The organism is Streptomyces sp. NPDC046870 (assembly GCF_040704595.1).
Taxonomy (GTDB): Bacteria; Actinomycetota; Actinomycetes; order Streptomycetales; family Streptomycetaceae; genus Streptomyces; species Streptomyces argyrophylli.
This window is the reverse complement of sequence record NZ_JBEYXM010000014.1, coordinates 112586-169971: the sequence shown is the minus strand read 5'-3', so window position 1 is coordinate 169971 and position 57386 is coordinate 112586. Positions and strand designations below refer to the sequence as shown.

Sequence of the window (57386 nt, the reverse complement as noted above, 5' to 3'; positions counted from 1 at the left end):
CCGCCGGCGGCATCACCCTGTCAGGCCGCAACCGCGCCTGCGCCCGAGCCCGCGTCCTGGCCGGCATGGTCCTCACCAGCGGACTCGTCATCACCCTGACCTCGATCGACACCTCGGTCTCGGCCCCGCACTGAAACGCCCGCCCCGCGCCGGGGCGCCGGCGGCGTCCTGGCCGGCCACACCTCGTCCCCACCGACGCCGGACGCACACCACCGGACCGGCGGGAACGAACCGAGGCGGGAAGCCGAGCTGCTCCGGCCGACCGGCACGGCCCCTCGTGGACGCGGTACGGCCGGCACGCAGCAGGGCCTCCATTCCCGTACCGCGCCGGGCAGGTCCGACGAGGCCGGCCGGACCCCACGCGGCAGGGCCGGCTGCCGAGTCCCCGGCCCCGTCCGGCGGATCCCCGGCGCCGCGGGAACCGGCAGACAGGATTCAGACGTCCCGCAGGGCGGCCGACTGCGCGCACAGGTCCGCGCGGTTCGCCGCCCCCGTCTTCGTGACCAGGCTCGCGATGTGCTTCTCCGCCGTGCGCGGTGAGATGAACAGCCGGTCGGCGATGTCCTTGTTGCTCAGCCGCTCCGCCAGGAGCCGGAACACCTCGAACTCCCGCACCGTGACGCCTTGGGCGCGCAGCCGGTCGGGGATGCCGCTGGTGCCGGTGCGGTGCTGGTGCACGGAGGCGCCGAGCCGGCGCAGCCCCGCCCGGCACGCGCCCGCGACGGCCTGGACGTCCCGCTCGTGGAAGTAGTGTTCCGCCCGCCGCAGCCAGCCCACGGGATCGCCCCAGCCGTCCTGGTGCGCCGCGTCCGCGATGAGCCGCAGCCCGAGGTGCCGGGCCAGCGGGTACGGCTCGGCCACCGCGAGCGCGGCCTCCACCGTGGCAGCCGCCCGCTCACCCGCCCCCTCGCGGCCCAGCAGCACGGCGTCGCTCAGCAGCACGAACTGACGGTTCCAGCGCATCCGGGCGACGGCGGTGGCGGTGATCTCCTCGTGCCGCGCCCGGTCCGCCTCCCCGGCGAGCACGTCCAGCAGCAGGACCAGGCCGTGGGTGCCGCCGAGGTGGTAGGTCGAGGGGTTGCCCGCCTCCAGCGCCAGCACCTGCCGCAGTTCCTCCCGGGCGAGGCCGCGGTTCTCCTCCAGCAGAGCGCAGAACGTCCGGGCCAGACCGCGGCCGAGCGCTTCCTCCTGCGAACCGGCGCCGTCCCACTCGGCGAAAGCCGCCAGCGACCGCTCCATCGCGCCCCGGTCGGCGTGGTGGGCCGCCAGGACGGCCTGGGCCATCAGGACGTACCGCACGACGGGCGCGAGACGCAGCCTGCGCACGACGGCCATGCACTCGGCGGCGGCCGACCGGGCGGTGTCGTAGTGGCCGCGCAGCACCGCGTCCAGCACCAGGATGCCGTCCACGGTGTGGACGATGTTCACGGAGCCGAGCCGCAGCGCCTCCTCGCGCACCGCCAGCAGGCCCGTGGTGTCGCCGTCGGCCAGCCAGGCGTTGCCACCGAGCCGAGTGGCCGCGTACATGCGCTGGAGAGGGAGACGGTGGCGCTCCGCCGTGGCCAGTGCCTGGCCGAGCATCGCCGCCGACTCCTCGGGGTCCCGCTCACGGGCCACCGTCGCGAGCAGTTCCCGGGCCTGGCAGGCGACGACCGGCAGACCGTGCCGTTCGGCGGTGTCGGCGGCGGACCGGGCCAGCTTCTCCGCGTGCTGGGTACGGTCGGGCCCCGGCGTGTCGAGGGCCAGGTAGGCGGCCGTGACGTCGACGGCCGCGGCGACCGACTCGTCCGGTGCCGCGGCCAGCACCTCACGGGCGCGGGCTATCTGCCGGTTGCCGTCACTCCACCGGCCCGCCGTGTGGGCGACCTTGGCCAGCCGGGTGTGCAGCGTGGCCAGACGGACGGGGCTGAGCCCCGAACCGTCCAGCGCGTGCAGGTCCTCGGCGAGGTCGAGGGCGCGGGCGAAGTCGCCGGCCTCCGCGAGGGCCGGCAGCAGGTTCTCCAGCACCATCGCCCGCGACTGCGGGTCGCCCGCGTCGGCCAGCAGGCCCTCCGACCGGCTCAGCAGGGTGACGGCGGAACCGAGGGCCCCGGCCGCCAGCGCCCGGCTGCCCGCCTCCGCGAACAGCAGGCCGGCCTGCACCTTGTCGCCCGCCGTGCTGCGCAGCCCCGCCGCGAGCGCGCACCAGTCACCGGCCAGGTCCGGATGCAGCTCCTCGACCGCCTCCGCGCCCCGCCGGGCCAGCTCCGCGCGCAGGCCCGGGGTCATCTGCGTGAACAGCGCCTCCACCGTGAGCGAGTGACGGAAGGAGTACCAGTCCGGCGCGGGTTCGTCGGGAACCACCAGCCGTGCGGCCACCCCCGCGTGCAGATGGCTGAGCAGGGCCCGGTCGTCGACGCCGGTCATGCGTTGCAGGACCGTGAGCGGGAAACGCCGGCCGAGCACGGCCGCGGCCGACAGCAGGGTCAGGCCCTGCGCGCCGAGCCGGTCGATACGCCGCACGATGCCACGCGCCAGCGACGAGGAGACGTCGCTGCGGAGGTTGCCGACCGCCCGCCAGCCCTCCGGCCCCCGCACCAGGGTGCCGGCCCCGATCATCGACTGGAGCAGTTCCTCGACCAGGTACGGGCTCCCCGAACTGTCCTCCCACAGCCGCTCCAGCACCGCCGCGGGCACCTGCTCCGGACCGTCGGTCCCGAGCTGCGCCGCGATCATCTCGTGCGTCTGGGGCCGGGTCAGCGGCGGCAGTTCCACCAGGGTGGCCGCGCCGCGCCGGCGGGCCGACTGCGCGAGGTCGAGGGCGTCGCTGAAATCCGTCCGGACCGTGGCGAGCAGCAGGACGGGCGAGTACTCCAGGTTGTCCACCAGGTATTCGAGGACGCCGAGCGTTTCCGGGTCGGCGTCGTGCAGGTCCTCCAGCAGCAGCAACTGGCCCTGCCCGCGCCCGGCGGCGATGAGCAGGCGCAGTACCGCCTCGCCCAGGATCACCATGGAACTGCTGTCCCGTTCGCCGGTGTCCCAGTCCGGGATCAACCGCCCGAGAACCGGCCGGTAGGGACCGAGGGCCAGGTCGTCGATGGGTTCGCCCCCGCGGAAGAGCGGCATCAGGGCTTCGGTGAGCGGTCGGAACGGTACGGCCGGTCCCGTGGTGCTGCTGCGGCCCCGCAGCACCCGCATCCCGGCACCCAGTGCCCCGCCGACGGCCTCCGCCGCGACCCGCGACTTGCCGACACCGGCCTCTCCCACGAGGAACACGACACCGCCGCGACTCTGGCGCGTGTCTGCCAGAGCACGTTCTAACAGGGCCAGTTGGGAGTCCCGTCCGACCAGAGAAGGCGCATGGGAACGCATGAACGCAGATAGTAATCGGACATCGGCCACCGCGGCAGGCCGCGCAGCCGGGGACTGGTTCCGCCACCCCCGTCACGGTCCGAGGCGCGAGCCGGGTCTGGGCCCGCGGGGGTGGTGCGCCGGAGCGGGGAGGGGGCGGCCAGGAACCGGGCTGCTACAGGAGCAGCAGGGACGGCACGCTGTCGGGCCGGGCGAGGCGGAGGAGCCCGTAGCCGATGCCGGACAGGCCCGTCAGCAGCCCGGGGGAGGGGACGTGGTCGGGAGTGGCGCAACGATGGCTCTGCGCCTCGACCAGCGCGAGCACCTGCCCGGAACATCGGGACAGCGCCCCGGCGGCCACCGTGTCACCCCGCCCGGCGAGCGTGACCAGCGCCTCCAGCGTGCCGAGCGTGCCCTGTCCGAGACTCAGACCGGGACCCACCTCGGCGTCCGCCAGGAAGGGGGTCAGCGCGCCGGCGGCGGTCAGCGGCGCCGCGGCGGCCACGCCGGCGAGCCCGGAGACCCAGGAGAGGTCGGCGGGCGCGGTCCGTACCGTGCGGACCGCGGCACGCAGCAGCGCGTCGGCGGCTCCCGCGTGCGCGGCGGCCCGCTCCGGACGACAGCCGGCGTAGCGGCGCAGAGCCCAGCCGATCCCGGCCGCGCCGTCCGCGAACCCGGGCCCGCCACCGACGCCCGCGGACGGACCCTGCCGGTCCGGTCCGCGCACCGCGGCCAGCAGCAGGTCCGCCACCGCGTCGGCCAGCCGCAGCGCCTCGGGTGTCCCGGTCGCCTCGTGCGCGGCGACGGCGGCGGTCAGCGCCCCGGCCGCGCCACCGGCGAGCCCCGGATCGGCGCAGGCGGCCACGGCGTGCCCGAGCGCGGTGAGCGCGTCGGGCAGACAGTCCGTCAGGTCCTCACCCAGTAACGCGGACAGCCTCACCAGCGCGTGGACCACACCGGCGAGCCCGGCGTAGGCGCCGGGTCCGGCCGCCGCGCTCAGCTCGGGATCGGCGGCCAGCGCCTTCATCAGGGCGGGCAGTGGCCGGACCGCCTCCCGGGCCAGCGCGGCGTACCGGCCGGCCCCGGTCAGCGCGTCCGCCTGCGCCAGGAACAGCGCCACCCCGCAGTACCCCTGCCCCAGCCCGGCACCCATCGGCAGCACGGCCCAGTGCGGACCCGACACCTGCTCCAGGCCCAGCCAGTTGGTCCGGCCGCCGCCGCGTACCGCGCGGGCGGCGATCTCGTCGGCGACGCCGCACGCGGCGGCCAGCAGCCGCGAGGCGTCCGGCACGACCGCCGGGAGCGGGGCGACGGCGAGTTCGGAGCGCCGCGCCAGGGGTGAACCGTTGCCGCGCGCCGCCAGCGTCGCCGAGATGATCCACTCCTGGTCGTGGCAGTCGACCTCGTCCATCCGGGCCAGCTTCTCGCCGACCGCGGTGAGGGCGGCCACCGGCAGCACGTCCGGCAACCACGTGTCATCGGCCGCCCGGACCCCTGTACCGGACGGCCGATGCACGAACAGGGGGACGTCACCGCGCCACAGCTGTGCGGTCTCGTGCTCGATCAGGCGCCGGCGGGCCTGGTCGTGCTCGGACTCGGTCCACAGCACCGCGAACACACCCTCCCGCGCCAGGGCGTCGGCGAGCAGCGACGGATGGGCGGACTCCTCGAGCAGCGTGGCGTACAGACGGGTGGAGCGCACGATGAGGCGCGCGGGGCTGTCCGCGTGCCGCGCCAGCGGCCCGCCCGGGGCGAGCAGTTCACGACCGTGCGCGGCCAGCGCCGCGTAACCGGTGCGGAACCCCTCCAGCAGGGCCGCCCGGTGGTCGGCCCCTTCCAGGGGCACCCCCGTCGGCAGCGGCTGGTTCTGCGCGGCCGGGCTGAGCACCGCCCCCCGTACCGCCCGCATCGTGTCCTCGCCGCTGTCCTCCCAGTGCAGGCCCTCGCTCGGGAAGGTGCCCTCGGCGTCCCGGCCCAGCGCGGAGATGTCCAGCGCGCCGTGCTCACCGATGAGCAGGTGGGGCAGCAGACAGGTGCGGTGCACCGAGGCCTGCAGGGCGTCCGCCGCAGGGTCGGCGCCGGCCGTCATGGCCTGCGGAAGGCCGGTGTGCAGCAGGGTCTCCGCGTCGACCAGGACCGGCTGGTCGCCACAGGCGATGACGTTCTCGTAGTGCATGTCGGCGCCGTCCACCGCGTACAGCAGAGCCAGCAGCGCGCCCTGGTGCCGGTAGAAGGCATCGGCCTCGGTGCCCGACCGGCACCAGCGGTGCTCCACGAACTCCAGCCAGCCGTACCCCGGCCGGCGCACACTGCGCGGTGTGCGCAGGGCGAGGCCGGGCACCTTGGTGCCGAGCCAGGCCGTCAGGTCGTCCAGCAGGCCGTGCTGGTCGAGCGGCCGGGGCTTGTACACGAGCCGGCCGCCGCCGGCGAAGCGCAGGACCGCGACCGCCCGGTTGCCCTGGTGGGCGTCGCCCAGACCCAGGTCCACCGCGGCCAGCGCACCGGGCCCGCGCCCGTCGAGGAGCTCGCTGACCAGGTCCTCCCGGTCGGTCTGGAACCGCGTCACCAGCTCCACCGCGGCGTCCGCCGCGTCCAGCGCGGTCTGCGCGAGCATCCGGGCCAGCACCGGGTAGGACGCGAACAGCGCCGACAGGCCACGCCGAGCGCCGGTGGCGGCGACGAACGAGACGAACCGCTCCCGCGGGTCCGCGCCCGCGAGCCGCCCGGCGCGCCGGGCCCGGGACAGCTCGTGGACCAGGGTCCGGGCCGCCTGCCGGGTCAGCTGCTCGGTCAGCCGCCGCTCGAACGCCGCCCGCCACACGCCCTGTTCGGTCGCGGACACGTCCGCCGTGCGGCGGGTCAGCAGCTCTGCGGCCGGGGTGACGAGCGGCCGCACGACGACGGCGAAGACCGCGGGGCCGGTGCCGTCCATGGCCGGCACGTCGACACGCTCGGGGGCGGCGGCCAGTGCCGCCTCGGCGTAGCCGGCCCAGCGGGGCTTGGCCACGCGGGCGGCGAGGTGCTCGGCGGTCTCCGTGGCGAGGGCCGCCGCGGTGGCCCCGTCCACCCCGAGGTGGGCCAGTCGCGCGGCGAAGCCCTCGCCGTCCCCGAGGTTCCACGGGGCCCGCCCGGCGGCGGCAGCGGCGGGCGCCGCCGGGAGGCCGGGTGCGGCGAGCCGCTCCGCCAGCGTCAGCGCCGGGGCCCACCAGGCGTGGGGCGGGCCGGCGCTGAGCGGGCTCGGAAGGCTGGCGGTCCGGGGAGCCGGGAGGTCGGCGGTCTCAGTCACGGGGATCAAGGTGCCAGACCTCCGCGACGGCCACATGGGGAAGTGCCCCCCATATTCCTGGGACACCCGTGTACGCCGACGAGGAGCGGCCACCGCGTGGACGTCCCGTACCGGCGGGAGCGGCCGCTCAGAACCGGGGCGCGGGCAGCAGCCGCGGCTCGATCCGCTCCTCCGCCGTCCCGGTGCCGGAGCGGCCGACCACGTAGGCCCCCTTGCCCGGCAGTTCCGCCACGGCCTCGACCAGCTCGGTGCCCCGGTAGACCAGGCCCACCCCGTCGTCGGTGCAGTGGGCCGTCCGGAAGGCGCCCTCGGCGACCAGCCGGTGGATCAGCGGGCGCCTCCCCGCGTCGGAGTCGTAGTGCACGCCGTTGCCGTACGGCAGCAGGCCCAGCCCGTCGGTGACCGGGCGCAGCCCGGGGCCGAAGGAGTCCGTGGCGCCGCCCTCGAACCAGCAGATGGAACCCGCGCTGACGCCGGCGAGCACCACACCCGCCCGCCACGCGCGCCGCATGATCGCGTCCAGCCCGTGCACCCGCCACACGGCGAGCAGGTTGGCCACCGAACCGCCCATCACCCACACCACGTCGTGCGCGAGGACCGTGCCCTCGACGTCCTCGACGTTCGGCATCGGGAACAGTTGCAGGGGGGTGAGGTCGTATCCCGCCACCCGGGCCGCCTCCGTCACCCGCGCCGTCACGTGTTCGGCGTCACCGGTCGCCGTGCCGACGTACAGGATGCGGGGGCGCCTGCCGTGCACCCCGGAGAGGTCGACCGCGTGGTGGACGAGCGCGTCGAAGAGCAGCCGGGTGCGCGTACCGGCACGGAGCCCTCCGGACGTGGCGAGGATGGTCGGTTCCGCAGCGGTCACACGCGTGATCGTAGCGCCGGGTGCGGCGCCGGTGTCCCGGCCCCGGAAGACGAACGTCCTCTCGGCATCCCGCGGTTGGTGTGTCTCGTCGACGTCGACCGCAGGAGCGGCACCGCTGAGTCCCGGCCTCCCGCCAGTCGCGGAGGTCTGGGGCGGCGGTGTGATCGGTCACGTGCTCCGAGCCGGACGGGCGTGCCTCGACGCCGGCCCGTGCCGGCGAGGCCGGTCATCCTCGGGGACCGTGCCAGTCCATGATGAGCACGGTGGCGTCGTCCTTGAGGTTGCCCTCGCAGACGTCCCATACCGCGGTCGTCAGCGCGCGTACGGCCTCCCTGGGATGGCAGTCGCGCGTGTCGCGCACCAGAGAGGCCAGGTCGGCGGCCGCGGCACCGCGTTCCTGCATGCCGTCGGTGAGCAGGATCAGACGGTCGCCGGGGCACAACCGCAGCTCCTGGAGCCGGTAGGAGGTGGGCGCCGCCACGCCGAACGGCAGGTTGACCGCGAGCTTGACCTCCTCGGCCTCGGCAGCACCCTTCCGCAGGCGCAGAGGCCAGGGGTGTCCCGCGTTGACCAGTTCGCAGACGCCCGTCTCGAGGCGTACGCACAGCAGTTGGCCCGTGGCCAGCCCGCGCTTGTGGTCCAGCAGGGCCTCGTGGGCACGACGGGCCTGCTGGAGCGCGTCACAGCCACTGCGGCGGGCACCGCGCAGGGCGCCCATGAGCAGCGTGGCCAGCAGGGCGGACTCCGTGTCGTGGCCCATGGCGTCGGTGATGGACAGGTGCAGCGTGTCGCGGTCGAGGGTGTAGTCGTACGTGTCGCCGCCGATGTCGTCGGCCGGGACCAGGCCGGCGGCGAGGGTGAACTGGGGGGCCTCGCAGCAGGAGGCGGAGGGGAGTAGCTGGTGCTGGATCTCGGCGGCGAGGCTGGTCCGGGTGGTCCGCCGGCCCACGTGGTAGAGGTCCGTGAAGCGACGGTCCGTGACGATGACGTAGGCCAGGGCGTGGGCCGCTTCCGCGACCTGCGCGAGTACGCCGTCGTCGGGGTACGGCAGCGTCACCTCCAGCAGACCGATGCAGTCGCCGCGGTTGGTCACCGGTGAGATCACGCGCCGCCGGCCCGGGCCGTCCGGTTCCACGTGCTGGCGCTGGCTGCGCAGGACCGTGTCGTACACGCTGCCCTGCAGGCCGATGCGCTCGGCGCGGTCCGGCGCGCCGCCCTCGGCCGACACGGCCAGGCGCAGCAGCCGCTGCCCCAGGAGATCGGCGAACAGGAACGACACACGCTCGGCCCTGAAGCGCTTGCGCAGGTCGTCCGCGATCACGCCGACGGACTCCCCGGGCGGCGCGGCCTCCGCCGCGGCCAGAAGCTCACCCAGCTGCAGGTCTCCCTCACCCACGGCAACCTCCCATCCGATGTCGCACGTCTTCCCCCGGTCGCGCCGAGTGCACCCGTGCGTCCGTCACACCGCCCAGGCGGCCGCGCACGGCCTGGCGGCGCCATGGGGCCGGAAGGAGCCCGGCTCGGCAGGAGCGGTCCGTCTTCCGGCGGGAACTCCGGGACGCCGCAGCCCCGCCCGCACGGCGACCACCCCGACGCCGGCCGTGGCACGGGCGACCGTGTGTCAGCCCTCGTTCAGGGCGTCCACGGCCTCCTCGACGCTGGAGTGCAACGTGAACATCTGGTCGAGGCCGACCACGCGGAAGAGCTGGGTCATGGCGGGGCTGGGCCGCGCCACCGAGAAGGAGGAGCCCAGGGCCTCGGCGCGCCGGCAGGCCGTGATCAGCACGGTGACGCCGGTGGAGTCGCAGTACTCCAGTTCCGAGAGGTCGGCGACGATGCCTGTGCCGGGGCCGCGCAGCACCTCTTCGACGGTCTGCCGGAGGCGGGGGCCCGTGTAGTGGTCCAGCTCCCCGGCCACCCGCAGCACCACCGGCCCCGTCGGCCAGGCCTGCGTGGCGATGGCGAGGGTGCTTCCTGTCTCGTTCACCGGATCTCCTGTGCGGCGAGTCACCTACGGCGAGGCAGCGGATGCCGTTCGGCAGTGGTCGATCGTGCGAGAAGCACGCCCACGGAGCGGGTACCCGGTCGCCCCGCGCCGTCCGCACAGGCTCTCCCGCCCGCCCCATTATGCTATGAGCCGCAACTGCTCGTCCGTGGAATCACCCGTATCCCGTATGCATCATGCGTTCGTGGTGTCCGGGGCGAGGGCGTCCGCACCGGAGGAGCCGTCACCCGTGCGAGAGGGCAGTGGGCACCCGCGGGCGTCGGGCGCCGGTTCCGGGGCAGTCAGGGACATAGGCACGCGATCAGGCATGAGGCGTGCGATCGGCATGGCAACGGCCGCAGGGGCGGGCCGGGCACGAGGGGACGGGTGTCGCGTGGAGGATTCGCACACGGCTGGACACGGACCGCGGCCGACGGCCGCCGACGGCGACGTGTTCGCCGCCGACCGGGAGGTGGGCGGAGATCTCGCCCGGGTGGACTGGGCGTCCACGCCGCTCGGTCCGCCGCCGGAGTGGCCGCAGAGCCTGCGGACAGCCGTCAGCATCCTTCTCTCCTCCCGGTTTCCCATGTGGATGGCCTGGGGTGAGCAGCTGACGTTCTTCTGCAACGCCGCCTACCGGCGTGACACGCTCGGCCGCAAGTACCCGTGGGCGCTGGGGCGGCCCGCGAACGAGGTGTGGGCGGAGATCTGGGACGACATCGGCCCGCGCATCGAAGCCGTGCTCCGTACCGGGAAGGCCACCTGGGACGAGGGACTGCTGCTCTTCCTGGAGCGCTCCGGATACAGCGAGGAGACCTACCACACCTTCTCCTACAGTCCGCTGCGGGACGACTCCGGCGCGGTCGTGGGCATGCTCTGCGTGGTCAGCGAGGACACCGAGCGGGTGATCGGCGAGCGGCGGATGGCCACGCTGCGAGACCTGGGCTCGGACCCCAGCGTGATCCGTACCGAGCGGGAGGTGCTGGCCTTCGCCGACCGGCAGCTGAACCGCAACCGGAAGGACCTGCCCTTCACCCTCACCTACCTGTTCGACGGCGACACCGCCCGGTTGTCCGGCAGCACCGGGGTCCCCGCCGGGCACCCGGCCGCACCGACCACCCTCTTGGTGGGGGACCCTGACGCCGTGTGGCCCGCGGCGGCGCTGGCCAGGGGCGAGACGGTGTCGGTGCCGCTCACCGGCGACGTCTTCGCCGACCTGCCCTGCGGCGACTGGCCCCAGCCCCCCGTGCAGGCGCTCGTGGTCCCGCTGCTGCAACAGGGCAGCGCACCCTACGGTTTCTGCGTGGCCGGACTCAACCGCTACCGCGTGCCGGACGAGGGCTACCGGGGCTTCGTCGAGCTGACGGCCGGACACATCGCCTCCGGCATCGGCAGCGCCCGCAGCTACCAGGCCCAGCAGCGGCGGGCGGAGGAGCTCGCCGAACTGGACCGGGCCAAGACCACCTTCTTCTCGAACATCAGCCACGAGTTCCGGACCCCGCTGACCTTGATCATGGGACCCGTCGAGGACCTCCGGACCCGGCTCGCCGACGCGGACGACCACGTACGGCAGGAGCTCGACGTCATCCACCGCAACGGGCTGCGGCTGGGCAAGCTGGTCAACACGCTGCTGGACTTCTCGCGCATCGAGGCGGGCCGCATGCAGGCCCGTTACGAGCCGGTCGACCTCGCCGTGGTCACCGCGGAGCTGGCCAGCGTCTTCCGCTCGGCCATGGAGAAGGCCGGCCTCGCGTTCGACGTGGACTGCGCGGCCCTGGACGAACCCGTGTACGTCGACCGCGGCATGTGGGAGAAGGTGGTCCTCAACCTGCTCAGCAACGCCCTGAAGTTCACGTTCGACGGTACGGTCCGCGTCGGCGTCCGCGGAGCCGGCCGGCACGCGGTGGTCACCGTCGCGGACACCGGGATCGGCGTGCCCGAGGCGGAGATGCCCCGGCTGTTCGAGCGCTTCCACCGCATCGAGAACGCACGCTCCCGGTCGAACGAGGGCAGCGGCATCGGCCTGGCACTGGTACAGGAACTCGTCGGTCTGCACGGCGGCACCATCACCGCCGAGAGCACCGAGGGGAAGGGCACGGCGTTCACCATCCGGATACCCTTCGGGACCGCCCACCTGCCCTCCGACTCCGTGGTCCCCGAAGCGGGCGGCACCGCGGCGTCCGCCACCGCCGACCCCTACGTCCAGGAGGCCCTGCGCTGGCTTCCGGGCGGTACCACCGGCGCCGAGACCGACCCCATGGCGATGCCCGCCGAGGCGAACACCACCGCCTCCGGCCCGGCGCCCGTCGCCACCGCCCGCGTGCTGGTGGCCGACGACAACGCCGACATGCGCGAATACCTCACACGCATCCTGTCCGGAGCGGGATACCAGGTCACCACGGTCACTGACGGCGCGGAAGCCCTCCACTCCGTCCGCCGCGACACCCCCGACCTCGTCGTCAGCGACGTGATGATGCCCCGGCTGGATGGACTGGAGCTGGTGGCGCGGCTGCGCGCCGACACTCGCACGGCCTCGGTACCCGTCCTCCTGCTGTCGGCGAGGGCCGGGCAGGAGGCGTCGATCGAGGGCCTGCAGGCGGGCGCCGACGACTACCTGGTCAAGCCCTTCGCCGCTGCCGAGCTCCTGGCACGCGTGCGCGCGAACATCGAACTGTCCCGGCTGCGCAGCCACCACGTCCGCTGGCGGGCGGCGCTCATCGACTCCCTCCAGGAGGCGTTCTTCGTCTGCGACGAGTCCGGAGCCGTCGTCGAGATCAACACGGCTTTCACCGACATCCTCGGCTACGGTCCCGAGGACCTGCCGTACGCACCGGTCCACCCCTGGTGGCCGGACGCGGCGACCGACGCCGAGGCACACCGTCAGGTCGGTGACGCCTTCACCGCCTTGCTGGAACACCCCCAGGGCTCCTACACCGTCCCGGTCACCCACCGTGACGGTCACCGTGTGTGGGTGGCCGTCACCTACAACAGGGCCGAGGACCCCGACACCGGACGCAGCGTCACCGTCGGCACCTTCCGTGACGTCACCGCCGAGCACTACGCCGTCCAGCGCGAGACGGCGCTGGCCGCGCTGAGCACGTCCCTGTCCAGGGCCGCCAGCCTGCCCGAAGCACTGTCGGGTGCCCTCGCCGAACTGAGGGCGCTGTGGCGCGCGCGGAGCGTGGTCGCCGCCGTCTTCGGGCGCGGTGACGTGCCCGCCCTGACCGCCACGGACGCGGACCTGCGCTGGGAGGACCTGCCCGCCGAGCGCCGGGAGGAAGTCGCCGCGCTGTGCGGCCGGCCACCGCTCACCCCGGTCGCCGCGGACACCGGCGCCGGAGTCCTGCTCGAACATCCGCACGGCCCGCTGGCCGTGTGGATCGATCTGGGCGAGAACCGGCCGTTCACCTCCGAGGACCGGCTCCTGCTCTCCCTGCTGGCCGGGCACCTCGCCCAGGGCCTGGTACGGGCCCACCAGATCGACCAGCAGCGGGAGACCGCCATCGCGCTGCAGCGCGCCATACTGGGTCCGGCCCGGCTCCCCGACGGCTTCGCCGTGCGGTACGAACCCGCGACCCGCCCACTGGAGGTGGGAGGTGACTGGTACGACACCGTCGCCCTGCCGGACGGGCGGATCGGCATCGTGGTGGGCGACTGCGTCGGACGGGGCCTGGAGGCGGCCAGCGTCATGGGACAGCTGCGCAGCGCCTGCCGCGCCCTGATGCTGCGGGAGCCCAGCCCGTCCCGGACACTGATGGCACTCGACCAGTTCGCGGCGAGCGTTCCCGGCGCGCTGTGCACGACCGTCTTCTGCGGCGTCCTCGATCCCGGCACCGGCGACCTGACCTACTCCAGCGCCGGCCACCCCCCGGGCATCCTCGCGCACCCCGACGGCACCACCCGGCTGCTGGACGAGGGCCGTTCCCTGCCCCTGGCCGTCCGCCCGGGCAGGCAGCGCCCGGAGGCCCGGTGCACCCTGCCCGCGCGGGCCACGCTGCTGCTGTACACCGACGGGCTGGTCGAACGCCGCCGGCGGCCGCTCAGCATCGGGATAGACGAGGCGAGCGAGGCCGTGCAGCGGGGCCGTGACGTGCCCGTCGACGACCTCGCCACCGAGGTCATGGCGCGGCTCGCCCCGGTCGGGGGCTACGACGACGACGTGGCGCTGCTGCTCTATCGCCATCCGGCGCCGCTGGAGCTGTCGTTCCCGGCCGAGTCGTCCCAGCTCGCCCCCGTCCGCAAGGCGTTGCGCAACTGGCTCGCCCAGTGCGGCCTGCCTGCCAACACCGTGCAGAACGTACTCGTCGCCGCGGGGGAGGCGTGCGCCAACGCGATCGAGCACGGCCACCGGCACACACCGGGCGAAGCCGTGCGGCTGCGCGCCGAAGCCTTCGTGGACAACCTGCGCCTGACGGTCGCCGACAGCGGCCGGTGGAAGGTGCCGCAGCCGGAGCTCAACGCCCACCGCGGCCGGGGCGTGACCCTGATGCGGGCCATGATGCAGCAGGTCACCATCACTCCCGGCCCGTCCGGCACCACCGTCGACATGCAGATGAGGATCGCCTGATGACCACCGCGCTCACGCTCACCCCCGGCCGGCACCCGGACGGTACCCCCCGTCTCTCCGTCAGCGGCGAGATCGACATGAGCAACGCCGGCTCCCTCGCCGACGCCCTCGAGGCGGGATCGGGCCCTCTCGTGGTGGACCTGACCGGGGTGGAGTACCTGGACAGCGCCGGACTGAGCGTGCTCTTCGCCCACGCCGACCGGCTGGAACTCGTCGTCAGCCCGCTGCTGGAGCCCGTTCTCACGGTCTCGGGCCTCGCCGACCTGGTCACCGTCCGCGGCTGCGGAACCGACGACGCGCCGCAGCCATGACCACCTGTCACACGGCGAACCACGCCCCGCCCCCCGACGTCACCGCCCGGCGCACACCACCGCAGCGCCCGAAACCCGGCCAGGAGTGATGACCGACGTGTCCGAGACCCTCGACATGACCGTCCAGCACATCGGCGACAACACCGCCGTCGTCGCCGTCGCCGGAGACGTGGACCTGCACACGGCGCCGGCCCTGCGCGCGCACGCCCTCGACCTCGTGGAACAGGGCGTGCCACACCTCGTCCTGGATCTCGCACGCGTGGACTTCGTCGACTCGACGGGGCTGAGCACCTTCATCTCCCTTCTGCACACGACACGGGAGGCAGGTGGCTCGCTCCGCCTCGCCGACGTCCCCGACCGCCTCACGCGCATGGTGACCATGACGGGCATCGCGCAGCTGCTACCCGTCCACCCCACGGTGGCCGACGCGCTGGCCGGGGGACCCGTCGGCACCGCGCCCGACGGCGCCGGTGCGACCGGCTGAGCCCGCGGACGTGAGCCCGCGGACGGGGTCCGGTTTCCCGGGCCGCGCGCGGCCTGCGGTAACTTGTCACCTGCGCACGCTACGGGGTCCCGCCGCGCGAGGGAGGAAAACGGTGGTCTGATGCACGGCATACCCGCTCAGGCGCGCGGCGAGTCCGCGGCCGCCCGGCACATGGCGGTGCGGTGTTCCACCGACGAGGCACGAACCGCTCATCCGGTGGCCTCCGTGCGGACCGGGACCGACGGGGGCGAGCAGGCCCGGCACCTCGCCGACGCGGCCGGCCCCGGTCACATGACGCGTACGCTCGCCGAGCGGGGCGAGCGGAGGACCGGCAAGGTGCCCCGCAGCGCCCGGCAGGCACCCGGTGAGCCGGCCGGCGGCCTGGGGGAGGCCGGGCGGTGACGACGTACACACGACCGTCGGTCACACCCGGCCGGACCGGGACGGTCCGCCACCCCGCCTTCTTCTACACCACGGACGAGGACTACCTGAAAGGCGTGGGCGACTTCGTGCGCGGCGAGGCCGCGGGCGGCCGCCCCCTGCTGGTCGCCGTGCCCGGCGACCAGCTGCGCCTGCTGCGCGACACCGTCGGCACCGCACACGAGGGCGTCAGCTGGGTCGACATGCGGCAGACCGGACGCAATCCGGGACGGATCCTGTCGATGCTCCAGGAGTTCGCCGACCAGCACGCGGACCGGCGTCCGTCCATCGTCAGCGAACCGATCTGGGTCGGCCGCACTGCCGCGGAAGCACGCGAGGCCACGCGCCACGAGGCACTGATCAACCTGGCCTTCGCCGGCCGCGACGCCACGATCCTGTGCCCCTACGACACCGCCCTGCCGGAGCGGGTACTGGCGCAGGCGCACCGGACCCATCCCGTCGTCGGTGATCCGGAGGGCCACCGGGACAGCCCGGCCTACGCGCCCGCACACGCGGTGTGCCGCGACTGCGACGAGCCGCTGCCCGAACCGGTGGACCCCGTCGTCCTGCGCTTCGCGGAGGGTGACCTCGCGAAGGTCCGGGGCGTCGCCGCCGACTGGGCGGCGGCGCAGGGCCTGTCGGCGCGCCGCCGTACCGACTGGCTGCTCGCCGTCAACGAGGCCACCGGCAACTCGGTCCGGCACGGCGGAGGGCACGGCACCCTGCGGCTGTGGCGTGCGGACGACACCCTGATCGCCGAGACACGGGACCGCGGCCGGCTCCACGACCCCCTGGTCGGCCGGCGCCGCCCCGACCCGCTCTCCCCGGCCGGCGGCCGGGGCATGTGGATGATGCACCATCTGTGCGACCTGGTGGAGATCCGGACACCGCCGACAGGACTGGTCGTACGCCTGCACCTGGCGCTGGACTGAGCCCGGCGTCCTTCCGGCGGGCTTGCACCGGGCATCCCGGTGCACACGACCCTGGGTGAGGCATGGACCGATGCCGAACGACATGATGGCTGCCGGAAGGCGGCCGGTGAGGGGGGCGAGGTGACGGCTGAACGTGAGCGGCGGTCGACGGGCGGCATCAGCCGCTCCGCAGCGGCGCGCGACACGGACGAGGACCTGTCGCTGCTGTTCGGGACGTCGACCGCGCTGTTCGCGTCCATGGCGGGGCCCGCGCACGTGCTGGAGGCGGCGAACCCGGCGTTCTTCGCGGCGGTCGGGGGCGGCCGGCGGGAGCGCACCGGTGTACCGCTGGCCGACCTCATGCCCGAACTGGTCGACCAGGGATTCATCGCGCTGCTGGACCAGGTGTACCGGTCGGGGGAGCGGCACGTCGGCCGTGACGCGCGCGTCGTCATCGGAACCGGAGCGGACGCCCGTGAGGCGTACTTCGACTTCACCTACGAGGCCCGCCGCGACGCCGGCGGCAACGTCGTCGGCGTGCGGATGATCGGCGTGGAGACCACCCACATCAAGCACGCCCGGCGACTCGCCGCCGAGCAGCGCGCGCTGCTGGAGCAGATCGCCCGGCGCGCCCCGCTGCCCGAGGTGCTGGACGGCATGTGCCGGGCGATCGAGGAGCTGTCACCCGACGTGCTCGTCTCCGTCCTGCTGGCCGACGACGACGGCCGGCACCTGCGGCACGGCGCGGGTCCCAGCCTGCCCGGCTTCTACAACCAGGCCATCGACGGCATCGCCACGGGGGAAGGCGTGGGCTCCTGCGGCACCGCCGCCCACCGGCGGCGGACCGTCGCCGTCAACGACATCGCCACCGATCCCCTGTGGCACGACTTCCGCGACCTCGCCGCCCGCGCCGGACTCGCCGCCTGCTGGTCGACGCCGATCCTCGCCCGCGACGGCCGGCTGCTGGGCACGTTCGCGATGTACCACCGCACCCCGCGCGCCCCCTACGACAGCGACCTCGCACTGGCCCGCGTGTTCGCCGACACCGCGGCCCTCGCCATCGAGCGCCACCACGCCGAACAGGCCCGGCTGGCGGCCGACGCCAGGGAGAAGGCGGCCCGCGACGACCTCGCCTTCCTCCTGACCGCCAGCACCGCCCTGGCCGGCCGGCTGGACGAGAAGCAGACGCTGGAGTGCCTGGCCGCCCTGGCCGGCCCGGCCCTGGCCCCCCTGGCCGCGGTCGACGTCATGGAGGCCGGACGCGTGCGGCGGGTGGCGGCCGCCGCTCCGACCGAGCAGGCGCGCGACCTTCTCCTCGCGCACGCGCCGGCCGGCGGGGACGAGGCGGTCGACCGCGTCCTGGCGTCCGGGCTGACCGAAGTGGCCCGCCGTACCCCGACCGGGCCCGGTCCCTGGCACGACCTGGGCGTCACCGGCTACGTCTGCGTGCCCCTCGTGGACCGCGGGCGGCCCTTCGGCGCCCTGACCCTCCTGTCCACCGGGGAGCACTGCTTCGACGGGCACCGGATCGCCCTGGCGGAGGAGCTGGCCCGCCGCGCCGCCTCGGCCGCCCGCAACGCCCGCCAGTACGCGCAGCGCGCCGCCATCGCCCGCGACCTGCAGACCGGTCTGCTGCTGCCCGGCCTGCCCGACATCCCCGGTGCCGAACTGGCCGCCTTCTACCACCCGGCCGGCGAGGGGCTGGAGATCGGAGGCGACTTCTACGACGTCTTCCGCCGGGACGACGGCAGCTGGGCCTTCATCCTCGGAGACGTCTGCGGGCGCGGTGCCAAGGCCGCCACCACGACCGCCCTCGTCCGCCACACCGCACGCGCTGTCGCCCCGCTGCTCGACGACCCCGTCGACGTCGTCAAGGCCGTCGACAAGGCCCTCAACGACCGCAACGCCCACCAGAACAACGGCTTCGTCACCCTCGTCTACGGCCACCTCGCACCGGCCGCGGGCGGACTGACCGTCCACCTCGTCAGGGCCGGTCACACGATGCCGCTGCTGCTGGATGCGGATCACACGGTCGCAGCGGTCGAGGCGCCCGGCGGACTGCTCGGCATCGGCATACCGCCCAGGCTCACCGGACGCCGCTTCACCCTGCGCCCCGCCGAGAGCCTGTTCCTGTACACCGACGGCATCACCGAGTGCCGGGCCGCCGGAACCGACCAGTACGGCGACACCCGGCTGGCCAAGGCGCTGGCGTCCGTTCCGCCCCGGCCGGCCGCCGCGGAGATCCTGCGGACGGTCGCCGAGGACGTACGCGGCTTCCTGGGCGGCGGCCGGGACGTGGAGGACGACCAGGCGGCCCTGGTCATCACCGCCGTGGAACCGACGCGGTGCGCCGGTGCCGCCGCAGGAAGCCGGGACACACCAGGAATGCCGGCAGGCAGCCGGGGTAGACGCTCGCCTGTCGGCCGACGGACCGGCGAAGACGACAGACCGATCAACTGGGAGGGGCGCGACCGTGGCGACGACGACCGTGCGGACCAATGAGCAGACGGTGACCGTGCCGGAGATCGCGGACCCGACCAAGGTGGCGCCCAAGGACGCGCGGGAGCTGTCGAAGCTGTTCTTCGACCAGCTGGCGGTGCTGGAGGAGGGCACTGCGGAGTACCAGTACGCCCGCAACACGCTGATCGAGATGAACATGTCCCTCGTGCGCTTCGCGGCGGCCCGGTTCCGCAGCCGCGGCCAGGAGGAGATGGAGGACATCGTCCAGGTCGGGATGATCGGCCTGATCAAGGCGATCGACCGGTTCGAGCTGTCCCGCGAGGTCGAGTTCACGTCCTTCGCCGTGCCGTACATCGTCGGCGAGATCAAGCGCTTCTTCCGTGACACCTCTTGGGCGGTGCACGTCCCGCGCCGGCTCCAGGAGGCCCGCGTCCAGCTCGCCCGTGCCAACGAGGAACTGCGCAGCCGGCTGGGCCGCACGCCGACGGTCAAGGAACTGTCGGAGCTGATGTGCCTCCCGGAGAACGAGGTCGTCGAGGCCCAGCTCGCCTCCAACGGCTACAGGTCCGCCTCCCTGGACGCCGCGATCAACGGCAGCGAGGAGGGCGAGGCCGCGCTGGCCGACTTCATCGGTGACGAGGACGCGGCCCTCGGCCTGGTGGAGGACTTCCACGCCCTCGCTCCGATGATCGCCGAGCTCGGCGAACGCGACCGCAAGATCATTCACTGGCGCTTCGTCGAGGAACTGACCCAGGCCCAGATCGGCGAACGGCTCGGTGTGTCGCAGATGCACGTCTCGCGCCTGATCACGCGTCTGCTGGCCCGCCTGCGCGAAGGCATGATGAGCACCACCTGAAACCGGGGGCCGTCGGCCGGACCACCCACCGGCTCCGGCTCAGCGGCGCGCTCGGCGGCGTGACACGGGGTCCGCGGGCCGGCCGGCGCTGCCGAGCACGACCGGCCACTCCACACGGCTGGAGAACCGCCCGCCCGTTTCGGAACGGTGTGGGCGGAGACTTCTGATGGCGTGCGGTGCGTAGATTCGTCGCCCAGGGCGCCGACCATCCGGTGCCTGCTCCCCGTGCGGCCGAGCGCCCTGCACCGGGGGTGAACCATGAGTGTTCTCGCACGCCTGGACGGCTATCAGAGACGGCATCGCTGGGTGGGCCAGCCGCTCGCCGTCGTGTACAAGTTCTACGACGACCAGGCGTTGTACCTCGCGGCCCTCCTCACCTATTACGGCTTCCTCTCCCTCTTCCCGCTGCTGCTGATCCTCGTGGTCGTCCTGAGCACCTTCCTCAGCGACGACCCCCACCTGCGGCAACGGGTCCTGGACTCCGCCCTGAGCGAGTTCCCGGTCATCGGTGACCAGATCGGGGAGAACATCCGCTCGTTCCACGGCAACGGTGTGGCCCTGGCCGTCGGCATCGCCGGCAGCCTCTACGGTTCTCTCGGCGTCGCCCAGGCCGCGCAGTACGCGCTCAACAAGATCTGGGCCGTGCCGAGGCACGCCCGCCCCGATCCGCTGCGGTCACGCCTGAAGGGCCTCGTCTTCCTGCTGCTCCTGGCACTCGGACTGTGTGCCTTCACCCTGCTGTCCGTGGCGGGATCGGCGACGGGCGTCCTCGGCGCACGGTTGCGGGGCGCGACCTGGATCGCCGCCACGGCCGGTTCCGTGTGTCTCAGCACCATGCTGCTGCTGTTGAGCTACCAGCTGCTGACGCACCGGCCACTGCCACTGCGCCGGCTCCTCGGCGTGGCGCTGGGCGCCGCCGTCGCCTGGCAGGCACTGCAGTGGGTGGGCTCCTACTACGTGAGCCACGTCCTGCGCGGTGCCACGGCCACCTACGGCCTGTTCGGCATCGTGCTGGGCCTGCTCGCCTGGCTCTATGCCGGGGCGCTGATCTTCGTCACGGCCGCCGAGGTGGGAGCCGTGCAGATCATGCGGCTGTGGCCGCGCAGTCTGCTGACGCCGTTCACGGACCGGGTGCACCTGAGCCCGGCGGACCGCCGTGCCTACCGGTCGTACGCGGCGACCGAGGCGTTCAAGGGCTTCCAGAAGATCCGCGTGCACTTCGAACCGCCGCCCGACGACCCGCGGCACGACCAGCCGCCCGGCGACACCCGGTGAGACGGTGAGCCCCGCGCGCGGGCGTTCGCACCGGCCCGGACGGTTGCCGGCCGGGCGCCCCGCGCGCGGTCGGCCACTTCCGGAGTGATTGATTCCCCTTCCCGGGTGACTCCGAGACGCTGCTCACAGCGGGCGGCGGTGACGGCGGGGTATCCGAACCGGGAGACTCGCGGACCTGACTGTTGCCGTTTGACAACTATGGCCGTGAGGCAACAAAGTGTCGGAGTCGTGACGCCCGGGGAAGGAACCGCAATGCTCCGGTGGACGGAGGTCGCTCCGTGTGCCGGCCATCCAAGCCCTGAACCGCGGGGGCGACCGGTGGCTCGGCCCTGTGTTCAGGCCGTCTGGTCTCCGGCGTCCGGCGCGGTGTCGTGTATCTGCAGTGCCGCCGTGTTGCAGAACGCCTCGAGCCCTTCCAGGAGCGCGGTCCGCTTGGCGGCGGGCATCAGCTCCAGGACCGCGTGCAGTTCCCGCTCCCGGCGCGCACGCAGGTCGTCGAGGAAGGCGCGACCGCGGCTGCTGAGGTGCAGCCGTACCTCGCGCCGGTCGGCCGGGCTGACCGCCCGCTCCACGAAGCCGGCGGCCACCAGGCGGTCGCACAGCCGGCTGGTGGACGGCGGGGTGGAGGCGAGGGAGTCGGCGAGGGTGCGCAGGTTGATGCCGTCCTGGTGTTCGAGCATCAGCAGGACGCGCAACTGGGACGGAGAGGCGGGCGCGGTCGAGGCCCGCCCCCAGAGGACTTCCAGCAACTCCACGGCCGTCAAGGTCACGCGTGCGACTTCGGCGGGCTCTGGGCGGGGGCGGAAGACAGTCACCGTCACACTCTCGCAGGCACTGGGACGGCCGCCAGCGTACTAGGTGCCGGGAGCGGCAAGAGATGGTTCGGACGAACGGTGCGATTCGACGCCGGGTGACCTCGTCACCCGGGCCGGACCCGTGTCCGTCGAAAGATAGGTGTTTTGACCGTCGTGAACAGATTTGTGACCGCCGAGCGCGCCCTGCGCACGGCGGCTCCGCACGAGTTGTTCGACGCTGTGCGCGGTGTCCTGGCCAAGGAGTACGCCGCGCGCTCCGTCGAGTTGTACCTGGCCGACTACGGGCTCACCGTCCTGCAGCCGGTGTCGGTGGCGCCCCACGCGGCGGAGCCTGTGCCGGTGCACGGCAGCGCCGCCGGTCGTGCGTTCGGTGCCCAGGAGCCGTTCGTGGAGGTGCCCCCCGAGGGCCCGGCACGCGTGCATCTGCCGGTCACCGTGCGAGGGGACCGGCTGGGCGTGCTCTCGGTCACCCTGCCGGACGGGGACGCCGAGCCCGGCCGTCTGGACGAGCTCGCGGACATCGCCGAGGTGCTCGGCCACGAGATCGTGGTCGCCGAACGGGACACGGACGTGTACCTCCAGGCCAGGCGCAAGGACCGGCTGACCCTGGCCGCCGAGATGCAGTGGCAGCTGCTGCCCGGTCGCGCCTGTTCCCGTCCCGAGTACGAACTCGGCGCGCAGCTGGAGCCGGCGTACGCCATCTACGGTGACAACTTCGACTGGTCCGCCACCGCGGACCACCTCATGCTCTACGTCACCAACGGCATGGGGGAGGGCATAGAGGCCTCCCTGCTCACCAACCTGGCCATCAACGCGCTGCGCAACGCCCGGCGGGCCGGGATCGCCATCGACGACCAGGCCGCCCTGGCCGACCAGGCGGTGTACGCCCATTACCAGGGGCGCTGCTACCTCTCCGTGCTCATGTTCGACTTCGAACTCGCGACGGGCCGGGCGAAGGTCGTGGACGCCGGCTCACCGCAGTTGCTGCGGCTGCGCGACGGATCGGTCGAGCGTGTCGCCTTCGAGGCGCAGCTGCCGCTCGGGATGTTCGAGGAGACCGACTACGTGGCACAGGAGTTCCAGGTCGAGCCGGGGGACCGTCTCGTCTTCGTCAGCGACGGGGTGCACGCGGTCGCCTCACCCAAGGGGGAGGCGTACGGGGACGCCGCGCTCGCTCGGGCGATCACCTCCACCCGCCTCCTGCCGGCCGCCGAGGTGCCGCGCGCCATCCTGCGCGAGCTGACCGGCCATCGGGGCCGCTCCGTCCCGGACGACGACGCGCTGGTGGTGTGCCTCGACTGGCACGGACGCTGAAGCCGCGCCGGGGCGGTCGCGTCCACGAGCCGGATGTGTCGATGCTGTGTCGTTTCACCGCGCCCGCAGCGCCCATGCTTGTCATGAGACAATAATTGCCGCTGTTGTGTCCGACGCGTCGGCGCAGCGGCCCGTCGCGGAGGGAGACGATGCAGGTGCCGGAGCAGGCCGCGGAAGGGCCGGCGGCGCGGGAACTGGGGAACTTCCTGGAACGCCGCCGCGAACAGATCGCCCAGCGGTGGGCGGACCTGCCCCTTTTCTGCACCGTGTTCACCGTCTCCCGCGACGAGGCCGTGGAGGCGTGCAAGGTCGTGATGGACGCGCTGCGCGAGGTCGCGTCGAGCGGCCGGCTGGAGAACGTCGCGGCTTGCGGATTCGACTCGGTGCGCGAGCAACTGGGGCGCATGGCCGCCTCGCGTGCGCGCAGGGGCATCAGCCCGGCGCGGATCGGGAACGAGGCCGCCGAACTGCTGCGCGGCGAGGACCTCCCCGATCACGAGGCGCGGGAGGCTCTGCTGGCCCTCACCGTCCTGATGGGGACGCTGCGGCTGGTGATCATGGAGACGACCGTCCTGGCCGGCGACGAGCTGATAGCCCGCCAGCGGCGGCAACTGCTCGAGGTGGCCACGCCCGTGATCAGCCTCTGGGAAGGCGTCGTCGCGGTGCCCCTGATCGGCACGTTGGACAGCGCCCGCAGCCAGGTCGTCATGGAGTCGCTGCTCCAGGCCGTCGTGGAGCGGCGGGCCCGCCACGCGATCCTCGACATCACCGGCGTCCCCGCGGTCGACTCGCTGGTCGCGCACCACCTGATGCAGACGGTCGCCGCGGTGCGGCTGACGGGTGCCGAGTGCATCGTCTCCGGCATCCGTCCCGCCATCGCGCAGACGATCGTGCACCTCGGCATCGACCTGAGTCCGGTCCTCACGCGCGGCTCGCTGGCCGACGCCCTGGAGTACGCGCTCGCCCGGCAGGGCATCGAGGTCTCCCGACGCGCGGCCGGTGCGACACCGCGATGACGGCCCCCTTCCCGGGAGGCCGGCCCACCGCGCCGCCGGCGGAACCGTGGGCCGGCTTCCCGGCCTCCCGAGGCCGTCGACTCGCTTTCGCGGGGGGCGTGTGATGCCCGCCTTCGACCCCACCGCAACGACCACCATGCCCATCGGCTCCGACGCGGATCTCGCGTGGGTCCGCCAGCGGGTACGCCAGTGCGCGGCCGGCCTCGGTTTCGGTCTGGTGCAGCAGACCAAGCTCGTCACCGCGGCCAGCGAGCTGGCCCGGAACACCCTGGTCCACGGCGGAGGCGGACAGGTCGAGATCACCTCACTCGCCGACGGCCCGAGGCGGGGGATCCGGCTGGCCTTCACCGACAGCGGACCCGGCATCGGCGACGTGGACCTGGCGATGACCGACGGCTACAGCAGTGCCTGCGGTCTCGGGTTGGGCCTCGGCGGGGCCAGGCGGCTCGTGGACGAGCTCACCGTCGACAGCCGGGCGGGCCAGGGCGCCGTCGTCACGGTCGTCGCCTGGGTGACCGGCGCGCCCGCCGACCGTAGGGGGAACGGGTGACGCGGGTGCGGAATCCGCCGGCCACGACTCCTCCCGGCGGCGGCACGTGGCGGCCGGTGAGACCCGGGTCCCTGCCGCCCGGGCGCTCGTCCCACCGCCGATCCCGCCGGAAGCCGTCCCGGAACGCGATAGCGTGGAGGCCACAAGGGGAGAGGATGGAGAAGCCGTGAACGCCTCTGAACCGGTCCCGTCCGTGGAAGCCCAGCTGCGCGCCGCTCCGCCCCACGCCCTGGTGGCCACCGCCGACCGCCTGCTGGCGCAGCGCTTCGGCACCCGGGGCCTGACGCTCCTCCTCGCCGACTACGGCCTGAGCGTCCTGCAACCCGTCACCGATCTCCCGCACACCGGCGAACCGGTCTCCGCGCACGACGGTCCCGCCGGTACCGCCTTCACCACGCAGAAACCGGTGATCGAAATCACCTCCGAACCGGCCACCGAGCTGGTTCACCTGCCCATCACCGTACGCGGTGACCGACTCGGCGTGCTCAGTGTGCGGGTGCCCGACACCTCCACCGACCCGGGTACGGTCCTGCGGCTCGGGGAATTCGCCACCGCACTGGGCCACGAACTCACCACGGCCGGCCGGGACACCGACCTGTACGTCCTGGCACGCCGCACCCGCCGTCTCACCCTCGCCGCCGAAATGCAGTGGCAGCTCCTTCCGGGCACCGGCTGCGTGCGGGACGAGTACGTCATCGGCGCCCACCTGGAGCCGGCCTACGCCATCGGCGGCGACAACTTCGACTGGTCCACCAACGCCGACCACCTCACCCTCACCGTCACCGACGGCATGGGCCAGGGCATCGACGCCTCCCTGCTCACCAACCTCGCCGTCGGGGCGCTGCGCAACGCCCGCCGGGCCGGGATCGGCCTCGCGGACCAGGCGTGCCTCGCCGACCAGGCCCTCTACTCGCAGTACCGAGGCAAGTCGTACGCCTCCACCCTCCTGCTGCGTTTCGACCTCGCCACCGGCCGGGTCCGTGCCGTGGACGCCGGGTCCCCCCAGCTGTACCGCCTGCGCGGAACCAGGATCGAACGCGTCGAACTGGAGGCCCAGCTGCCCCTCGGCATGCTCGAGGAGACTCTCTACGAGGAGCAGGCGTTCCAGGTCGAGGCGGGAGACCGCCTGGTCGCCGTCAGCACCGGCGCCCACGGCACCCGCTCGGCGACCGGAGAGGTGTTCGGCGAGAGCGTCCTGCGCCAGATCCTGAGCGCGACCAGGGGAACACCACCGCACGAGACGGCACGCTCGGTCGTCGCCGGCCTCCTGGAGCACGTGGGCCACCAGGACCTGCTCGCCGACGCGGCCGTCGTCTGCGTCGACTGGAACGGCCGTCCCGGCGGGGCACCCTGAGGGAGCGTGGCCGGACGGCCGGCCCTACGGTGTCTCCGGTGACCTGGGCGGCACCTTCCCGTGGGCCGCGAAGAAAGCTTTCATGCCGCGGACCAGCGCCGCTCGCTCCGCGGGCGCCATCTGCGCCAGCACACCGGCCAGGGCCTGGGTGCGCCGACGGGCCACGTCTCCCAGCACACGGCGCCCCTGCCCCGTGAGCCTCAGCTGCACCTCACGGCGGTTGCGCGGGTGCAGCGAGCGCTCCAGCATCCCGGCCGCCTCCAGCCGGTCGCACAGCCGGCTGGCGGTGGGGAGCCCTATGTCCAGCCGTTCCGCCAGCCCGGTGAGGTTCACCTCCGGCGCCGTCTCCAGTGCCCTGAGCGCCCGCAGCTGGTGGAGGGACAGCCGTACAGCCGCCTCCTGGGCGGCCGTCGACCACAGGTTCGCGAGACTCTCCACGGCATCGGCGATCTCACGCGCGCCGACGCTCGGCACGTCGCCCGAGCCCTCAGCGCGGTCGTCGGCGCCGCCGGGAGAAGTCACGAACACATCACTTTCCGTAGGATCCGGGTGCTGCGGGCATCACCCATAATCTCTCGCTGTACCCGAGTGGCCTGCCCACAAGCAGCGTTCGTGGCGCGGGACCACCCGGCCGCCCCGACAGGTACACCTGAGCGGCCCGCCCGCCGCTCCGGCGGCGGCCACGGACACCGCGTGACCGGCAGCCGACGATCGGCTCCCTCCCCTTGTGCCGGAACGGCTGTCCGGCCTTCCGCGGCGGGGTGCCGCGCGCCCGGACGCGGGCGGCGACCGGGACGGCCGGCGACGCGCTTGCGACGACCGAGCGGGTCGGCAGCGCCGGAAGCGGGGTCCGGGCCGCCTCGCCAGCCCGCGCGCCGGCCCGGCCGGCGACGTCGCAGCCCCGCCCGGCCACCGGCGTCCGGGGCGGCACCGCTCCCCGGCCGGCCGCACGACCGTCACCGTCATCCATGAGGCGGATGCTCTCACCCCCGACGCTCCGACATTTCCCCGGCCACGACTGCGGCTCCCCTTCCCCGAAACGTCGATGACATGCCCGTGACTCGGCCACAGGATCCGGGCGAAACGGATGCAAAGGTCCGGTGCGACTTTCCGGGACGGGTTGCGACGGCGGGCACGGGTGCGGGACTGTTGCCGTACGACATCTGTTTCCCCATGACAGGAAGGTGGTGAGGTACGCACGTGCGTGCCTCCGCTTGTGTCTTCTTCCCCCGGTACCTCCGCCCGTTCCCCCGATGCCGGCCACACGGTCGGCGCGACCTGGACTGACGCCCCCTGTCCCGTTCTCATCGTCGACCGGCACGGCGGCCTCCTGGAGATCAACGGGGCCGCCCGGAGACTCCTCCCCGGTGCCGTCCGCGGCGACTGGCTGCACGAGCACGTCCCGTCCTGGCTCACCGACGCCCATCAGCGCATCGGTGAGGGACAGCGCGGCACGCGCGCCGAGCCGCTGAACGGGCCCATCAAGGAGCGCCACTTCGAGGCGCACCCGACGGCGACCGACGACGGCGACATCGTGTGGTGGCTGGTCGACGACACCGACCGCCGCCTGGCCCAGGCCGCGCTGACCGACGCGCAGACGCGCACCGAGATCCTCTCGGAGGTGTCCAGCACGCTGCTGTCCACGCTGAACGTGCCGCGCTGCATGGAGGTGACCGCCGCCATGGCCGCGGAACACCTCGCCGACGCCGCGGTCCTCGTCGCCCCGCCCAAAGGACGGCGCCACCCGCTGACCTACGCCACCAGGGGCCGGCCGGCCACCCAGCTCACGCGACTGGTCGACGTCTCCGGCGTACCGGGCCTGACCGAGGCCCTCCAGGGCTTCCCGCCGGTGCCGGCCCGCTGGATAAACCCCGCCGACCTCCCCGACTGGGTCACCCCGGACGGTTTCGCCGGTCCGGTCGGATCCGTGATCGTCGCTCCGCTGCCCGGCCACGGCGTACCGGCCGGAGCCCTGATCCTGATGCGGGCCAGCACCGAGCAGTCCTTCACGGAAGGCGAGGAGGTCTTCGCCCGGCTCTTCGCCGCGCGGGCCGGCGCGGCGCTCTCCGCCGCCCGCCTGTACAGCGAGCAGGCCACCGTCACCGCCACGCTGATGCGCGAGTTGCTGCCCCCGCCGCTGAGCAGCGTGAACGGAGTGGAGTACGCCGGCGGGTACCGCGCCGCCAAGGACCACGAACGGGTCGGCGGGGACTTCTACGACGTCCACCCCGGCTCCGACCCCTCCCAGGACACCCTCGTCGTCCTCGGCGACGTCGCGGGCAAGGGCCTGGACGCGGCGGTGCTCACCGGCAAGATCCGCAACACACTCCACGCGCTGCTGCCGCTGACCGACGACCATCAGCGGGTCCTCGACCTGCTCAACGGCGCGCTTCTCACCTCCCGTCACACACGCTTCGCCACGCTGGTCCTCGCCTCCGTCCGCCGCCGCGGCAGCCGGGCACGGCTCCGGCTGACCAGCGCCGGACACCTGCCGCCGCTGATCCTCCGCGCCGACGGGACGGTGGAAGAAGTACACGCCAGGGGGACCCTCGTCGGCGCACTGCCCGCCGTCACGGCGCACACGGTCGAAACGGTGCTGGCGCCGGGGGAGACCTGCCTGCTCTACACCGACGGCATCACCGAAGCGCGCGGCGGACCGCTCGGCGACGAGTTCTTCGGCGAGCACCGCCTGCGCCGGGCCCTGGCGGAGTGCGCGGGTCTCCCGGCCGAAGCGATCGTCGAACGCGTGCAGATGCTCGCCGCCCAGTGGCTGGGCGCCGGACGCCACGACGACATGGCCGCCGTCGCTATCAGCGTCCCCCGGACCGGCCCCCTGACCGTTCTCAACGGGCGGTCCGCAGCGAGGAACAGGAGCAGTACGTGAGGTACCCCACCGCGGCGGCCGACCCGCCGGACCGGCTGTGTGAGGCAGCGGCCGACGGCGTCGCACACACGGCCGCCCACATACCCTTCGAGGCAGCGGCCGACGGTGCGGGCGAGGAGACGCCGCTCCTGGAGGTGCTCGCACGCGTCCAGGAGGGAGCCGGGCCCGAACGGGCCGCAGGTCGCACCGCACCGGCACAGGAACATGCCACGACCGCCACCGCCGAACGGCCGGCCGCCGCTTTCGCGTACCGCGGTCCGGCACCGGAACGCCACGCCCCTTCTCACGGCCGCGCCGACGGCGCATGGGACGCCGTCCCCGCCCGGTTCGTCGCCGAGGCCCTCCGCCCGCGCGGCCGGCGGGCCGACCACCCCGGCGCCCGGCCCCCCGCACGGCATACGGTCGCCCACCCGCACCGCACCAGCCCCGACGCCGTCCTGCTGCCCGCATCGCACCTGCCGGCCGCCCATGCCGTCGGCGCGGACGTCAGGCACGCCCCGGCAGCCCCAGGAGTTCCCCCGCGCACCGCGCCTGCCGCACGAGGCGGTGCCGCGGTGCCCGACCGCACCCCCCCGTCCCGTCCCCGGCCCCCACATGCAGGCATGACCGACCCGAACCCCACCGAATTCACCCTCACCGTCCTCCGCACGGCCGGCACGCTGACCTTGCGGGTGGGCGGCGAACTCGACTACGACACGAGCGACGGCCTGACCGACATGGTCGTCCGGCAGCTGACAACCGACGAGGCCGGGCTGAGCGACGTACGTCTCGACTTCCGCGATCTGACGTGGATCGACTCCTCGGGCCTGACCGCGTTGCTGATGGTCCGTCGCCGTACCGAGGCCGCCGGCGCCACGCTGCACCTGGACCACCGGCCCGAGGTCCTGGAGCGCCTGCTGCGCCTGACGAACGTGCTGGAACACCTCACCGCCCCCGTGACGGAAGAGGAGACCCGGGACCGGCGCCTGAGGACCGCGAGGAGTGACGGCTGATGCCCCTGGGACACTGATCCTCGCCGAGCGGGCCCCGCTGTGCCGACTCTGGGTCACCTGGGGCCACGGGGAGAGAACCCGGGCCGCAGGCCCCCGGCGTCGCTCAGGAGGAGGCCCGGCGGCGGTGCCGGGCGGCGACGGCCCCCAGGACCACACCGACCGCGATGACGGCCAGCCCGCGCGCCCAGACCTCGGCCTCGATCTGCGTGGCGAGCGCCACGCAGGAGGCCGCCCCCAGGACGGGGACGGCGGTGTACGCCCGGAAGTGCGGGCGGTCGGAGCGGTCGCGCCGCTGGACGAGCACCGCGGTGTTGACGATGAAGAACACCACGAGGAGCAGCAGCACCAGGGTGGAGGCGAGGCTTGCCACGTCACCGGTGAGCGCCAGCAGGAAGGACAGCACGGTCGTGGCCGCGATAGAGGCCCACGGCGTACGGCGGCCGGGGAGCACCCGGGTCAGGAAGCGGGGCAGGAGCCCGTCGCGCGCCATGCCGAAGGCCAGGCGGGAGCTCATGATGCCGGTGAGCAGCGCGCCGTTGGCCACGGCGACGAGGGCGATGGCGCCGAACACCTTCGGCGGTACTCCGCCCGCCTCCTTCACCACCTCCAGCAGCGGACCGCTGGAGCGGGCCAGCGTCGCGGTGGGGACGGCGGCCGAGGCGACGACACCCACCAGGACGTACACGGCTCCGGCCGTCACCAGGGCGCCGAAGAGGGCCCGCGGATAGGACCGGCGCGGGTCGCGGGTCTCCTCGGCGACGTTGACGGAGGTCTCGAAGCCGACGAAGGAGTAGTACGCGAGCACCGTTCCGCCCAGCACACCGGCGGCGGCTCCCGAGTGCGCGGTGCCGAGGTGGCTGAGCCTGCCGGGGTCGCCGTCGCCGCGCAGGAACAGCCAGACCCCGAGCCCGACGACGAGCAGCAGACCGCCGACCTCGACGACGGTCGCCGCCACGTTGGCGCGCGTGGACTCGCTGATGCCACGGGCGTTCAGCAGGGCCAGGGCGCACAGGAAGACGGCCGCCACCAGCACGACCGGAAGGCTGACGAAGACGGCCAGGTAGTCGCCGGCGAAACCCCGCGCCAGCGCGGCGACGGAGACGATGCCCGCGGCGAGCATGCAGAACCCGGCGAGGAAGCCGGTGAACGGCCCGTAGGCGAGGGTCGCGTAGTGGGAGGCGCCGCCCGCCCTCGGGTACTTCGTGGCGAGTTCGGCGTACGAGGCGGCCGTCAGAAGCGACAGCAGCAGCGCGAGGAGCAGGGGCAGCCACACGGCGCCGCCCGACTCCGCGGCGATCTGGCCGACGAGGACGTAGACACCGGCGCCCAGCACGTCGCCGAGGATGAAGAAGTACAGCAGGGGGGTCGTCAGCGCCTTCTTGAGCGCGGGGGCAGCGCTGTGCGGTGAGCCGTCCGTCTCAGCAGTTGAAGGCGTGGAAGGAGTGGAAGGAGGTGTCACCACACCCGCCTACCCCCTGGGACCGGCCGCAGACGGGGACGGGCGTGTGATGCGCGCGGACCGTTCCGGCACGGCTCGGTGTCCGCCGAGTCCGCCGTCGGCCGGGTTGCCGTCGACGCCCAGACGCCCAGACGCCCGACGTGCTTGCGGAGCCGGGGCCTCACCCTGCCGGCGGGCGCCGGGCGTGCCCCACGTGAGCCACCTCCACTCCAGCCTCGGCAGACTGCCCGTCACCACCAGCGGCGCGGGGGCGCAGGGTATGCCGATCCGGCTCAGCACGAGTGCCTGCGTGGTGGCCACGCCGGCCCGAGGACGGCCAGGGGCGGGGTCATCGTCAGCAGCCGGCGCACGATCAGCGGTACCCGGCGTCGCAGGAAGCCTCGCGTGATGACCTGCTCGCGGGCCGAGCGCGATACCCAGGCCGTCGTGGAAGCCGTCGAGACTCTGCTCACCCTGGCCGCTTCGGCCACCGGCAGGACGCAGGGCCGCTGCGGCGAGGGTGAGCATGCCGGCGTTGACCAGTCCGGCCAGGCCGAGCGTCGCGATCAGTGAGTGCGCTGTCCGCGCAGCACCCGCAGCTTCTCCGCCGTGGTTCACGGCCTGCCGATCGCGGATGGGGCGGTGGCCGACCGGGCCGTGGCGGCGGGATGCGCGGTCGCGGTGTGCGCCGCGATGAGCGTCCTGAACGTCCGGCTGCCGGCCGGCGGTCGCGCCGGTTTGCGTGCTCAGGCGGCGGGCTACCCGGCGCTCCGTGCGAGCCGGGGACGATCCGGTGTCCGGCCGCGGAGACCGACAGCGTGCGGAGGAACAAGACATCATGACCGTGCCCGAAGAGAACAAGCCCAAGACCACGAAGACCGATGAAGTCGTCGATCAGCGCGACGAACGGGACACCACCGAATCGGCGGCACGCGGGGCGAGCAGCCGCGACATGGCCGAGGCCCTGGAAGAGGCCGGGATACGTCCGGAGGACATGCCCGAGGAGTAGCCGCGCGACGTGCGGGGGCCCGGCAAGCCCCGCCACCGCGCCCGCCGTCCGGCCGCGGGCCGCCGCCCGCCGGGCGAGGAACACACTCGTCCGTCCGGGAACGGCGGCCGGCGCGTCGGCGACGCGGTGAATGTCGCGCCGACCGCGCTCACAGGAGGACACCGACTGCCGACCGACGAGGACCACCGGAGCGCACCTGACCCGTGACGCGGGCGCCGGCCCTCAACCAGTTTCGGCCCCCGTCTCCGTGCAACCCGGTCCGCCCGAGATCGGTACGCGGTCCGGCCGGGCTGGACCACGCCGCCGTGACACCTGTGAGGAGTCCGAGGAGGACAGTGATGGATCACTCTCGTGTCCCTGTGCTGGAGGCACTGCAGGAGTTCCGGCGCCGCGGCGATGTGGTGTACGGGCCTCCTGGCCACAAACAGGGCCTGGGAGCCGATCCCCGCGTCCTCGACATCGTGGGGGAGGGCGTCTTCGCCTCCGACGTGCTGTCCCTGAACGGGCTCGACGACCGCCGCGAGTCGCAAGGGGTGCTCACCCAGGCGGAGGAACTGATGGCGGACGCGGTCGGAGCGGAGCAGGCCTTCTTCTCGACCTGCGGCAGTTCCCTGTCGGTGAAGACCGCGATGCTGGCGGTGGCCGGACCGGGCGAGAAGCTCCTCATCTCGCGCAACGCCCACAAGTCCGTGATCGCCGGAGTGATCGTCAACGGCGTCCACCCGGTCTGGGTGCACCCGAAGTTCGACACCGAGCGGCACCTGGCGCATCCACCGGAGCCCGACGACGTACGCCGCGCGCTGCGGGAACACCCGGACGTCAAGGGCATGCTGCTGATCACGCCCACGGACTGGGGCTCGTGCGCCGACATCCGCGGCATCGCCGCCGTCTGCCACGACCACGGCATCCCCCTGATCGTCGACGAGGCATGGGGAGCCCACCTGCCCTTCCACCCCGACCTGCCGGCCTGGGGCATGGACGCCGACGCGGACCTCGTCGTCACCAGCGTCCACAAGATGGGCGGCGCCGTCGAGCAGAGCTCCGTCTTCCACCTCCAGGGCGACCGGGTCTCACCCGAGGTGCTCAAACAGCGCGAGGACCTGCTCGGCACCACCAGCTCCTCGTCCCTCGTGTACGCCACCCTCGACGGATGGCGCCGCCACATGGTCCAGCAGGGCCACGACCTGCTGGACGCGGCGCTGCACCGCACGGCGCGCATCCGCAAGGCCGTCACCGCGATGCCCGGCCTGCGCCTGATGGGCCAGGAGGTCGTCGAACAGGGCCTGACGACGGAACTGGATCCGCTGAAGATCACTGTCGACGTGCGGGAGCTCGGCATCAGCGGCATGCAGGCCACCGAGTGGCTGCGCGCCCACTGCCAGGTCGACATCGGTTCCTCCGACACCTGCCGGATCAGCGCACAGATCACCCACGCCGACAACGACCGGACCGAGAACCTCCTCATCGACTCCCTGCACCGCCTCGTCGAGCACGCGGACACCATCGGGACGCGGCCCTCCGTCCGGCTGCCCGAGCCCCGCGCGCTGCAGCTCGAGCAGGCCATGCTGCCCCGGGACGCGTTCTTCGCGAACGCCGAGCACGTCCCGGCCCGGGAGGCCGTCGGACGCGTCGCGGCCGAGACGATCAGCCCCTACCCGCCCGGCGTCCCCGTCGTCGCCCCGGGCGAGATCATCACCCGTGAGGTCGTCGACTACCTGACCAGTGGTGTGGCCGCCGGCATGCTCATCCCGGACGCCGCCGACCCCGGTGCCGAAACCCTGCGGGTGACGGCCCGATAACCGGCCGGCCCTGACTTCGTGAGCCGTGTTCCCGCCCGCATGGCCAAGGCGGTCCGGCACCCATCGCCGAGGCCGCCCGGCACCGTTGACCGTGGCTCCGCGGGATCGCCTGGCCACCCGGTCGCGGAGGCGCGCACGAACCCCCCGCCTCCTGGCCCCGGCACGACGGAACGGCCGCCGACGGCCGAGCGCCGGTGCGGAAGCATGCACGGCTGTCGCGGGGTACTTGGGAACCCTGTCGTCCTCCCCGGCCGCGTGGCCCCTGCCGCGGCCAGAGCGGCCGGCCCCTGCTCGGCGGGGCACCGGGCCCCGGCGGGGAGTGCAACGACCTCGGCAGGAGCGGAGACGATCATGCCAGGCACGTGGTTGACAGGCGGGCAGCCCGGAACGACGACCCGTGCGGACGCGGGATCACACAGGTGGCGGGCGGTGCTGGTCGCACTCGCGGACCGCGACAGCCCGGACTCCGCGTCGGCGGACTCCCTGGACGAGCTGGAGCGTCTGGCCGCGACAGACGAGATCGAGGTCGCGGACCGGGTGGTGCAGGTGCGGGAGCGTCCGGACCCGGCGACGTACCTGGGTTCGGGCAAGGTGCGCGAGCTGGCGGAGCTGACCGAAGCCCGGCAGGCCGACCTGGTGATCGCCGACGGCGAGCTCACCCCGGCCCAGGTGCGAGGTCTGGAGGACGGGGTCGGGACGCGGGTGGTCGACCGGACCGGGTTGATCCTGGACATCTTCGGCGAGCACGCCCACAGCTCGGAAGGCAAGGCACAGGTGGAGCTGGCCCAGCTCGCCTACGAACTGCCCAGGCTGCGTGGCCACGGTCGGGAGATGTCCCGGATCGGCGGCGGCCGGGTGGCCGGCGGTGCGGGTATCGGCGTGCGCGGTCGTGGTGAGATGCGTCTGGAGATCCGGCGGCGCCATCTGCGCCGGCGGATGCGGACCCTGCGTGAGCAGGTGCGTCGTACGGCGCGCCGCCGCGAGGTGACCCGCGGGCGCCGGGTGCGCGCCCGCGTGCCGTCCGTGGCGATCACCGGTTACACCAATGCCGGCAAGTCGGCCCTGCTGAACCGCCTGGCGGGCGCGGACGCCGAGGTCGCCGACGTCCTGTTCGCGACCCTGGATCCGCTCGTGCGCCAGGTCCGCACCGTCGACGGACTGGCCTACACCCTCACCGACACGGTCGGTTTCGTCCGCCGCCTTCCGCACCAGCTGGTCGACGCCTTCCGGTCGACCCTGGAGGAGGTCGCGCGGGCCGATCTGGCCCTGCACGTCGTCGACGCCTCCTCCCCGCAGGCCGGCCGGCACATCGACACCGTGCGCGGGGTGCTGCGGGAGATCGGTGCGCAGGACGTGCCGGAACTTCTGGTGCTGAACAAGGCGGACCTCGCCGAACCCGAGCGGATGGCCACGTTGCGCCGCCTCCACCCGGGCGCGGTCGCCGTCTCCGCCCGCACGGGCGAGGGTCTGGGCGACCTCCGCAAGGCGCTGAGGGACCACCTCTCGGCGCTGTTCCCGCCGGTACCGGCCCGCAGCGCCCCACCCGCCGGCCAGGAGGGAAGCACGTGATGCAGGACCCCGACCCCGCTGTGCGCGGCTGTCCGCACGACCGCGTCGGCTCACTGCGGGACGATCCGGCCGCCCGGGTGCGCATCCCCTCGGTGTCCGCCGACCCGGCACACGAGCGGGACGTGACCTGGTCGGCGCGTCGGCTCCAGGCCCGCCTGCGGGAACACGGTCTGCAAGCCGTCGGTGTCGCGCTCCTCGACCTCGGGAAAGCCCACCCGGCGCCGCTCACGTACGAGGCCGCCATGAGCCGCACCGTGCAGCGCCCGGCACCGCGCATACGCAACGGCGGTGGCGCGTCGGCCGCCCTGCCGGCCGAAGCCACCCACGCGCCCGTGCTGTTCAACGGCACCGGCCGGCCCGAGGACCACCGGCACGACTGCGACGAGAAGGCCGAGGTCCAGGCACAGCGCGCCGAGACACTCGCCTACCCGCTCGGGGACCTCTGCGGGCGGCTGCGCGGCTGAGCGGCGGGCGAGCCGCTCGCCACCGAGGAAGGCGGAGGGCGCGTTCCCGCGGGGGCGCCAGACCGGAGGAGCGCGATGGAGCCGGATGACCAGATCATGCAGGGGCCCGGCGAGCGGAGGGTCGCCGAGGCGGCGGAACGGATCGTGGCCGAGGGCCGGCCACGGTTGCACCGCACGTGGACGTCGTTGGTGGCCACCTCGCTGCTGGGTGGCATCGACGTCGGTGTCGGCGTCATGGCGCTGCTGTTCGTGCGGCACGAGACCGGCAGCGAGCTCCTGGCCGGACTGGCCTTCTCCGTGGGGCTCATCGCCTTGCTGCTCGGACACAGCGAACTGTTCACGGAGGGGTTCCTGGTGCCCGTCGCCACCGTCATCGCGGGTGCGGCCACCTGGCTGGACCTGGCAAGGATGTGGGGCACGGTCCTGGTGATGAACCTGGTCGGTGGATGGGTGTCCATGTGGCTGGTCATGCAGGCCTACCCGGACCTGCACCGCACCGCAGCCGCCTCGGGCGCGAAGTTCGTCGACGGCGGGTACACACTGGGCACCTTCTGTCTCGCGGTGCTGGGCGGCGGCGTCATCACGCTCATGACCCGTATGCACCATGGCAGTGAGTCCATGACCGCGAAGATCATCGCATCGATCGCCACCGCGTTCGTCCTGGCCGGGTTCGGGCTGTGGCACTCGGTGCTGGACTCCCTCGTCGCGTTCGCCGGCCTGCACACCGGCACGACGTCCTACGGTTACCTCGACTGGCTGCGGTGGCTGGCCTGGGCGGTCCTGGGCAACATCGTCGGCGGGCTCCTGCTGACCACGACCCTGCGCCTCATCCGCAGTGCCCCCGTGCTGAGCGACGACGCACGGACCGGCCGGTGACGCCGGCGATCACCGACCGCGCCGAGGTAGCCGTCAGCCGTCAGGGAACCCTCATGGTGCCTTGTTTCCCCACGTAAGGAGTGATGCGCGATGTCACAGCCCGCACAGCAACAGCAGCCGCCCGGCACGGAAGCCGCTATGCGGCCCAGGCCCGACCACGGGGAGCACAGTTACCGGGGGTCGGGCCGGCTGGCCGGGAAGACGGCGGTGATCACGGGCGGCGACAGTGGTATCGGCAAGGCCGTGGCCATCGCCTACGCCCGGGAGGGTGCGGATCTCCTTCTCTCCTACCTGCCCGAGGAAGAGCAGGACGCCCGCGACACCGCGCACTGGGTGGAGCAGGCCGGACGCAAGGTGGTCCTGCTGCCGGGGGACCTGGCAGATCCGGCGTACTGCCGCGAGGTGGTCGGGCGGGCGGTGGAGTCGTTCGGCCGGATCGACGTCCTGGTGAGCAACGCGGCGTTCCAGATGACCCACGAGTCGCTGGAGGAGATCCCCGACGACGAGTGGGACCACACCCTGGCGGTCAACCTCAGCGCGATGTTCCACCTGTGCAAGGCGGCGGTGCCCCACATGCGGCCCGGGGCGTCGATCATCGCCACCACCTCCGTCAACTCCGACATGCCGGTGCCCACACTGCTGCCCTACGACGTGACCAAGGCCGGCATCGCCAACATGGTCGGGGCCATGGCACAACTGCTGGGCGAGCGCGGGATCCGCGTCAACAGCGTGGCTCCGGGACCGATCTGGACACCATTGATCCCCGCGACGATGCCGCCCGAGCAGGTGGAGAACTTCGGCTCTCAGGTTCCGCTCAACCGCCCGGGCCAGCCGGCCGAGGTCGCCCCGGTCTACGTGCTGCTCGCCTCGGACGAGGGTTCGTACGTCTCCGGCGCCCGGATCGCGGTCACCGGCGGCCAGCCCATCCTCTGAACGCATGCGTCGCCCGGGTCTTCCTGGGAACCCGGCGGCTGCCGGAAGCAACCACCACCCAATGCAGCAGGAGGTCGGGACCATGCCGAATCCGCAGCAGCCTGAGATACGGCGTAACGACAAGGGGGCGGCCACCCCGGAGGACAGCCGCCAGTTGAAGGCGGGCCAGGCGGACGGTGGCGCGAGTGGTCACCCGCACGGCACGGACAAGGGTGCGAAGGGCGGAGGAGAGGGCGGGGGAGTGCCTCCGGCACAGCAGCCCGATCACCCCTGAGCCTCCTGCGACGTCCCCTCACACCGAACGGCCCCGCACGGGGCCGTTCGGTGTGAGGTCCACATGGCCGACGGCACCCCTGCCCGGACACGCCGGACAGGTCACCGATGGCCATCCGTCCCGCGGCCGGGAATCCCGCTCGTGTGCAACAGCCGTGCCACTTCGGGCCGGATCCGCTCGGCGAGGTAGACGTGGCCGGCGTTCGTAGGGTGGATACCGTCGCCTCCGATGAACCGGTGGGCGGATCCGGTGAACCAGCCGCGGCGCACCGCGGACAGGTAGGGCAGGTGGAGTTTCTCCGCCGCGGCCGAGACCGCCTCGTCCATCGGGTGTGAGGCGATCGGTCGCCGAAGCGCGTAGATCGGCCCGATGACCAGGATGCGCGCGTGGGGCAGCCCTGCACGCAGACGGCGCAGGGTGTCCACCGCGGCGGCTCGGGTTCTCGTCGGGCTGGAGTCGTTGCGGGACCCCTCGACCACGACCACGTCCGGCTTCGCGGCGATGGCCTGCTTGATCCGCTGCGTGTACGGCCGTCCGCCTTCTTGCCGGCCACCAGTGGTGTAGCCGGTGCCGCCCTCGGCGTCGAGACTCAGCGTCAGTCCCAGTTGTCCAGCGACCAGCGAGGGCCAGCCATGCGCTCCTCTGCCGCCCTGGGAGCTGCCGCCGGCAATGCTGTCACCCAGGACGAGCAGCCTCACATGGGGGGCCGCGTCGGCTCGAACGCCGACGCCTGCGACCAGGAGGGCGCACAGCAAGCCGACCAGCAACGTCGCGCGGCCTGTCCGCCGGACTCCACACATGCCCATGATCAGAAGTTAAGGCGCCCGGCGAAGGAGCCACCAGTGGACCGGCCCGAACGGGGCACGGTCGAGCGGCCGCACCCGCCTGGCCGCGGCTCCGACCCAGGCGAGGAGGCATGCCTCCGCGGCCACGAGGGTGACAGCGAGCAGTCCGGCACGGCCTCGATCACCTTCCTCGTCGCGAGCCGGCGCTGCCGATCCCGAGGGCGTCTCGCACCCGGTCGTAGACGCTCAGCGGTACGCCCAGCAACGCGTTCCCGGGAGGCCTCCGGGGGATCACGGGGTGCGGATGTGTCGGGGCGGTCTGCCGTACCGCCGCCCACGTGGTGCCGAGTGTGCGTAGCCGGGCGGTGTTCATCGCGTCCTGCAACCGGGGGAGCAGGAGGTCTTCCTCGTCCCGGATGTCCTGCCGTATCAGCGCGAAGGCCCGCTGCACTTTGTCCTCGCGCCCCGGATCGCCGGCAGGAAGGCGTTCGATGTCCGCGACGAGATCGTTGATCTGCTGGTGCTCTTCCTCGACCCGGGCCGTCAGCTCCTCGCCGTCCGGGACCGAGGCTCGTACGGTGGGCCACAGCACCGTCTCTTCCGCGAACGCGTGGCTGAAGACCAGTTGGACCACTTGCTTCAGCACACGTTCCCGCTGGTGAACGTCGTCGAGGGTCAGGTACCGGTTCATCAGCCGGTCCATCTCCTCGTGCTCACGGCGTTGCCGCACCAGGATGCTGCCGCCTCCACCGAGCTGCTCGACGGTCTGGTCCTTGATGGTCCTCGACATGGCCGCTCCCGTGCGTATGCCGGAGCCGGACAGCGACACGTGCGGCGCCGCCCCGATCTCCGCGCCCGCCCGGGTACCCGCAGCCGGCCCGGCGGAACGCCGGCAGGGAGGCCGAGCCCGCCGTGAACCGCCTGTCCCCCGCTTCGCGCAGGCGTGTGAACGGAAATCCGGGGAAGACGAGGTAACTGCTGAGCATGAGCTGTCGCTCATTGCCGGAAAGGAGAAACCGGTGCCGGACGTCACCGGCCTGCTGGTGCGGAAACTGTCCGTGTCCCTGAAGGCCACACGCAGGAGCACACGCGGCCTGCTCGGGCAGGCGGTGGCCTCCCTGAGCAAGGTGCGCTTCTGCCCCTCCTGCCACAAGTGGGTCGGCGAGGGGATGGACACGTGCGCGGGCGGACACCCGGTGCACTGAGCAAGAAGGCTTTGGTCTGGTCACCCCGGACACTCCCGCCCGGCGACACGGCACCGCGCGGGCCGGCGCACGCCCCGGTCAGGCCCGCGACAGGCGGCTTCCCGGCGTGCCGACGCGGAGCATGCCGCAGTCCCGGCTGATGCGACTGAGCCCAGCGACGCTGGAAGAGCAGAACGCGGTCCCGCTGCCGGAGGCACACGCCGTGCGTCGCCGCGCTCAGCGCTGCACGAGTCCGTCGGACCAGGATGCGGCCAGTCGTCCGCTGCACCCGTCAAGGCCGGCGCCAGTGGTGCATGACCGGATGCCGACGCCGGGGATCGCAGGCCGGCAGGCGACCAATCCGCGGCTCGCGTGGCCCCGGATTACACAGGGCTGTTCCGCCCCGCCGTGCCCAGGGGAGAGCCATTGTGAAGGAACCGGTGTACATCGGCAGTGATCCAACTGCCCGACCTGATCTGCAACAGCTGGTCCACGAGGTGGCGCTGGGTGATCGGGAGGCTTTCGCCGCGGTGTACGACGCCGTGGCCGGCTCCGTTCTCGGGGTCGCCCGGGCCGTTCTGCGTGATCAGGCGCAGTCGGAGGAGGTGGCGCAGGAGGTGCTGGTGGAGGTCTGGCGCACGGCTCCGCGCTACCGGCCCGAGCGGGGCACGGCCATCAACTGGATCCTCACCCTCGCTCACCGGCGGGCGGTGGACCGGGTCCGCTCCGTGGAGGCTGCGGCGGCCCGTGACACCAAGGCCGCGCTGCTCGACCATCAGCCTGCTTACGACGAGGTGACCGAGCAGGTCGAGACCCGGTTGGAGCAGGAGCAGGTGAGGCGCTGCATGCGCACCCTGACCGAACTCCAGCGCCAGTCGGTCACCCTCGCCTACTACCGCGGCCTGACCTACCGGGAGGTGGCCGAAGCACTGTCGCTGCCGTTGGGCACGGTGAAGACCCGGCTGCGTGACGGGCTCATCCGGCTCCGCGACTGCCTGGGGGTGACCGCATGACCACGACCGATCTGCACGCGCTGACCGGCGCCTACGCCGTGCACGCGCTGCACGGTGAGGAGAATGCCGCCTTCGAGCGTCATTTGGCCGGGTGCGACACGTGTCGGCAGGAGGTCGCCGAGTTCGCGGCCACCGCCGGGCGCCTGGCTCTGGCTTCCACGGTGCGCGCGCGCCCCGTGATGCGGGAGGAGGTGTTGCGGCGCATCACGACCGTGCGGCAGGTGCCGCCCGGTGCCGCGCCGCTGGAGCGGGTACGCCGTGGCGCACAGCGGGGACGGGGCCTGGCCCGGTGGGTGCTGGCCGCCAGTGTGGCCGCCGCTGCCGCGTTCGGGGGCACCGCCGTGTGGCAGTACGAACGCGCGCAGGACGCTTCGCACGAGGCGGCCCAGGCGCAGCGGCGCGTCGAGGACCTGGCCCACGTGCTGGCCGCGCCTGATGCCAAGTCGCGTTCGGCGAAGGTGGCGGGCGGCGCGGGCACGCTGGTGGTCTCAGCCAGCCGGGACCAGGCCGTCTTCGTCGCCTCCGGGATGACGGCCCCTCCGCGGGGCAAGGTGTACCAGCTGTGGTTCGCCGACGGAGGGAAGATGCGCTCGGCCGGCCTGATGGACCCCGACCGAGGCAGCCAGGCCGTGCTGATGCGGGGAGCGGTCGACGGCGCCTCCGGAATCGGCGTCACGGTGGAGCCGGCCGGCGGATCGAAGCAGCCGACCTCGTCACCGGTCGCCCTGCTCCGCGTGCCTGCGTGACGTGTGCGTGGGGAGCACCGCCCGTCCGGCGGTGCTCCCCACGCGGCTGTCCTCGCCGCGGCGACCGGAGGAGGAGCGGTTGCCGGGGCCGCGCACGCGTTCCACCCGGGGCGGGCAGGCGATTGCGGGCCGACGACGGCCTCCGCGTGGGTCACAGCCAGGTCTTCGTTGTATGTAGTGTGCGGAAATGACAAGAAGCGAGCGGCTCGCGGACCAGCTGGACTGGTACTGGCACAAGAACCTACGGCCGCGGCTGGACGGTCTTACCGATGAGGAGTACTTCTGGGAGCCTGTGCGCGGCTGCTGGAGTGTCCGCCCACGTGGCACGTCGGCCGCTCCGATGTCGGAGGGTTCGGGGGAATGGACGATGGACTTCGCGTCCCCTGGCCCCGAGCCGGCGCCGGTGACCACGATTGCCTGGCGCCTAGCACACATCATCGTCTCGTGCCTGGGTTATCGGGTCGGATGGTACTTCGGCGGTCAGGAGGTCAACTCCGAGACATTCGCCTACGCGGGGACCGCCGACCAGGCGCTGAAGCAGCTCGATGAGATGTATGGGAGATGGAACGCGGGGGTCCGCGAACTCTCGGACGTCGACCTGGAGAATCCGCCCACGGTGGGTCCCGAGCGGTTTCCCCTCGAGAACAGGGTCCTGCACGTCAACAGGGAGCTGATCCATCACGGCGCCGAGATTTCCCTGCTGCGCGACCTCTACCGCTGGCAGGACGGAGCCGTACCGCGCCGAATGTGAGGCCCGGGTCTTCCCGCATCCGGTTGGGGCGGCGGTACGTTGTCGGTACCTTTACGAGCTGGTCGCCCCAGTCGAGATCGACTCCGCACACCCAGCAGCTCCGAGGCGCGGGCGCTGTTGCTGACGGCCAGCGCCGGGATCGCCCGGTCCCGGTTCGAGCGCAGGGCCCTGAACAGCTCGTTCCACCGCTCGTCCGGCATCTCCCGCTGGCGCGGCTTGGGGACCTTCGGGTTGTAGCGCAACCTCCCCTCGCACCGGTAGGGCTCCAGCGGATTGTGGTGGGCGTGCGGTCGGCGCCGGTCGGACCGCGCCAGCGGCACCGGGTCGACCAGCGGGCCGCCGCCGGTCTCGATCATCCCCAGCTCGGCGATGGTCTCGTCCTCGCCGTCGATCGGGCGCAGCGTGTGGGGCATCGCGCGAGCGGCGTCGGCGATGATGAACGCGTCTCGGCTTCGCCGGGGCAGAGGCCGGCGATCCGCCGCATCGTCAGCCCGGGCAGGCAGACGATCGGGCAGCCCACGTCCCTCGCCACTGTCAGCGGTAGGGCGCCGATCGAGGCCGGCTGGCCGACGACGACCAGCACCCCGTTCCGTGCTGGGCCTGGAGGATCGCGAACAGCGAGCGGAGCTTGGGTTCGGCGTTGGGCAGGCGCTTGTCGAACGCCTTCCTCCTGGGCAGGGTGACGGGGGAGTGTCGTTGTGCCGACAGGCCGCGCTCAGCCGCTGCAACCGGGGGCGAATCAGGGCGGCGGCATGAGCGGCGAGTACGGTCAGTGCGCCAACCGCCGTCCTCGAAGCGCGGCCCTGAGGTCTGCCGACCGCCCTCTGGTGGCGGGCACCCGCCAGGCCCTGCCGGTCGGGCGGCTGGCGGATGCCCCGGTGGGAGGAAGCGCGCCCCCTCCGAGTCGCTCCTGTCGAGGCGACCGGTCGGGGCACGCGTCCGCGGCTCCCGATGGCGTCAGCTTTCGGGCATCAGGACGGTGTCGATGATGTAGACGTTGGCGTTGGCGGTCCTGACGTTGCCGCAGACGACCTTGGCGGAGTCGTTGACCAGGTAGGACTCGTCCGATCCGGAGGTCGTGACCTTCGACTTCTCCAGCGTGTCGAAGGAGCCGTTCTCCAGGTCCTTGGGGGTGAGCTTCTTGCCGACGACGTGGTAGGTGAGGATCTTCGTCAGCTGGGCCTTGTCGTTCAGGACCTTGTCCAGAGTGGCCTTCGGGATCTTGTCGAAGGCGTCGTTGGTCGGCGCGAACACGGTGATGTCCTGGGCGTTGTTGAGGGTGTCGACCAGCCCGGCCTTCTTCACGGCGGTCACCAGGGTGGACAGGGCAGGGTTGTGGGAGGCGGCGGTGGCGACCGGGTCCTTGGCCATGCCGTCGAAGGAGCCGGCGCCGTTCTTCGGTACGGCGGAACAGGCGGGGCCGAACGGCTGGTCCGTGCTGCTTGCGGAGTCCGTGGCGCCCCCCATGTCGTCGCTGCTTCCGGTGGCCGGCGCCGACGCCCTGTTCGAGGAGTCGGACGTGCCCGAGTCGTTGCCGCCGCTGGAGCAGGCGGTCAGGGCCAGGGGGAGCACGGCGGCCGCGGCGAGGAGTCCGGCGGTACGGCGGATACGGGTGTGCATCATGATCTCCTGTTCGACGATGCAGCGCGGTACGGCTGCGTTCGGGGTGTTGCGGAGAGGTGGTTCAGGGGGAGGGCACGGGGCCCCTGTGGTGGTGTCAGTCGACGGTCACGACGACGGAGTGCCATCCGCTGGCGCCGTCGGGGATGGTGCGGGTGCGTTCGCCGGTCTGCACCGTGCCGGTGCGGTCGGTGGCGCGGACGGTGAGGGTGTGGCCGCCCTTGGTGGCCCGCCAGGGAAGCGACCATTGGCGCCAGGTGTCGCGCGTGTCCTCGGCGGCCAGACTGGCTTCCTGCCAAGGGCCGTCGTCGATGCGGACCTCGACCTTGTCGATGCCCCGGTGCTGGGCCCAGGCGACCCCGGCGATCATCACCGTGCCGGCGTGGGGACGGGCGAACGGCTTGGGGCTGTCGATCCGCGAGCCGGTCTTGATCGGGGCCCTGCGAGCCCAGCCGCGCTTGGTCCAGTAGGGATCGTAGGCGTCGAACGTGGTGAGCTCGATGTCCTTGATCCACTTGCAGGCCGAGACGAATCCGTATAGGCTCGGAATGATCATGCGGACCGGGAAGCCGTGGTCGAAGGGCAGCGGCTCGCCGTTCATGCCGAGGGCGAGTATGGCGTCGCGGCCGTCCATGACGTCCTCGACCGGGCTGCCGATCGTCATGCCGTCCACTGACCTGGACACCAGCTGATCCGCTGGTCCGCCCCGGGACGGAGGCTCGACGCCGCATTCGGCGAGCAGGTCGGCCAGCCGTACGCCGATCCAGCGGGCGTTGCCCACATACGGGCCACCGACTTCGTTGGAGACACAGGTCAGGGTGATGTCCCGCTCGATCAGCTCCCTGCGGAGCAAGTCGTCGAAGGAGTAGGTCCCGGGACGTTGTACGCCCTTGCCGTGGATCCGCAACCGCCAGGCGGAGGCGTCCACTTTGGGTACCACCAGCGCGGTGTCCACCCGGTAGAAATCCGGGTTGGGGGTGACGAAGGGGCTGATCCCGGGGATGCGGAGCCCGGCCCTCTTCGGGATCGGATGCGCCGGTGACCCGGGAGGAGGCAGCGCGACCTTTTCACGGGAGGCGATCGCGTCCTGGCCGCGCGAGGCGTTCAGGGACCGGCCGACCGCGCCCACCGCGGCAGAGGCCGCTGCCGCGGACGCGGCCGCGAGGACGAATCCCCGCCGGTCCCAGCCTGGGAGCGCAGACAAGCCGTCTTCCGTTCCCTTGGTCGCGGGGTCGGATGTAGATGATGCCGGCGGCCTCACCGCGGTCAGGCGGCCCACCAGCACGTACAGGAGCAGCAGTGCCCCGGCGAGGGCCCCGACGACGGACGGGAGTGCGTCGGCGAGGCCGCCGGAGTCGGGGCGGCTGACGGCGGCCGCCGCCCCGATGGCTCCGAAGAGAAGGATCCCGGCGGCTCCGACCCGCCGGTCCAGCACCGCCAACGCACCGAGCGCCAGTGCCAGCAGGGTCAGCACGACGAGGATGCCGAGCTGCAGCACGAGCTTGTCGTCGGTGCCGAAGTGGCGGATCGCCCAGTCCTTGACCGCAGCGGGCGTCGCGTCGATGGACGCCTCGCCCACCGCGATGACCGGACCGGACTGCGGACGCACCGCTGCCGCGACCAGTTCGGCCACTGCCAGCGACGCGAAGCCGGACAGCACCCCGCTCAGTGCACCCAGCGCCAGACGCGGCCACCCTGGCCGTACTCGCTGATCCTTCTCTTCGTCCCTCACGGGGGGAATCCGGTCCAGCCCGCGAGGCGGATTGGTCCTACACCTGATCAGGTGAGAAAAGCCGGCGGACCAATCCACCGTGCCCCGCACTACGGGGAACGCAACAGCACCGTTGCGGTCATCGACCCGGGACACCCGGTCGATCCCGACCGGTCCCGGGCCCGCGCGGCATCGCCATCGGCGACGCGGACGACACCCGCTACATCTCGGCGTTCGCGCGGAACACCTCGTTTTTCCGCACCCAGTGACGACCACCCGTGGCCGGCCCATTCGGTGACGGTGCTGAACATCAGGGACGTCGACATGGCCGACGCCGACGCCACGGTGCCGTTCGAGGAGCTCCCGGTCGGATTCGGCCCGTGCGGCGTGGCAGTGCTCAACACCGAGAGGGCCGGCTTCATGACAGAGGCGCGCGCACCGGCCCTGTTCCCACCGGAAGCCACTGCGGGCCGCGACCTGTGCCGGGCCCTCGACTCGGCATCCCCCCGAAGAACATCGAACGCGACCGGCACAAGCTCAAGTGTCCGGTCAGCCCTGGGGTCCCCGTCGACCCCGAGCCCGGCTTGTTCACTCCGCTCCGAGCGTGACAGGTCCGAGACCGGAAGGCAGACGGCTGGCAGCGATCGACACGGCCTCCGCCGCCGTCGCCGCCTCGGCACGGCCCTCACCCATCATGTTGTCACTGACGGTGTACGGCGCCTGCCCATGGGCGGCCAGGCAAAGCCGGACAACGGTGAGGCGCGGACGAGTGGTGGTGGAGAACCGCAGGGTCCAGTGACTGGTGAAGGGGTAGAGCCTTCGCAGCGCCGGCTCCGCGTACGCCGCCTCGATGAGGGCGTGGTACGCGGGCCAGTCCACCTCGCCGGCCTCGGTGAGCAGGTGCTGCCACTCTGATTCGGTCAGTAGCGCCGGATCGTTGTCGGTCACCTCGAAGCGGCCCGTGAGGTGCACGAACGGAGCGACTTCCCGGATGGCAGTCAACTCCTCGCCGATGTGCCAGGCATGCGCGGCCCGAACGATCGGGGCCAGCTCGTCTGTATCTCCTTTGACGAGCGCCATGTCCTGGAATGACTCGCACCCGCGGATCGACCAACGACGTTCGACGGCCCAGGCGCTGATGGTCAGAACAGTCCGGCGCGAAGCCGCGCTCGTGACCGAGGCAACTCGCAGGGGGGCGGCTTCGGAGACGGTGAACGGCACTGGGAGGCCGTCTCTGTCGGCCACCGCCTGAAGCGCAGCGGCAAGGCTGCCTTCGGCCGCGATGTCGGGATACAGAGTGGCGGGATCTTGCGACGCGGACATGAGTCACGATTGTGCCCCAGCCCCTACCTGCGGTGTGTTCCGATTCAAGGCATCGCGTCGGCCTCTACCTAGACCGGGAACGGCGATCAGCCGGGTCGCCTGCGCCCACAGCCATGAACGTGGCCCGGCCTCATCGTCCTCCGACAGGCCGCCTCGCCCATCGCCAAGCCGAAACGGACATGCACGCGCGAGTCGCCCTCTGAGGGCGCGTCGACCGAGGCGGCCGGCTGGATGTCCAGCGCGATTCGCCCGGGTCGTCTCATGCGAAAGCCCCACCCCTGACGGTTCATCAGGGGCGGGGCTTTCCCGTTGGAGCGCCGGGCAGGCCTTGCACCTGCATTTCCCCGCAGGAAGCGGGGCGTCTTTCCTTGGACCACCGACGCGTTGAGCTCTGACCGCTTGCGGCGGCGGGCTCAAGATCCACCCTACCCCATCGCGTGAGGCGCTCGGTCTCGCGGCGAACATCTGCCCGGAGGCTGTCCCCTGCCGGCGAAACGGCCGACGACTCCCGGGCGGCCGTTCGCCTCCGCCTGTGACGCCACCGGCCGTCCGCCTGCCCGGTGGGGCGGGCGGCGTGCGGCTCACGCGTCCGGCGCCTGGCGCGACCCCGGTTGTGGGCGCCGGCCCACGGGCAGCGCCAGGTGTCGGGGCCGGCAAAGCCTCGGCGGCGATGCCGCGGATCTTCTGCTGGAGGACGGTCGCGCCGACCACCAGAGCGCTGCCCCTGCGCGGAGAAGGCATGCTTCCTCCTGCGGAGTTGGTCACGAGGAGCCGGGGTGACGCGTCAGCGAGTCTGGGAGCCGGTGGCACGGCGGTGCCGCGGTCCGTCGTCAAGTGAGGTGATCCAGGACCGTCCTACCCGAGTGGCCTGCGACCGTACCGGGCAGAACGGTGATTTCGCGGGACGGCTGGGACGGCGGACCGAAAAACTTCTTCTGCCTCCCGCACCCTGTGTGTTGGCCTGGAGGCCATGGGACGTGGGAAGAGGATGATGACAACGGCCTTGGCCGGCTTGTTCGCGGCCGCCGCTGTGGCGGTGGGAGCGCCACCGTCCGCGGCGCGGGCCGGCATCGGCTGCGCCGAGCTGGACGTCTGCTTCTACAAGACCGCGGACGACTGGGCACAGGGGCGGCCGACGGGTTCCTACCGGGGGGTGACACGGTTCCCGCAGGAGCTGGGACCGGACGCCTACGGCGCCTACGCGGTCTACAGCGGCCTCAGCGAGGAGAGGGCGATCCTGCACATGACCACTGCGGGCGACGGACGCGCGTACGGCGTCTGCCTGGCACCGTACCAGCAGCGGGTGCTCCAGCCGGACACCGTCAGCACGGTCTACATCGACGGCAAGGCGGGCTGCTAAGAGTGCGCTCCGGTGCGTCCGCGCGACGGGGCGGATTCCGGCTGCCCGGCCCCGCCGGACGCCGGACGTGACACTGCGAGGGCCCACGCCCGGGGACCTTCCAGACGCGCACCGGCGGCTGGTGGAGGAGCTGCGGCGGCTCAAGGGCCGCCACGGCTGGACCTTCGCCCAGCTCGCCCGGAAGACGGGCTACAGCACGACCTCGTGGTACCGCTATCTGTCCGGCCGGACGATGCCGCCGTGGGAGGCCGTGGACGCCCTCGGGCGTCTCGCCGCACAGGAGGACGGCCGGCTGCGGGCGCTGTGGGAGGTGGCCGCGGCCCGGCAACCGGTACCGGGACCGGCGCGGCTTCCGGACCGGGGTGAGCAGGCCGCACCGGTCGGCGCGGCCCCTCGTCGGCGATCCCGGACGACCGTGCTCGGCGGTCTGCTGGGGACGGCACTGCTGCTGGCCTCGTCGCTGGCCCTGCTGAGTCCCTGGGACGGCGCTGGTCGCACGGCGTCCCGTGACCCGGCCCCTCAGGGGGCGCCGTCCGGTGAGCCCGAGTGGCCCTGGCCGCTGCCCGCCGCGACCGGGACAGCACCCGGCGTGCCCTGTCTCGGTGACGGCTGCCGGGGCCGGGACCCCTACCGGCTCGGCTGCGACCGGGGCAGTGTGCCGGTGCACGCGCTCAGCGCCGAGCACCACACGCTCACGCTCTGGTACAGCCCGCTCTGCCGCGCCGTATGGGCCGAGGTCGTGCCCGGCGCCGGCACCTCACGGCTCACCGTCTCCACCGACAGCCGGGCGACGAGCGCGCCCGCCGGTGACGCGCGCACCGGGATGCTGGGCACGACGCCCGGCCGGGCCAGGGGAAGCGTGAACCTGCCCGGCCGCCAACTCGGTGTCGGCGCCCGCACCTCCTGGGTCGTGGATCAATGACCGTCCCGGCAGACGTGCAACGTAGCCGTGTCGGTACGCAGCGGGAGGAAATGCCCTTCGTCGTACACCTCGTAGACACCCGCGCCGGTACGGCGCAGAGGCAGGGCGTACCGCTCGCCGACGTACACCGTCCACGGCTGCCGGTACATCAGCCTCGCGCCCGCGAAGCCGAAGGTCTGGGCTCCGGCGACCCCGTCTGCGACCAGGCCGTGATTGCTCTGCCAGACGCGCGTGGCCTCACGGGTAAGGGCGTCGTAGCGGCAGGTGACAGCAGCCCGGGGAAGATAACCGTCCGCCCACAGCACGGACTGCCACAGGCCGACGAGATCACTGCGCGGATGCCCGCGGGCATCGAGCAGTCCCTCGTCCCGCCAGTCGTCGCCGAGGGCGCCGCGGCCGGTGACGTACGACGCCGTCGGCCGGTCGGCGGCACTCGCCGGTACGGACGCCAGGAGGGCCGAGACGGCCAGGACGAGCGCCACGCGCAGCGGATGCGGTCCTCCGGCGACCCTCATGTCCCGCCCCTACCCGGTGGCGGGAAATGGCAAGCCGTGCACTTCTGCGGCAAGAACCGCTGACCGTACCGTCGGTTGGGCGTGCAGTGCGCGGCGGACAGGGCGGGACGGGCGATGGGGAAGTGGCGGGAGCTACCGCACGAGCTGGAACCTGACGTGTGGGCTTTGGTGGACCGACTGCGGGAGATGAAGGACGACAGCGGACAGAGCCTCGCGGCGCTGGCCGGGCGAACGCCGTACAGCAAGTCGGCCTGGGAACGGTACCTCAACGGCAGGAAGCTGCCGCCCCGGGAAGCCGTCGAGGCGCTGGGCCGGCTGGCGGGCCGCGACGTCGCACCCCTGACAGCCCTGTGGGAACTGGCGGAGCAGGCGTGGAACCGGCCGCGCTCGCCCGGCCCGGAACCACATCCCGGCGGACAGTCGGCCGCTGAGGCGGTGGAGCCGCCCGCCCGGCCCGCGCGCCGGATGTCACCGGGCGCACGGCTGGCTGGTCTCCTCGTCGTCGCGGCCGTGGTGGCCGCCGGAGCGGCGGCCATCCCGGCCACAGGCGGTCACGACACCGGCCCACACCGGCGATTCGCATCGACGACCGGCGCGGAAACCGATGTGGACACGCAGTGTTTCGCGGACGGCTGCGCCGGCCTCGACCCGAAGGACACCGGGTGTTCGGGTGACGCCTGGACCTCCGCCCTGGCCCGGGTCGGCCGGGTGTACGTCGAACTGCGCTACAGCGACGCGTGCCGGGCCGCCTGGGGCCGCATCAGCTGGGGTGGTCCCGGCGACGTGGCGGAGGTGGTCCCGGCGCGCGGTAGGTCCCTGCGGGAGCGGGTGCACTACGACACCGACGTGTACACCGCCATGATCCCCGCGTCCGACCCCTCCCGGGCGAAGGCCTGCACGCAACTGACCTCCGGCCGCCACGGCTGCACTCGGCCGGGTGGGCAACGGCACCTGCTCGAGCCCCCCGAGCCGTCGCCGCCCAGGCCCCCCACCGCCCCGCCCCGCCGGGATCCCGAACACTCCGGCTGAGCGAGCCGAACGGACACGTGCCGCCGTGAAGGTGTGCTCCAGGCAACGCGCCGACTCCTTCCGAGAGGGGGTGAGACGGCTGGACGGCGGCCTGCACCGGAGACAGCCTGGATGGGTCGGGCGCGAACACCGTGGGCGCGACGTCGGCTGGCCGCAGCTCGGAGGAGGCCGTATCCGCCGCACCGGCCGCGGGGGCGGCACCGGGGCGGCCTTGAGCCCATGGCCGGCATCGGGCAGCCCTGCTCGGGGGCGGACAGCAGTCCGTCCCCACGGAATCCCGTGGGGACGGACTCGGCAGGCTCTGGGACGGGGACGATGCAGTCGCGTCCCAGGCCGGCCGCTCGGGCGACGGCCGGGTGCCGACGGGGCCCTTCAGCCGGGCGAAGGTGTCCGCTCGATCCACCTCTCCGCTCCACGGCGGGTGGACACGGCCCAGCGACGCGGTCCCCTCCTTCGGCCAGCCGAAGGAGGGGACCGCGAGGGGACCTGCGGAGATCAGGCCGTGTCGTAGTGCCAGTCTCCGCAGTCGAAGATCTCGCCGGTACTCGCGTGCCCGAAACAGGCTATGTAGGCGACTTCGACGCCCTCACCGATCGAGTAGTTCTTCGTCACCGGGCTGCCGCTGTAGCCGTTGGAGTTCCAGACCCAGCCCTCGTCGTGCCAGGAACCGTTGTAGTAGTACTGCAGGTCCCCGACGGCCGACTTTCCGTCCGAGGCGTAGTCGTGCACGGTGAAGTACTCGCCGTCGGACGTGAAGTTCACCTCCGAGGCACAGGTCGTCGCGCACACCGATCCGCTCGCCAACGCCGGTCCCGCGGTGATCAGCGTGGCCGCGGTGGCCAGACCGAGCGTGCCGAGGACCATGCCCGCCCTCGTCCGCATTCCCTTCAACATCGTTTCCCCCTCTGTCGAGGTCCGTCTGCTGACGAGAGCCACCATGCGCGCCGAGCCGGCTACCGGGACACGAGCTTTCGCCAGGTGGCGACTTCGTGGGACGTCCCAGCTTCTGAGCTGCGCAGACGCATGTCTCACCGACGGCCGTGCGGGACGACGCCCGCCGGTAATTCCCGCGATCCCCGGCCGATCACGCCGGCTTCGCCTCCGCCGACCGGGCGGCCCCGGCCATCGCAGGCGAGGTGGCCCCAGGTGGTGAGCCCTCCGCGGGACCGGCCAAGCGCCTGCCGCGTCGCCACAGGTGCCGGGTCCTCCAGTTCGTCCCTGCCCACGCTTCACGGCGGCGCCGAGAACAGCACCCCCATCACCGCAGAGCACTTCGAGGGCACGGTGCTCGCCCCCGGGATCGTCCACCTCACCTACGAGACCCGCATCGAGGACCGGTACGCCCGCCGTTCATCGATCTGGCGCCGTGACGCTGCCGGGGAGTTCCGGCTCTACTACCACCAGGCCACGCCGGTGCCGAACGGGATGGCCAGGCCGTAGGGTCCGTGATGGGGTCCGTCCGCCCCTCCCCATCGGGCGGCCGCGCGGCGTCACGTGCGTGCTCTCGGCATGCCGGCTCCGGGTCTTCGTACTGGACGTACTCGGGTCCGGGGCTGGTCGGCGACTGGGGCTACCCCCTGCTCGAAGAGCTTGGGGGGCATTCATGGCGTCGCTGGCAGACGGGAACGGTCAGACAGGCCCTGGGGTCTGTTGCGAAAGTGCCGGTCACAGCCACTCGTTGACGGATGCGACCAGCGTGGTCGCGTGACGGCAGACCGAGAGGCCCACGACGCCGTGTCGTCGGACCGGACAGCGGGAGACACTGGCGCGATGAATCAGCTTCAGGAGAGTGTGGCCCTGGTCGGCCGTGTGCTGGGCAAGGATGTCATCGGCGCCTACCTTCACGGATCTTCCGTCGTCGGTGGCCTCATGCCGGCCAGCGACGTGGACGTGCTCGTCCTCTCCCGGCTCTCGATGAACGAGCGGCAGCGCCGGGATCTCCTCGGCGGACTGCTCGCAACCTCCGGCTCTCGGAACAAGGTCCGCCCGGTTGAGCTCATCGTGGTTGTCCAGTCCGAGGTTCGGCCATGGCGATACCCTCCGACCTGCGACTTCCTTTACGGCGAGTGGTTGCGCCCTGAATACGAGGCCGGCAAGGTTCCCCGGCCCGAACCGATGCCTGACCTGGCCCTGCTGATCACCATGGTGCTGACCGGAGACCGCCCACTGACCGGCCCGCGGCCCGCACAGGTCCTCGATCCCGTCCCGCACTCCGATCTGATCCGGGCCGGCGTGGCGGGCATTCCCGACCTGCTCGACGACCTGGATGCCGACACCCGCAACGTGCTGCTGACCCTCGCACGCATCTGGACCACGCTCGCCACCGGCCAAATCAGGTCGAAGGACGCTGCTGCCGACTGGGCCCTCGCCCAGCTACCGCCCGAACACCGCCCCGTACTGGAGCACGCCAGGCATCTCTATCTCAACTGTCGCTACTCCGAGGAAAGCTGGAGCGAGACGCTGCGGGCCCAAGTACGTCCGCATGTGGACCAGGTGCTCGCCCGGATCGACCGGCTGAGCTTCCGGAGCTAGGTCTATCGCGAACGCGCTGGTCACATCCATTCGTTGATGGCCGCCATGAGGACGGTCGCCTCGTGGCGGACCGTGAGCTTGTCGTAGCGCGTGGCGCCAACGCGGTGCCTCTTGACCGTTTGATCCCGCACTCGACCGCATGACGCTCGCGGTAGTCGGCCGGGTCGAAGCGTGGCGGTCGGCCGCCGCGGGAGCCGAGCCTTTGGTGGTTGCGGGCCTGGTCGGCCTTATCCGGGACGGTGCAGCGGATCCCGCGTCGGCGCAGGTAGGCACGGTTCTTGCGGGAGGCGTACGCCTTGTCGGCACGCACCCGATCAGGGCGGACGCGCGGTCGGCCCGGTCCGATGCGGGGCACGCGGACCTTCTCCGGCACGGTTTCGAACGGCGGCGAGTCCCCGCGCTGCCCTGCGGTCACCACGATCGACATCGGCTTCTGACCCTGCTGGGACACACGCTCGTCAGTGCGCAGCGCTTCGCGAAGGGCCTCGCGCATGGCCCGGCTCGGCCGGGAGGCGGTCCGAGGCGCGGGTGGGGTACGGGTGGTGCTCATGCGGAGTGCTCCGTCCGCTCCGGGGACGAGGTGTCCTTCTCCCATGTCGAGGTGTCGCCCCCCGGCAGGCCGAGTTCACGCGCCCGCAGCAGACGGCGCATGACCTTGCCGCTGCCGCTGCCGCTGCCGCTGCCGGTGTGCGGCAGGTACTGGTCGAAGGCGATCTCCCGGGGCGCGACGGCCGGCCCCAGCCGGCGCCTGGCGAAGGCCAGCACGTCCCGCTCGGCCTGCCCGGCTCCACTTCCTCGGCGCGTGGCCGGCCGATGCCGGTTCAGGACCCGCCCTCTGTCCCCTTCACCGTCTTGGAGTAGGCGTCGTGCCAGGCTGCCTTCGCCCCGGAGTCGCCGATCCGGTAGACGTCCACCACCGCTCCCGCCGCAACAGCCAGCGAGAGCACGCCCACGACGATCCGCACGGGCAGCGCGGACCAGCGCGTGCCGCCGCCCTGTCCCGGTTCCGCAGGAGCGCGCCGGCCCGTCCACCACACGACCGCCGCCAGCACGAACAAGCCCAGGGCCCAGGGCAGCAGGCCGTCGCCCAGCTCGGCGTGCCGGCGTACCAGGGCGTCGTCGTCCACGTGCCGTTCCAACCACTCGCCGGCGTGCGTGGTCAGCGGCACGCTGACCAGGGCGACGAGGGCGAGCAGCGGCAGCAGAGGACCCAGCCGCCGCCCGGCGCGCGGCCACAGCGCGGCCGCGACCAAGGCCAGAGCGGTCAGGGGTATCAGCACGACAACCACATGGACCAGCAGGACATGGCTGGGCAGACCGTTGATCAGACTCATTCACGTGCTCCTGAGAGGGTAAGGGGCCCGTCAGCCTGGCACAGCAAGCTCTCAGTTGCCTCTCAATCGATCAAGACCCGATGGGCCTGATGACCGCTCCGGCCGTCACCGTGGCACCCGACGCCCCTCTCACCCACGCCGCACGCATCATGGCCCACACCAGGGTCAAGCGGCTGCCGGTCGTCGGGCACGACGGCATCCTCCAGGGCATCGTCAGCCGGTCCGACCTGCTGAAGGTCTTCCTCCGGGACGACGCGGACATCGCCGAAGAAGTACGGTGCGAGGTCGTCACGCCGCTCTTCGGCACGCACGCCGAAACCGTCCGGATCCAGGTGCGGGACGGTGTCGTGACTCTCACCGGCCGAGTGCGCGAGCCGGCCGTGATACCGCTCGCCACCCGCCTCGCGCGCGCCGTGCCGGGCGTGGTGGACGTGCGCTGCGCCCTCACAGGCCCGCCACGCCATCCGGATCTCGACCCCGACCTGCCGGACTCCCGGCCGACAGCCCGCGCCTGATGGTCCCAGTGAAGGGCGCTACCCGATGTCGGAGCCGGCGGCGGTAAGCCGGCAGTCGACACCCACGACCCCTTCCACGCCCCGGACCAGGCGCGCGGCCAGCGGTATCCGTGCGGCGTCCCCGACGCGGCCCGTCAGGGTCGCGACGCCGTCGCTGACGATGATGTGCACCGGTTCGACCGGCGCCGGGAAGAGAACGTCGATGATGTCCCGGCGGATCTCGTCCGCCAGATCGTTGTCGGGACGCAGGAACACCTTCAACAGGTCCCCCCGACTGACCACGCCTTCGAGGACGCCCTCGGCATTCACCACGGGCAGCCGTTTCACGTGCCGCAAGGCCATGATCCGTGCCGCCTCGGGAAGCGTGGCGTCTGAATGGACAGTGACGGCCGGGGCACTCATCAGCTCCTCCGCGCGCACCGCCCCGGCCTTCGCCAGATCGGGCAGCCGACGCAGTTGGGTGAACCGGTCCGGATCGCTGTCCCGGAACTCCTCCTTCGGCAGCAGATCGGCCTCGGACACCACTCCGATCACCCGCCCGTCGCCCTCCAGCACGGGCAGGGCACTGACCTTCCACTGCTCCATGCGTTCGACGACGTCCTTGAACAGGGCCTTCCGGCCCACCGCGACGACGGCCCGCGTCATCACGTCACTCACCCGGTGCGGGCTGCTTTCCACGTTCTCCTCCCTCGGCCGTTCGGCCGGACGGAGCGGGTGCGCGGTCACACCAGGTCTCCGCTGCCGTAAGGGGCGTACAGGTCGAGCAGCCGGACCCGGGTGGCGTGCAGCCTCTGGGCGACCACACATCCCACCCACACCGCCAGCGCCCGTCCGAACGCGGGATCCGCGGCGCACATCGCGCGCACCGCCTCGGCGTCGAACTCCCAGGCCCGTACCGGAGTCATCGCCTCGGCACCCAGGTGCCAGAAGTACGGCGGGAAGTGCCACGACCAGCCGACCAGTTCGCCGTGCCCGAGCGACTCGACCACGGCCGGGCGGCGGCCGGGCACGTGCAGATCGAGGGCGACGGTTCCGGTGCGTACGATCCAGAAGCGGTCGGCATGCCGGCCCTCCTCGAACATGCGGGTCCCGGCCTCGAAGGAGACCTCGCGGGCGAGGCGCATCAGCCGTTCGCGGTGCACGGGCTCAAGCGCCGTGCTCATCGTGGTTGCGGAGGTCATCGCACCGGCTCCCTTCCTGGGCTGTCGATCCCAGCGTGCGCCCCCTCGGAAGCCGGCGCCACGGGCCGCCGGGCCCCGGCCGTGGGCCCTTCGGCCCATACTGCGCGGCGTGCCGCCGGGCTGGTGCCGGTGGACCCGATCGGTGCCGGTGCCACACACCGGAAGGGGGCCCCGCGTGGATCCGGCGGCCGAGCCTCACCGATCCCGGAAGCCCGGCAGACTCCTACCTCGACGCGGTCGGCAGTCGTCTGGGCTGGACCCCCGCCGTGGCCGCCAGGCCATGAACGCGGCTCCGCCGTTCTCGCCGCGTCGGTGTCCGCGCACGGCTGCGCGAGTCATCTCAGTGGGCTGAACGGGTCTTTGACGAGGATGCTGTGCGTCCCGGGCACCTGCGTTGCCAGCCCCGGGGGAATGATCTGGACGACGTTGCCCTGGCACCCCGGGACGTTGTGGACGCGGACGGGAACGTCCGTGAAGTTGAGCACGGTGGACAGCTGGGCGACCTCGTAGCAGCCGAGCGGGTGGTTGTGGACGACTCCGTCGATGCGGAGGAATCCGTTCGTGGCGAAGGCCGATCCGGGAACGGTGAGCACGAGCATCCCGGCGGCCGCGAATATGGTGAGTGTCGAGCTGATGCGACGCATGGCGCGCCTCCTCATGGGCAGGTCGGGGGGTGTTCCAGCCCTGCAAACGACCGTACGGAAGTGTGCGGGTACTGCATCCCGGTGTCGTCCGGACGGGCGACACCGGCCGGTCCGCTCGCCGAGGACGACGGTTGCAGCGCCCGACCGCGGGCCACCGCCGGTCCGGCGGTGGGGAAGTGTCA

51 protein-coding genes and 4 pseudogenes (1 of these 55 cut by a window edge) are annotated in these 57386 nt (G+C 72.5%); 32 read left to right on the top strand and 23 right to left on the bottom strand.

Features of this window, described 5'->3' with window-relative positions; genetic code table 11:
* On the top strand, positions 1–134 hold the 3' portion of the coding sequence (locus tag AB0946_RS27155) for a hypothetical protein (RefSeq protein WP_366763253.1). It extends 73 nt beyond the left edge of the window; 134 of the gene's 207 nt are visible here — the last part of the coding sequence; its start codon lies beyond the left edge, outside the window; its stop codon occupies positions 132–134.
* A 301-nt stretch (positions 135–435) separates the two neighbouring features.
* Here AB0946_RS27155 and AB0946_RS27150 read toward each other — a convergent pair whose 3' ends face one another.
* From AB0946_RS27150 to AB0946_RS27130, 5 genes are all read right to left on the bottom strand, one after another.
* The gene (locus AB0946_RS27150; RefSeq protein WP_366763252.1) at positions 436–3351 is read right to left on the bottom strand and encodes an AAA family ATPase; all 2916 of its coding nucleotides are present in this window, start codon (positions 3349–3351) and stop codon (positions 436–438) included.
* Between the two features lie 154 nt (positions 3352–3505).
* On the bottom strand, positions 3506–6616 hold the full coding sequence (locus AB0946_RS27145; protein WP_366763251.1) for a type 2 lanthipeptide synthetase LanM family protein: 3111 nt from the start codon (positions 6614–6616) through the stop codon (positions 3506–3508).
* A 127-nt stretch (positions 6617–6743) separates the two neighbouring features.
* Complete coding sequence (locus AB0946_RS27140; RefSeq protein ID WP_366763250.1) at positions 6744–7484, bottom strand: peptidase E; 741 nt, start codon at positions 7482–7484, stop codon at positions 6744–6746.
* A gap of 226 nt (positions 7485–7710) precedes the next feature.
* The gene (locus AB0946_RS27135) at positions 7711–8880 is read right to left on the bottom strand and encodes a PP2C family protein-serine/threonine phosphatase (protein ID WP_366763249.1); all 1170 of its coding nucleotides are present in this window, start codon (positions 8878–8880) and stop codon (positions 7711–7713) included.
* A 225-nt stretch (positions 8881–9105) separates the two neighbouring features.
* Positions 9106–9471, bottom strand: a complete 366-nt coding sequence (locus AB0946_RS27130) for an STAS domain-containing protein (protein ID WP_366763248.1) — start codon at positions 9469–9471, stop codon at positions 9106–9108.
* Positions 9472–10054: 583 nt separating this feature from the next.
* Here AB0946_RS27130 and AB0946_RS27125 point away from each other — a divergent pair.
* The 8 genes from AB0946_RS27125 to AB0946_RS27090 all read left to right on the top strand — a co-directional run bounded on the left by AB0946_RS27125 (position 10055) and on the right by AB0946_RS27090 (position 20752).
* Complete coding sequence (locus AB0946_RS27125) at positions 10055–14035, top strand: SpoIIE family protein phosphatase (protein ID WP_366763277.1); 3981 nt, start codon at positions 10055–10057, stop codon at positions 14033–14035.
* Positions 14035–14346, top strand: a complete 312-nt coding sequence (locus tag AB0946_RS27120) for an STAS domain-containing protein (RefSeq protein WP_366763247.1) — start codon at positions 14035–14037, stop codon at positions 14344–14346. Before AB0946_RS27125 ends, AB0946_RS27120 begins: the two co-directional genes overlap by 1 nt.
* Positions 14347–14434: 88 nt before the next feature.
* Positions 14435–14830: an STAS domain-containing protein gene (locus tag AB0946_RS27115; RefSeq protein WP_366763246.1), complete on the top strand. Its 396-nt coding sequence runs from the start codon at positions 14435–14437 to the stop codon at positions 14828–14830.
* A gap of 120 nt (positions 14831–14950) precedes the next feature.
* Positions 14951–15232 (top strand): hypothetical protein, encoded by a 282-nt coding sequence (locus AB0946_RS27110; RefSeq protein ID WP_366763245.1) that lies wholly within the window; start codon positions 14951–14953, stop codon positions 15230–15232.
* Positions 15229–16182: a sensor histidine kinase gene (locus tag AB0946_RS27105; RefSeq protein ID WP_366763244.1), complete on the top strand. Its 954-nt coding sequence runs from the start codon at positions 15229–15231 to the stop codon at positions 16180–16182. The genes AB0946_RS27110 and AB0946_RS27105 overlap by 4 nt, the downstream gene beginning before the upstream one ends.
* A gap of 120 nt (positions 16183–16302) precedes the next feature.
* Positions 16303–18663 (top strand): SpoIIE family protein phosphatase, encoded by a 2361-nt coding sequence (locus tag AB0946_RS27100; protein WP_366763243.1) that lies wholly within the window; start codon positions 16303–16305, stop codon positions 18661–18663.
* A complete protein-coding gene (locus tag AB0946_RS27095; RefSeq protein ID WP_366763242.1) occupies positions 18635–19477 on the top strand; it encodes an RNA polymerase sigma factor SigF in 843 nt (280 codons plus the stop codon). Before AB0946_RS27100 ends, AB0946_RS27095 begins: the two co-directional genes overlap by 29 nt.
* A gap of 258 nt (positions 19478–19735) precedes the next feature.
* Positions 19736–20752, top strand: a complete 1017-nt coding sequence (locus AB0946_RS27090) for a YihY/virulence factor BrkB family protein (RefSeq protein WP_366763241.1) — start codon at positions 19736–19738, stop codon at positions 20750–20752.
* Between the two features lie 335 nt (positions 20753–21087).
* Here the strand turns inward: AB0946_RS27090 and AB0946_RS27085 are convergent, their stop codons facing one another.
* Entirely contained in the window at positions 21088–21522 is a 435-nt protein-coding gene (locus tag AB0946_RS27085) for a MarR family transcriptional regulator (RefSeq protein WP_366763240.1), read from the bottom strand.
* Between the two features lie 198 nt (positions 21523–21720).
* Here AB0946_RS27085 and AB0946_RS27080 point away from each other — a divergent pair, with 198 nt between their 5' ends.
* From AB0946_RS27080 to AB0946_RS27065, 4 genes are all read left to right on the top strand, one after another.
* Positions 21721–22881, top strand: a complete 1161-nt coding sequence (locus AB0946_RS27080; protein ID WP_366763239.1) for a PP2C family protein-serine/threonine phosphatase — start codon at positions 21721–21723, stop codon at positions 22879–22881.
* A gap of 149 nt (positions 22882–23030) precedes the next feature.
* Positions 23031–23897, top strand: coding sequence for an STAS domain-containing protein (locus AB0946_RS27075; protein WP_366763238.1), 867 nt, complete (start codon positions 23031–23033; stop codon positions 23895–23897).
* Positions 23898–24000: 103 nt separating this feature from the next.
* Entirely contained in the window at positions 24001–24447 is a 447-nt protein-coding gene (locus tag AB0946_RS27070) for an anti-sigma regulatory factor (RefSeq protein WP_366763237.1), read from the top strand.
* Positions 24448–24613: 166 nt separating this feature from the next.
* On the top strand, positions 24614–25801 hold the full coding sequence (locus AB0946_RS27065) for a PP2C family protein-serine/threonine phosphatase (protein ID WP_366763236.1): 1188 nt from the start codon (positions 24614–24616) through the stop codon (positions 25799–25801).
* A 24-nt stretch (positions 25802–25825) separates the two neighbouring features.
* Here AB0946_RS27065 and AB0946_RS27060 read toward each other — a convergent pair whose 3' ends face one another.
* A complete protein-coding gene (locus AB0946_RS27060) occupies positions 25826–26323 on the bottom strand; it encodes a MarR family transcriptional regulator (protein WP_366763235.1) in 498 nt (165 codons plus the stop codon).
* A gap of 694 nt (positions 26324–27017) precedes the next feature.
* Here AB0946_RS27060 and AB0946_RS27055 point away from each other — a divergent pair.
* Together AB0946_RS27055 and AB0946_RS27050 are read left to right on the top strand one after the other, a co-directional pair.
* Positions 27018–28685: a PP2C family protein-serine/threonine phosphatase gene (locus tag AB0946_RS27055; RefSeq protein ID WP_366763276.1), complete on the top strand. Its 1668-nt coding sequence runs from the start codon at positions 27018–27020 to the stop codon at positions 28683–28685.
* The gene (locus AB0946_RS27050) at positions 28682–29677 is read left to right on the top strand and encodes an STAS domain-containing protein (protein WP_366763234.1); all 996 of its coding nucleotides are present in this window, start codon (positions 28682–28684) and stop codon (positions 29675–29677) included. The genes AB0946_RS27055 and AB0946_RS27050 overlap by 4 nt, the downstream gene beginning before the upstream one ends.
* Positions 29678–29780: 103 nt before the next feature.
* Here the strand turns inward: AB0946_RS27050 and AB0946_RS27045 are convergent, their stop codons facing one another.
* A complete protein-coding gene (locus AB0946_RS27045) occupies positions 29781–31049 on the bottom strand; it encodes an APC family permease (protein ID WP_366763275.1) in 1269 nt (422 codons plus the stop codon).
* A gap of 471 nt (positions 31050–31520) precedes the next feature.
* On the opposite strand from AB0946_RS27045, the gene AB0946_RS27040 reads away from it, so the two are divergent.
* The 7 genes from AB0946_RS27040 (at position 31521) to AB0946_RS27010 (ending at position 37765) form a co-directional block, all read left to right on the top strand.
* Complete coding sequence (locus tag AB0946_RS27040) at positions 31521–31688, top strand: hypothetical protein (RefSeq protein ID WP_366763233.1); 168 nt, start codon at positions 31521–31523, stop codon at positions 31686–31688.
* Positions 31689–31953: 265 nt separating this feature from the next.
* Complete coding sequence (locus AB0946_RS27035; RefSeq protein WP_366763232.1) at positions 31954–32124, top strand: hypothetical protein; 171 nt, start codon at positions 31954–31956, stop codon at positions 32122–32124.
* Positions 32125–32462: 338 nt separating this feature from the next.
* Positions 32463–33923 (top strand): aminotransferase class I/II-fold pyridoxal phosphate-dependent enzyme, encoded by a 1461-nt coding sequence (locus AB0946_RS27030; RefSeq protein ID WP_366763231.1) that lies wholly within the window; start codon positions 32463–32465, stop codon positions 33921–33923.
* A 429-nt stretch (positions 33924–34352) separates the two neighbouring features.
* On the top strand, positions 34353–35492 hold the full coding sequence (hflX, locus tag AB0946_RS27025; RefSeq protein WP_366763230.1) for a GTPase HflX: 1140 nt from the start codon (positions 34353–34355) through the stop codon (positions 35490–35492).
* Entirely contained in the window at positions 35492–35956 is a 465-nt protein-coding gene (locus AB0946_RS27020; RefSeq protein WP_366763229.1) for a hypothetical protein, read from the top strand. Before hflX ends, AB0946_RS27020 begins: the two co-directional genes overlap by 1 nt.
* A gap of 75 nt (positions 35957–36031) precedes the next feature.
* Positions 36032–36832 carry a formate/nitrite transporter family protein gene (locus tag AB0946_RS27015; protein ID WP_366763228.1) on the top strand — a complete coding sequence of 267 codons (801 nt, stop codon included), beginning with the start codon at positions 36032–36034 and terminating at the stop codon, positions 36830–36832.
* A 90-nt stretch (positions 36833–36922) separates the two neighbouring features.
* Positions 36923–37765: an SDR family oxidoreductase gene (locus AB0946_RS27010; protein WP_366763227.1), complete on the top strand. Its 843-nt coding sequence runs from the start codon at positions 36923–36925 to the stop codon at positions 37763–37765.
* 375 nt (positions 37766–38140) lie between these two features.
* Here AB0946_RS27010 and AB0946_RS27005 read toward each other — a convergent pair whose 3' ends face one another.
* Entirely contained in the window at positions 38141–38845 is a 705-nt protein-coding gene (locus AB0946_RS27005) for an SGNH/GDSL hydrolase family protein (RefSeq protein ID WP_366763226.1), read from the bottom strand.
* Between the two features lie 160 nt (positions 38846–39005).
* Positions 39006–39614 carry a hemerythrin domain-containing protein gene (locus tag AB0946_RS27000; RefSeq protein ID WP_366763225.1) on the bottom strand — a complete coding sequence of 203 codons (609 nt, stop codon included), beginning with the start codon at positions 39612–39614 and terminating at the stop codon, positions 39006–39008.
* A gap of 229 nt (positions 39615–39843) precedes the next feature.
* Here AB0946_RS27000 and AB0946_RS26995 point away from each other — a divergent pair, with 229 nt between their 5' ends.
* The 4 genes from AB0946_RS26995 (at position 39844) to AB0946_RS26980 (ending at position 42518) form a co-directional block, all read left to right on the top strand.
* Positions 39844–40029, top strand: a complete 186-nt coding sequence (locus tag AB0946_RS26995) for a hypothetical protein (RefSeq protein WP_366763224.1) — start codon at positions 39844–39846, stop codon at positions 40027–40029.
* 407 nt (positions 40030–40436) lie between these two features.
* On the top strand, positions 40437–41021 hold the full coding sequence (locus AB0946_RS26990) for a sigma-70 family RNA polymerase sigma factor (protein ID WP_366763223.1): 585 nt from the start codon (positions 40437–40439) through the stop codon (positions 41019–41021).
* A complete protein-coding gene (locus AB0946_RS26985) occupies positions 41018–41767 on the top strand; it encodes an anti-sigma factor (RefSeq protein ID WP_366763222.1) in 750 nt (249 codons plus the stop codon). Before AB0946_RS26990 ends, AB0946_RS26985 begins: the two co-directional genes overlap by 4 nt.
* A gap of 187 nt (positions 41768–41954) precedes the next feature.
* On the top strand, positions 41955–42518 hold the full coding sequence (locus AB0946_RS26980) for a DinB family protein (RefSeq protein ID WP_366763221.1): 564 nt from the start codon (positions 41955–41957) through the stop codon (positions 42516–42518).
* A 350-nt stretch (positions 42519–42868) separates the two neighbouring features.
* Here the strand turns inward: AB0946_RS26980 and AB0946_RS26975 are convergent.
* From AB0946_RS26975 to AB0946_RS26960, 4 genes and pseudogenes are all read right to left on the bottom strand, one after another.
* Positions 42869–43226, bottom strand: a pseudogene (locus AB0946_RS26975) (transposase); the annotation flags it as partial.
* A gap of 249 nt (positions 43227–43475) precedes the next feature.
* Positions 43476–44138, bottom strand: coding sequence for a fasciclin domain-containing protein (locus tag AB0946_RS26970; protein ID WP_366763274.1), 663 nt, complete (start codon positions 44136–44138; stop codon positions 43476–43478).
* Positions 44139–44235: 97 nt separating this feature from the next.
* Positions 44236–45870 (bottom strand): molybdopterin-dependent oxidoreductase, encoded by a 1635-nt coding sequence (locus tag AB0946_RS26965; protein WP_366763220.1) that lies wholly within the window; start codon positions 45868–45870, stop codon positions 44236–44238.
* A 567-nt stretch (positions 45871–46437) separates the two neighbouring features.
* Entirely contained in the window at positions 46438–47172 is a 735-nt protein-coding gene (locus tag AB0946_RS26960) for a DUF6193 family natural product biosynthesis protein (RefSeq protein WP_366763219.1), read from the bottom strand.
* Positions 47173–48175: 1003 nt separating this feature from the next.
* On the opposite strand from AB0946_RS26960, the gene AB0946_RS26955 reads away from it, so the two are divergent.
* Entirely contained in the window at positions 48176–48532 is a 357-nt protein-coding gene (locus tag AB0946_RS26955; protein WP_366763218.1) for a hypothetical protein, read from the top strand.
* 67 nt (positions 48533–48599) lie between these two features.
* Entirely contained in the window at positions 48600–49454 is an 855-nt protein-coding gene (locus tag AB0946_RS26950; RefSeq protein ID WP_366763217.1) for a helix-turn-helix domain-containing protein, read from the top strand.
* On the opposite strand, the gene AB0946_RS26945 is transcribed toward AB0946_RS26950, so the two are convergent.
* Positions 49448–49969, bottom strand: a complete 522-nt coding sequence (locus AB0946_RS26945) for a peptidoglycan-binding protein (protein WP_366763216.1) — start codon at positions 49967–49969, stop codon at positions 49448–49450. The two genes, AB0946_RS26950 and AB0946_RS26945, sit on opposite strands and share 7 nt — an antisense overlap.
* 168 nt (positions 49970–50137) lie before the next feature.
* On the opposite strand from AB0946_RS26945, the gene AB0946_RS26940 reads away from it, so the two are divergent.
* Positions 50138–50998, top strand: a complete 861-nt coding sequence (locus AB0946_RS26940) for a DUF2690 domain-containing protein (RefSeq protein ID WP_366763273.1) — start codon at positions 50138–50140, stop codon at positions 50996–50998.
* A 495-nt stretch (positions 50999–51493) separates the two neighbouring features.
* Here the strand turns inward: AB0946_RS26940 and AB0946_RS26935 are convergent, their stop codons facing one another.
* Together AB0946_RS26935 and AB0946_RS26930 are read right to left on the bottom strand one after the other, a co-directional pair.
* Positions 51494–51892, bottom strand: a complete 399-nt coding sequence (locus AB0946_RS26935; protein ID WP_366763214.1) for a hypothetical protein — start codon at positions 51890–51892, stop codon at positions 51494–51496.
* A 212-nt stretch (positions 51893–52104) separates the two neighbouring features.
* Positions 52105–52215, bottom strand: a pseudogene (locus AB0946_RS26930) (IS5/IS1182 family transposase); the annotation flags it as partial.
* Between the two features lie 61 nt (positions 52216–52276).
* Here AB0946_RS26930 and AB0946_RS26925 point away from each other — a divergent pair.
* A pseudogene (locus tag AB0946_RS26925) lies at positions 52277–52438 on the top strand (DUF4440 domain-containing protein); the annotation flags it as partial.
* Between the two features lie 330 nt (positions 52439–52768).
* Positions 52769–53530, top strand: a complete 762-nt coding sequence (locus AB0946_RS26920; protein ID WP_366763213.1) for an aminoglycoside adenylyltransferase family protein — start codon at positions 52769–52771, stop codon at positions 53528–53530.
* On the opposite strand, the gene AB0946_RS26915 is transcribed toward AB0946_RS26920, so the two are convergent.
* From AB0946_RS26915 to AB0946_RS26905, 3 genes are all read right to left on the bottom strand, one after another.
* Positions 53421–53957 carry a hypothetical protein gene (locus tag AB0946_RS26915; protein WP_366763272.1) on the bottom strand — a complete coding sequence of 179 codons (537 nt, stop codon included), beginning with the start codon at positions 53955–53957 and terminating at the stop codon, positions 53421–53423. The two genes, AB0946_RS26920 and AB0946_RS26915, sit on opposite strands and share 110 nt — an antisense overlap.
* 119 nt (positions 53958–54076) lie before the next feature.
* Positions 54077–54295 carry a hypothetical protein gene (locus tag AB0946_RS26910; RefSeq protein WP_366763212.1) on the bottom strand — a complete coding sequence of 73 codons (219 nt, stop codon included), beginning with the start codon at positions 54293–54295 and terminating at the stop codon, positions 54077–54079.
* A 56-nt stretch (positions 54296–54351) separates the two neighbouring features.
* Positions 54352–54864: a DUF2231 domain-containing protein gene (locus AB0946_RS26905; protein WP_366763211.1), complete on the bottom strand. Its 513-nt coding sequence runs from the start codon at positions 54862–54864 to the stop codon at positions 54352–54354.
* A gap of 86 nt (positions 54865–54950) precedes the next feature.
* On the opposite strand from AB0946_RS26905, the pseudogene AB0946_RS26900 reads away from it, so the two are divergent.
* Positions 54951–55379: pseudogene (locus tag AB0946_RS26900) on the top strand (CBS domain-containing protein); the annotation flags it as partial.
* An 18-nt stretch (positions 55380–55397) separates the two neighbouring features.
* Here AB0946_RS26900 and AB0946_RS26895 read toward each other — a convergent pair.
* The 3 genes from AB0946_RS26895 to AB0946_RS26885 all read right to left on the bottom strand — a co-directional run bounded on the left by AB0946_RS26895 (position 55398) and on the right by AB0946_RS26885 (position 57204).
* A complete protein-coding gene (locus tag AB0946_RS26895; RefSeq protein WP_366763210.1) occupies positions 55398–56057 on the bottom strand; it encodes a CBS domain-containing protein in 660 nt (219 codons plus the stop codon).
* Positions 56058–56101: 44 nt separating this feature from the next.
* Positions 56102–56560: a cyclic nucleotide-binding domain-containing protein gene (locus tag AB0946_RS26890; protein ID WP_366763209.1), complete on the bottom strand. Its 459-nt coding sequence runs from the start codon at positions 56558–56560 to the stop codon at positions 56102–56104.
* 335 nt (positions 56561–56895) lie between these two features.
* The gene (locus tag AB0946_RS26885) at positions 56896–57204 is read right to left on the bottom strand and encodes a hypothetical protein (protein WP_366763208.1); all 309 of its coding nucleotides are present in this window, start codon (positions 57202–57204) and stop codon (positions 56896–56898) included.
* Positions 57205–57386 lie beyond the last annotated feature (182 nt).

Excerpts from the sequence above, each read along its gene's own strand:
- AB0946_RS26890 (WP_366763209.1), bottom strand. The coding sequence starts at position 56,560 with ATGACCTCCGCAACCACGATGAGCACGGCGCTTGAGCCCGTGCACCGC.
- AB0946_RS27115 (WP_366763246.1), top strand. The coding sequence starts at position 14,435 with ATGACCGACGTGTCCGAGACCCTCGACATGACCGTCCAGCACATCGGC.
- AB0946_RS26905 (WP_366763211.1), bottom strand. The coding sequence starts at position 54,864 with ATGAGTCTGATCAACGGTCTGCCCAGCCATGTCCTGCTGGTCCATGTG.
- AB0946_RS27000 (WP_366763225.1), bottom strand. The coding sequence starts at position 39,614 with ATGTCGAGGACCATCAAGGACCAGACCGTCGAGCAGCTCGGTGGAGGC.
- AB0946_RS27010 (WP_366763227.1), top strand. The coding sequence starts at position 36,923 with ATGTCACAGCCCGCACAGCAACAGCAGCCGCCCGGCACGGAAGCCGCT.
- AB0946_RS26935 (WP_366763214.1), bottom strand. The coding sequence starts at position 51,892 with ATGTTGAAGGGAATGCGGACGAGGGCGGGCATGGTCCTCGGCACGCTC.
- AB0946_RS27020 (WP_366763229.1), top strand. The coding sequence starts at position 35,492 with ATGCAGGACCCCGACCCCGCTGTGCGCGGCTGTCCGCACGACCGCGTC.
- AB0946_RS27005 (WP_366763226.1), bottom strand. The coding sequence starts at position 38,845 with ATGGGCATGTGTGGAGTCCGGCGGACAGGCCGCGCGACGTTGCTGGTC.
- AB0946_RS27090 (WP_366763241.1), top strand. The coding sequence starts at position 19,736 with ATGAGTGTTCTCGCACGCCTGGACGGCTATCAGAGACGGCATCGCTGG.
- AB0946_RS27015 (WP_366763228.1), top strand. The coding sequence starts at position 36,032 with ATGGAGCCGGATGACCAGATCATGCAGGGGCCCGGCGAGCGGAGGGTC.
- AB0946_RS26960 (WP_366763219.1), bottom strand. The coding sequence starts at position 47,172 with ATGTCCGCGTCGCAAGATCCCGCCACTCTGTATCCCGACATCGCGGCC.
- AB0946_RS26915 (WP_366763272.1), bottom strand. The coding sequence starts at position 53,957 with ATGTCGATCGTGGTGACCGCAGGGCAGCGCGGGGACTCGCCGCCGTTC.
- AB0946_RS26970 (WP_366763274.1), bottom strand. The coding sequence starts at position 44,138 with ATGCACACCCGTATCCGCCGTACCGCCGGACTCCTCGCCGCGGCCGCC.
- AB0946_RS26945 (WP_366763216.1), bottom strand. The coding sequence starts at position 49,969 with ATGAGGGTCGCCGGAGGACCGCATCCGCTGCGCGTGGCGCTCGTCCTG.
- AB0946_RS26885 (WP_366763208.1), bottom strand. The coding sequence starts at position 57,204 with ATGCGTCGCATCAGCTCGACACTCACCATATTCGCGGCCGCCGGGATG.
- AB0946_RS27030 (WP_366763231.1), top strand. The coding sequence starts at position 32,463 with ATGGATCACTCTCGTGTCCCTGTGCTGGAGGCACTGCAGGAGTTCCGG.
- AB0946_RS26920 (WP_366763213.1), top strand. The coding sequence starts at position 52,769 with ATGAATCAGCTTCAGGAGAGTGTGGCCCTGGTCGGCCGTGTGCTGGGC.
- AB0946_RS27075 (WP_366763238.1), top strand. The coding sequence starts at position 23,031 with ATGCAGGTGCCGGAGCAGGCCGCGGAAGGGCCGGCGGCGCGGGAACTG.
- AB0946_RS27120 (WP_366763247.1), top strand. The coding sequence starts at position 14,035 with ATGACCACCGCGCTCACGCTCACCCCCGGCCGGCACCCGGACGGTACC.
- AB0946_RS27035 (WP_366763232.1), top strand. The coding sequence starts at position 31,954 with ATGACCGTGCCCGAAGAGAACAAGCCCAAGACCACGAAGACCGATGAA.
- AB0946_RS27125 (WP_366763277.1), top strand. The coding sequence starts at position 10,055 with ATGTGGATGGCCTGGGGTGAGCAGCTGACGTTCTTCTGCAACGCCGCC.
- AB0946_RS27150 (WP_366763252.1), bottom strand. The coding sequence starts at position 3,351 with ATGCGTTCCCATGCGCCTTCTCTGGTCGGACGGGACTCCCAACTGGCC.
- AB0946_RS26980 (WP_366763221.1), top strand. The coding sequence starts at position 41,955 with ATGACAAGAAGCGAGCGGCTCGCGGACCAGCTGGACTGGTACTGGCAC.
- AB0946_RS27070 (WP_366763237.1), top strand. The coding sequence starts at position 24,001 with ATGCCCGCCTTCGACCCCACCGCAACGACCACCATGCCCATCGGCTCC.
- AB0946_RS26985 (WP_366763222.1), top strand. The coding sequence starts at position 41,018 with ATGACCACGACCGATCTGCACGCGCTGACCGGCGCCTACGCCGTGCAC.
- AB0946_RS27110 (WP_366763245.1), top strand. The coding sequence starts at position 14,951 with ATGCACGGCATACCCGCTCAGGCGCGCGGCGAGTCCGCGGCCGCCCGG.